50 protein-coding genes (1 of these 50 only partly in view) are annotated in these 57,671 nt (G+C 61.7%); 35 read left to right on the top strand and 15 right to left on the bottom strand.

Going from position 1 to position 57,671, the window contains the following annotated elements; genetic code table 11:
* From ACRESH_RS08065 to ACRESH_RS08040, 6 genes are all read right to left on the bottom strand, one after another.
* Window positions 1-458: the beginning of a sigma-54-dependent Fis family transcriptional regulator gene (locus ACRESH_RS08065; protein ID WP_431741489.1), read on the bottom strand. It extends 1,357 nt beyond the left edge of the window; only the first 458 of its 1,815 coding nucleotides appear in the window; the start codon lies at window positions 456-458; its stop codon lies off the left edge, out of view.
* A 92-nt stretch (window positions 459-550) separates the two neighbouring features.
* Complete coding sequence (locus tag ACRESH_RS08060) at window positions 551-1,435, bottom strand: transporter (protein ID WP_431741488.1); 885 nt, start codon at window positions 1,433-1,435, stop codon at window positions 551-553.
* A 62-nt stretch (window positions 1,436-1,497) separates the two neighbouring features.
* A complete protein-coding gene (locus ACRESH_RS08055; RefSeq protein WP_431741487.1) occupies window positions 1,498-2,622 on the bottom strand; it encodes an NAD(P)-dependent alcohol dehydrogenase in 1,125 nt (374 codons plus the stop codon).
* Between the two features lie 19 nt (window positions 2,623-2,641).
* Complete coding sequence (locus ACRESH_RS08050) at window positions 2,642-4,120, bottom strand: benzaldehyde dehydrogenase (RefSeq protein ID WP_431741486.1); 1,479 nt, start codon at window positions 4,118-4,120, stop codon at window positions 2,642-2,644.
* A 208-nt stretch (window positions 4,121-4,328) separates the two neighbouring features.
* Entirely contained in the window at window positions 4,329-5,708 is a 1,380-nt protein-coding gene (locus tag ACRESH_RS08045; protein ID WP_431741485.1) for an APC family permease, read from the bottom strand.
* A gap of 163 nt (window positions 5,709-5,871) precedes the next feature.
* Entirely contained in the window at window positions 5,872-7,254 is a 1,383-nt protein-coding gene (locus ACRESH_RS08040; RefSeq protein ID WP_431741484.1) for an aspartate aminotransferase family protein, read from the bottom strand.
* Between the two features lie 302 nt (window positions 7,255-7,556).
* Between ACRESH_RS08040 and ACRESH_RS08035 the strand changes: the two genes are divergently transcribed.
* The 4 genes from ACRESH_RS08035 to ACRESH_RS08020 all read left to right on the top strand — a co-directional run bounded on the left by ACRESH_RS08035 (window position 7,557) and on the right by ACRESH_RS08020 (window position 12,244).
* The gene (locus ACRESH_RS08035) at window positions 7,557-9,047 is read left to right on the top strand and encodes an aldehyde dehydrogenase (RefSeq protein ID WP_431741483.1); all 1,491 of its coding nucleotides are present in this window, start codon (window positions 7,557-7,559) and stop codon (window positions 9,045-9,047) included.
* A gap of 67 nt (window positions 9,048-9,114) precedes the next feature.
* Window positions 9,115-10,155, top strand: a complete 1,041-nt coding sequence (locus tag ACRESH_RS08030; protein ID WP_431741482.1) for an ABC transporter substrate-binding protein — start codon at window positions 9,115-9,117, stop codon at window positions 10,153-10,155.
* Between the two features lie 102 nt (window positions 10,156-10,257).
* Window positions 10,258-11,109: a response regulator transcription factor gene (locus ACRESH_RS08025; protein ID WP_431741481.1), complete on the top strand. Its 852-nt coding sequence runs from the start codon at window positions 10,258-10,260 to the stop codon at window positions 11,107-11,109.
* Window positions 11,110-11,272: 163 nt separating this feature from the next.
* Window positions 11,273-12,244, top strand: a complete 972-nt coding sequence (locus tag ACRESH_RS08020) for a DNA-binding protein (protein ID WP_431741480.1) — start codon at window positions 11,273-11,275, stop codon at window positions 12,242-12,244.
* On the opposite strand, the gene ACRESH_RS08015 is transcribed toward ACRESH_RS08020, so the two are convergent.
* Window positions 12,229-12,750, bottom strand: a complete 522-nt coding sequence (locus tag ACRESH_RS08015; RefSeq protein WP_431741479.1) for a GNAT family N-acetyltransferase — start codon at window positions 12,748-12,750, stop codon at window positions 12,229-12,231. The genes ACRESH_RS08020 and ACRESH_RS08015 overlap by 16 nt on opposite strands.
* Before the next feature lie 216 nt (window positions 12,751-12,966).
* Between ACRESH_RS08015 and ACRESH_RS08010 the strand changes: the two genes are divergently transcribed.
* From ACRESH_RS08010 to argE, 4 genes are read left to right on the top strand one after another with little or no spacing between them, the layout of a single operon-like run.
* On the top strand, window positions 12,967-14,286 hold the full coding sequence (locus ACRESH_RS08010) for a flavin-containing monooxygenase (RefSeq protein ID WP_431741478.1): 1,320 nt from the start codon (window positions 12,967-12,969) through the stop codon (window positions 14,284-14,286).
* Complete coding sequence (locus ACRESH_RS08005) at window positions 14,286-14,696, top strand: RidA family protein (protein WP_003201555.1); 411 nt, start codon at window positions 14,286-14,288, stop codon at window positions 14,694-14,696. The genes ACRESH_RS08010 and ACRESH_RS08005 overlap by 1 nt, the downstream gene beginning before the upstream one ends.
* A 10-nt stretch (window positions 14,697-14,706) precedes the next feature.
* On the top strand, window positions 14,707-15,381 hold the full coding sequence (locus ACRESH_RS08000) for a DUF1028 domain-containing protein (RefSeq protein ID WP_431741477.1): 675 nt from the start codon (window positions 14,707-14,709) through the stop codon (window positions 15,379-15,381).
* Window positions 15,374-16,534 (top strand): acetylornithine deacetylase, encoded by a 1,161-nt coding sequence (argE, locus tag ACRESH_RS07995; RefSeq protein WP_431741476.1) that lies wholly within the window; start codon window positions 15,374-15,376, stop codon window positions 16,532-16,534. Before ACRESH_RS08000 ends, argE begins: the two co-directional genes overlap by 8 nt.
* Before the next feature lie 91 nt (window positions 16,535-16,625).
* Here argE and ACRESH_RS07990 read toward each other — a convergent pair whose 3' ends face one another.
* Window positions 16,626-17,537 carry a LysR family transcriptional regulator gene (locus ACRESH_RS07990; protein ID WP_431741475.1) on the bottom strand — a complete coding sequence of 304 codons (912 nt, stop codon included), beginning with the start codon at window positions 17,535-17,537 and terminating at the stop codon, window positions 16,626-16,628.
* A gap of 116 nt (window positions 17,538-17,653) precedes the next feature.
* Window positions 17,654-18,361 carry an MgtC/SapB family protein gene (locus ACRESH_RS07985; RefSeq protein ID WP_431741474.1) on the bottom strand — a complete coding sequence of 236 codons (708 nt, stop codon included), beginning with the start codon at window positions 18,359-18,361 and terminating at the stop codon, window positions 17,654-17,656.
* Window positions 18,362-18,830: 469 nt separating this feature from the next.
* Here ACRESH_RS07985 and ACRESH_RS07980 point away from each other — a divergent pair, with 469 nt between their 5' ends.
* The 4 genes from ACRESH_RS07980 to ACRESH_RS07965 all read left to right on the top strand — a co-directional run bounded on the left by ACRESH_RS07980 (window position 18,831) and on the right by ACRESH_RS07965 (window position 22,659).
* The gene (locus tag ACRESH_RS07980) at window positions 18,831-20,978 is read left to right on the top strand and encodes an FUSC family protein (RefSeq protein WP_431741473.1); all 2,148 of its coding nucleotides are present in this window, start codon (window positions 18,831-18,833) and stop codon (window positions 20,976-20,978) included.
* Entirely contained in the window at window positions 20,968-21,168 is a 201-nt protein-coding gene (locus tag ACRESH_RS07975) for a DUF1656 domain-containing protein (RefSeq protein ID WP_431741472.1), read from the top strand. Before ACRESH_RS07980 ends, ACRESH_RS07975 begins: the two co-directional genes overlap by 11 nt.
* Window positions 21,169-21,172: 4 nt before the next feature.
* Window positions 21,173-22,114 (top strand): biotin/lipoyl-binding protein, encoded by a 942-nt coding sequence (locus ACRESH_RS07970; RefSeq protein WP_431741471.1) that lies wholly within the window; start codon window positions 21,173-21,175, stop codon window positions 22,112-22,114.
* Window positions 22,115-22,194: 80 nt separating this feature from the next.
* Window positions 22,195-22,659 carry a sterol desaturase family protein gene (locus tag ACRESH_RS07965; protein WP_431741470.1) on the top strand — a complete coding sequence of 155 codons (465 nt, stop codon included), beginning with the start codon at window positions 22,195-22,197 and terminating at the stop codon, window positions 22,657-22,659.
* 2 nt (window positions 22,660-22,661) lie between these two features.
* Here ACRESH_RS07965 and ACRESH_RS07960 read toward each other — a convergent pair whose 3' ends face one another.
* Window positions 22,662-24,044, bottom strand: coding sequence for an esterase/lipase family protein (locus ACRESH_RS07960; protein WP_431741469.1), 1,383 nt, complete (start codon window positions 24,042-24,044; stop codon window positions 22,662-22,664).
* A gap of 245 nt (window positions 24,045-24,289) precedes the next feature.
* On the opposite strand from ACRESH_RS07960, the gene ACRESH_RS07955 reads away from it, so the two are divergent.
* The 7 genes from ACRESH_RS07955 to ACRESH_RS07925 all read left to right on the top strand — a co-directional run bounded on the left by ACRESH_RS07955 (window position 24,290) and on the right by ACRESH_RS07925 (window position 30,151).
* Entirely contained in the window at window positions 24,290-24,601 is a 312-nt protein-coding gene (locus tag ACRESH_RS07955) for a BufA1 family periplasmic bufferin-type metallophore (protein ID WP_431741468.1), read from the top strand.
* Window positions 24,602-24,634: 33 nt separating this feature from the next.
* Window positions 24,635-25,522: an MNIO family bufferin maturase gene (bufB, locus tag ACRESH_RS07950; RefSeq protein ID WP_431741467.1), complete on the top strand. Its 888-nt coding sequence runs from the start codon at window positions 24,635-24,637 to the stop codon at window positions 25,520-25,522.
* Entirely contained in the window at window positions 25,519-26,274 is a 756-nt protein-coding gene (locus ACRESH_RS07945; protein ID WP_431741466.1) for an HvfC/BufC family peptide modification chaperone, read from the top strand. Before bufB ends, ACRESH_RS07945 begins: the two co-directional genes overlap by 4 nt.
* Before the next feature lie 11 nt (window positions 26,275-26,285).
* Entirely contained in the window at window positions 26,286-26,783 is a 498-nt protein-coding gene (locus ACRESH_RS07940; RefSeq protein ID WP_431741465.1) for a DoxX family protein, read from the top strand.
* Between the two features lie 96 nt (window positions 26,784-26,879).
* A complete protein-coding gene (locus ACRESH_RS07935; protein ID WP_431741464.1) occupies window positions 26,880-27,797 on the top strand; it encodes a pyridoxal-phosphate dependent enzyme in 918 nt (305 codons plus the stop codon).
* A complete protein-coding gene (locus tag ACRESH_RS07930; RefSeq protein WP_431741463.1) occupies window positions 27,798-28,613 on the top strand; it encodes an AraC family ligand binding domain-containing protein in 816 nt (271 codons plus the stop codon).
* 131 nt (window positions 28,614-28,744) lie between these two features.
* Window positions 28,745-30,151 (top strand): purine-cytosine permease family protein, encoded by a 1,407-nt coding sequence (locus ACRESH_RS07925; protein WP_431741462.1) that lies wholly within the window; start codon window positions 28,745-28,747, stop codon window positions 30,149-30,151.
* A gap of 48 nt (window positions 30,152-30,199) precedes the next feature.
* On the opposite strand, the gene ACRESH_RS07920 is transcribed toward ACRESH_RS07925, so the two are convergent.
* Window positions 30,200-31,102, bottom strand: a complete 903-nt coding sequence (locus ACRESH_RS07920; RefSeq protein ID WP_431741461.1) for a bile acid:sodium symporter family protein — start codon at window positions 31,100-31,102, stop codon at window positions 30,200-30,202.
* Between the two features lie 133 nt (window positions 31,103-31,235).
* Between ACRESH_RS07920 and ACRESH_RS07915 the strand changes: the two genes are divergently transcribed.
* Both ACRESH_RS07915 and ACRESH_RS07910 read left to right on the top strand, forming a co-directional pair.
* Complete coding sequence (locus ACRESH_RS07915; protein ID WP_431741460.1) at window positions 31,236-32,114, top strand: Dyp-type peroxidase; 879 nt, start codon at window positions 31,236-31,238, stop codon at window positions 32,112-32,114.
* A 157-nt stretch (window positions 32,115-32,271) separates the two neighbouring features.
* Window positions 32,272-34,173 (top strand): potassium transporter Kup, encoded by a 1,902-nt coding sequence (locus tag ACRESH_RS07910; protein ID WP_431741459.1) that lies wholly within the window; start codon window positions 32,272-32,274, stop codon window positions 34,171-34,173.
* A 66-nt stretch (window positions 34,174-34,239) separates the two neighbouring features.
* Here the strand turns inward: ACRESH_RS07910 and ACRESH_RS07905 are convergent, their stop codons facing one another.
* The 3 genes from ACRESH_RS07905 to ACRESH_RS07895 form a co-directional block, all read right to left on the bottom strand.
* The gene (locus tag ACRESH_RS07905) at window positions 34,240-35,508 is read right to left on the bottom strand and encodes an MFS transporter (RefSeq protein ID WP_431741458.1); all 1,269 of its coding nucleotides are present in this window, start codon (window positions 35,506-35,508) and stop codon (window positions 34,240-34,242) included.
* A 40-nt stretch (window positions 35,509-35,548) separates the two neighbouring features.
* The gene (locus ACRESH_RS07900; RefSeq protein WP_431741457.1) at window positions 35,549-36,616 is read right to left on the bottom strand and encodes a sugar phosphate isomerase/epimerase family protein; all 1,068 of its coding nucleotides are present in this window, start codon (window positions 36,614-36,616) and stop codon (window positions 35,549-35,551) included.
* Window positions 36,617-36,728: 112 nt separating this feature from the next.
* Window positions 36,729-38,228, bottom strand: coding sequence for a PLP-dependent aminotransferase family protein (locus ACRESH_RS07895; protein ID WP_431741456.1), 1,500 nt, complete (start codon window positions 38,226-38,228; stop codon window positions 36,729-36,731).
* Window positions 38,229-38,423: 195 nt separating this feature from the next.
* On the opposite strand from ACRESH_RS07895, the gene ACRESH_RS07890 reads away from it, so the two are divergent.
* The 7 genes from ACRESH_RS07890 to ACRESH_RS07860 all read left to right on the top strand — a co-directional run bounded on the left by ACRESH_RS07890 (window position 38,424) and on the right by ACRESH_RS07860 (window position 44,767).
* On the top strand, window positions 38,424-39,404 hold the full coding sequence (locus ACRESH_RS07890; protein ID WP_431741455.1) for a quinone oxidoreductase family protein: 981 nt from the start codon (window positions 38,424-38,426) through the stop codon (window positions 39,402-39,404).
* 13 nt (window positions 39,405-39,417) lie between these two features.
* The gene (locus ACRESH_RS07885; protein ID WP_431741454.1) at window positions 39,418-40,266 is read left to right on the top strand and encodes a TauD/TfdA dioxygenase family protein; all 849 of its coding nucleotides are present in this window, start codon (window positions 39,418-39,420) and stop codon (window positions 40,264-40,266) included.
* Window positions 40,267-40,324: 58 nt separating this feature from the next.
* On the top strand, window positions 40,325-41,377 hold the full coding sequence (locus ACRESH_RS07880; RefSeq protein ID WP_431741453.1) for a 3-keto-5-aminohexanoate cleavage protein: 1,053 nt from the start codon (window positions 40,325-40,327) through the stop codon (window positions 41,375-41,377).
* 90 nt (window positions 41,378-41,467) lie between these two features.
* Window positions 41,468-42,787, top strand: coding sequence for an MFS transporter (locus tag ACRESH_RS07875; protein WP_431741452.1), 1,320 nt, complete (start codon window positions 41,468-41,470; stop codon window positions 42,785-42,787).
* Complete coding sequence (locus ACRESH_RS07870) at window positions 42,784-43,437, top strand: DsbA family oxidoreductase (protein WP_431741451.1); 654 nt, start codon at window positions 42,784-42,786, stop codon at window positions 43,435-43,437. Before ACRESH_RS07875 ends, ACRESH_RS07870 begins: the two co-directional genes overlap by 4 nt.
* On the top strand, window positions 43,434-43,760 hold the full coding sequence (locus ACRESH_RS07865) for a Rieske (2Fe-2S) protein (protein WP_431741450.1): 327 nt from the start codon (window positions 43,434-43,436) through the stop codon (window positions 43,758-43,760). Before ACRESH_RS07870 ends, ACRESH_RS07865 begins: the two co-directional genes overlap by 4 nt.
* Window positions 43,757-44,767, top strand: coding sequence for a YeiH family protein (locus ACRESH_RS07860; protein WP_431741449.1), 1,011 nt, complete (start codon window positions 43,757-43,759; stop codon window positions 44,765-44,767). The genes ACRESH_RS07865 and ACRESH_RS07860 overlap by 4 nt, the downstream gene beginning before the upstream one ends.
* Before the next feature lie 164 nt (window positions 44,768-44,931).
* Here ACRESH_RS07860 and ACRESH_RS07855 read toward each other — a convergent pair whose 3' ends face one another.
* On the bottom strand, window positions 44,932-45,942 hold the full coding sequence (locus tag ACRESH_RS07855) for an AraC family transcriptional regulator (protein ID WP_431741448.1): 1,011 nt from the start codon (window positions 45,940-45,942) through the stop codon (window positions 44,932-44,934).
* A 275-nt stretch (window positions 45,943-46,217) separates the two neighbouring features.
* Here ACRESH_RS07855 and ACRESH_RS07850 point away from each other — a divergent pair, with 275 nt between their 5' ends.
* The 7 genes from ACRESH_RS07850 (at window position 46,218) to ACRESH_RS07820 (ending at window position 57,325) form a co-directional block, all read left to right on the top strand.
* Window positions 46,218-46,784, top strand: coding sequence for an RBBP9/YdeN family alpha/beta hydrolase (locus ACRESH_RS07850; protein ID WP_431741531.1), 567 nt, complete (start codon window positions 46,218-46,220; stop codon window positions 46,782-46,784).
* A gap of 87 nt (window positions 46,785-46,871) precedes the next feature.
* Window positions 46,872-48,827, top strand: a complete 1,956-nt coding sequence (locus ACRESH_RS07845) for a DUF1302 domain-containing protein (RefSeq protein WP_431741447.1) — start codon at window positions 46,872-46,874, stop codon at window positions 48,825-48,827.
* A gap of 41 nt (window positions 48,828-48,868) precedes the next feature.
* A complete protein-coding gene (locus ACRESH_RS07840) occupies window positions 48,869-50,227 on the top strand; it encodes a DUF1329 domain-containing protein (protein ID WP_431741446.1) in 1,359 nt (452 codons plus the stop codon).
* A 99-nt stretch (window positions 50,228-50,326) separates the two neighbouring features.
* A complete protein-coding gene (locus ACRESH_RS07835) occupies window positions 50,327-51,394 on the top strand; it encodes a WD40/YVTN/BNR-like repeat-containing protein (protein ID WP_431741445.1) in 1,068 nt (355 codons plus the stop codon).
* 30 nt (window positions 51,395-51,424) lie between these two features.
* Window positions 51,425-53,899 carry an efflux RND transporter permease subunit gene (locus ACRESH_RS07830; RefSeq protein ID WP_431741444.1) on the top strand — a complete coding sequence of 825 codons (2,475 nt, stop codon included), beginning with the start codon at window positions 51,425-51,427 and terminating at the stop codon, window positions 53,897-53,899.
* Window positions 53,892-55,670, top strand: coding sequence for an acyl-CoA dehydrogenase C-terminal domain-containing protein (locus tag ACRESH_RS07825; RefSeq protein ID WP_431741443.1), 1,779 nt, complete (start codon window positions 53,892-53,894; stop codon window positions 55,668-55,670). The genes ACRESH_RS07830 and ACRESH_RS07825 overlap by 8 nt, the downstream gene beginning before the upstream one ends.
* 11 nt (window positions 55,671-55,681) lie before the next feature.
* A complete protein-coding gene (locus ACRESH_RS07820; protein ID WP_431741442.1) occupies window positions 55,682-57,325 on the top strand; it encodes a fatty acid--CoA ligase in 1,644 nt (547 codons plus the stop codon).
* The last annotated feature ends 346 nt before the right edge of the window (window positions 57,326-57,671 follow it).

Below are 57,671 nucleotides of genomic sequence, written 5' to 3'. Positions count from 1 at the left end.
TTGAGGTAGTGCTGATTGCCGGTCAGGATGATGGGCTTGTCTTCGGCCAGTGTGCAGGCGGGCGCCGTGGTACCCAGGTCCTGTTCCTGGAGCCGTCGGCCCACCTGCAGTGGCGACAACGGACTGAGCAGGTCATAGGCCTGGCGGGCATGCACCAGCACGCCGTCGGGGTTGACGCAAAACAGGGCCCAGGAAGCGCCGCCGATGTGTTCCCACAAACGGTCGATTTCCGGTTGCACGCAACTGGCCAGTTGCAGGTCCTGCTCGGCCAGTGGCTGCAAGTCATCATCTGGTCGTGCTTGCCAGCCGCCTGAAGGCTGCACGCCGGCAGCCCGCGAGCGAACCCATGAGTCTACGACGGCATCGGGCAACAGATTCGCTGGCAGGTTTTCGCCTTCGGCAAAGCGCTGCCGGGCAATGGCCAGGCGCTGCTGATAGGCGGGCGTTCGGGCATCCATCGAGATACCTGTGTTAAGAGTGGAGGCATGCCGCCTGGCCCTGGGGCTGACGGCCGCCTTTGTTTATACGCCGGTCTGTTTCTGCGTCAAGCCTAGAACAGCAGCACGGCGCGAAGGTTGACGCCTATCTCTTCCTGAAAACCGCCCTCGGTTTCAACGTCATGGGTCAACTGAGTGCTGAACTGCACCTTCGGCGTCAGCATTTGCTGGAACTCCAGGCGTACTTGCTGAACCTCGGTCTTGCTGCCGTTGTAGCTGCCGTCCAGATACTGCTTGCCGCCGGTACTGGCGCTGTAACCCAGCGCTAGGCGTTGGCTGGGGTTGAAGTCATAACGCAGATTGCCCTGCAGCTGGTAGGTCTTGTCCTGTTCGAGGGTTTGCTGGCCAGCCTGGTGGTTGTCGCCATAGATGACCGCATCGGCATACCACTCCATCGCCAGCTTGCCCCACAGAGGCTCGATCCAGCCCAGTTGCAGGTCGAGCTTGTAGCGATTTTCGCCAAGGTTGATCGCCTCATCGCGGTCATATTGGCCCCAGGGCAGGTACACCAGCGGGATGATACCGAGGTAGCGGCCGCTGACGCCGGCGAGCGGTTGATTGATCAGCCAGAAGGTTGCGCCAATGATCGGGTCGGCCATGCCGCTGGCACTGCCCAGCGACTGGCCGCCGATTCGCGCATCGTAGACGTGGCCAAACGGCAGGAGGACCTGCGGGGCGAAGGTGATGCCGCCGATATCGAGGTAGTGGATCAAACGCAAAATGCTGATGTTGGAGCTGATCCCGGTGGCCTGTTTGGCATCGGCACCGCCGTCTGCGTTGTAACGCTCGGCGCGGCCATATTGTTGGTACCAGGCGGCGAGGTTGGTGCCGCTGGGAAAGGCGATATAGTCACCGGAGTTGACGTCAACGGCCAGCGATTTTGTCGAGACGAGCGCCAGCGCCAACAGGCCCAGGCGGGGTCGGGAAAGTGTGAACACAGAGCGGTACCTTTTTTGTTGTTATTAGCAGGGCGGGGCGCTTGGCGCCCCGGGTCTGTCAGTTAGTTGTGGATGCGGATCACCGGTTTGAGGGTCAGGCCTTTTTCGCTGTCTTCAGCGGCCTGGTTGATGTCCTTGAAGCTGTAGAACTTCACCAGGCGATCGAACGGGAAACGGCCTTGCAGGTAGAGTTCGACCAGTTCGGGGATGAACTTTTGCGGCACACTGTCACCCTCGACGATGCCGCGAATGCTCTTGCCACCGAGCAACAGGTCGTTGACGTCGAACTCGGCCGTGACGCCCAGCGCTGGTGCACCGACCACCCCCAGGGCGCCACGGCTGCCGAGCGCATCGACGGCCTGGCGCAGCACGGCCGGCCGTCCGGTCGATTCCAGGGCGAAGTTCACCCCGCCAGCGGTGATTTCACGGATTGCTGCCACCGGATCGACCTCCTTGCTGTTGACCACATGGGTGGCGCCCAGCTCCATTGCCAGGGCCAGGCGGGACGGCACGACATCGACGGCAATGATGGTTGTCGCCCCCGCCACGCGCGCGGCGAGTACCGCGCTGAGCCCGACTGCGCCGCCACCAAATGCGGCAAAGCTGCTGCCCGGGGTGACTTTCAGCGAGTTGATCACCGCGCCCGCGCCGGTCTGGATGCCGCAACCCAAAGGCCCCAACAGTTCCAGCGGCGCTTTCTGGCTGACCTTGACCGCATTGTTTTCCCGCGCCAGTGCCAGGCTGGCAAAGGACGACTGGGCAAAGAAGTGATCGTTCAGCCGCTGTCCGCTTTCATCGCTCAGGGCACTTTCGCCCTGGGGATCGGCGCCGCTGAAGTTGCGTCCGAAGAACTCCTGGCAGTACGCCGTATGACCGCCGCCGCAGGACAGGCAATGGCCGCAGTGGCCGTAGCTGAGCACCACATGGTCGCCGACCTGCAGCCCTTTGACCTGCGGGCCGATGGCCTCGACCACACCGGCACCTTCATGGCCCAGCACTGCAGGCAGCGGCACCGGATAGTACTGATCGCGCACGATCATGTCGGTGTGACACATGCCTGTGGCGACGATTCGTACCAGTACTTCGTCCGCGCGCGGTGCACGGATACGCGCGGCTTCCAGCGTGAAAGGGGCACCTTTGCCACGGGTGACGGCTGCGGTGACTGGATGGTAGGCAGTTGTATTCATTGTTATTGTCCTTTGCCGGTTAAAGAGGGTAGGCCGGGGCATCGCCCTTGACCGTCAGCCACTGCCACTGGGTGAACTCCTCCCAGTTCGCCGGGCCGCCGATGCTGGCGCCATTGCCCGAGGCACCGACGCCACCAAACGGGTTGACGACCTCGTCGTTGACGGTCTGATCGTTGATGTGCAGCAGCCCGACACGCAATTGTTCACCCAGCTTCAAGGCACGCCCCACGTCCCGCGACAGCACGGCGGCGGAGAGGCCGTATTCGGTGTCGTTGGCCAGGGCGACGGCATCGGCATCGGTGTCGAACGGCACCACCACCGCCACCGGGCCGAAAATCTCTTCGTGGAAGGCCGGGTTGTCGCGGCTCACGCCGCTGAGCACAGTGGCCGGGAAGAACAGCCCCTGAGGGTCGCCACCGACTTCCAGTTTCGCGCCTGCCTGTTGCGCGGCCTGCACGATCCGCCGGGCGTTTTCGCATTGCGGGGCATTGATCAGCGGTCCCAGGTGCACCGGGCCCTTGGCCGGATCGCCGACGGTGAGGCTACGGGCCTTGGCCACCAGGCGTTCTAGGAAGCGCTCGTAGATACCGCGCTGTACCAGCAGGCGGCCGGTGGACATGCAGATCTGGCCCTGGTGCAGATAGACGCCCCAGGTAGCGTTGGCCAGCGCGAGGTCAAGGTCGGCATCATCAAGCACGATCAGCGCGTTTTTCCCGCCCAGTTCCAGCGAGACTTTCTTCAAGTGACGTCCGGCCGCTTCGCCGACCCTGCGCCCGGCACCGGTGGAGCCGGTGAACTGAATCATCGCGACATGCGGATCGCTGGTCAGCGTCGCGCCGGCATCGGCACCGCCGGGCAGTACGTGCAGCAGTCCGGCGGGCAGCCCGGCCAGTTCAAACACCCGGGCGATAACGAAGCCGCCACACACAGCGGTGCGCGGGTCGGGCTTGAGCACCACGGCGTTGCCGGTGGCCAGCGCCGGTGCGACCGCGCGGATGGCCAGGTACAGCGGAAAGTTGAAGGGCGAAATCACCCCGACCACCCCCAACGGACGGCGACGGGCCAGGCTCAAGCGGCCGGGTACCGAAGGCAGCACTTCACCCTGGCTGCGTGAAGGCAGGCTGGCGCTCTCGTGCAGCACCTTGATGCTCAGCCGGGTTTCGAACTCGGCTTTGTCCCGCGTGGAGCCGCTTTCACGCATCAGCCAGTCGGCGATTTCATCCGCATGATTTTCGGCGACCAGGGCGGCCTTGCGAAACACCGCAGCGCGTTCGTCATAGGACAGCTGAAACCATTTGGCCTGGACCTGGTGAGCAGCCTTGCTGCTGCGCGCGACCTGATCGGCGTCGGCGTTGGCCAGCGTGCCAAGGGTATTGCCGGTGGCCGGTTCCAGTACCGCTGTCGACGGCGCTTGTCCGGCTTGCCATTGACCGGTGAACAGGTGCTCGTTCCAGAGTTCGGCGGGTAGCAGAGGTTGCAGTAAGGCAGAAGTAGTCATCGCAAGTGTTCCTGTTTTTTGTAGGAGCGTGACGATGTACAGAGCAGAAGCTGTGCCAATCGGTCACACCCCCGAAAACAGGGGCTGTTGACGAGAACTACAGGTGTTGGGTGTTCAGTTTCTGGACAGGGAAGGGGGGTGGGCTGTGCAGAGAATGGACGGTGCGCGCGGCGGGCTCAAGAACTGTGAGCCCGCCGCGTATACCCGGTTACTCCGCCAGTTGCAGTTCTGGCAGATTCAGACGGAACGCCCGGGTAATCCCGATCAGGCAAATGAACCCCAGCGCCATCCAGCTCAGGCCGATCATGAACGACATGCTCGACAGGCTGGTCCACAGCCAGATGGTGCTGAGGAAGCCGAGCGCCGGTATGGCGCCATACATCAGGTAGTTAGCCGTGCCACGCAATTTCTGGTCGACCAGGTAATGCTTGACCACTGCCAGGTTCACCATCGAAAAGGCGAACAGTGCGCCGAAACTGATCATGTTGGCGACGGTGTCCAAGGTGATGAACAAGGCTATCAGCGAGAGCACGCTGACCAGTATGATCGCGGTGGCCGGTACGCGTTTCTTCGACACCAGCCGGCCGAACACGCGCGGCAGCGCGCCATCCCGGCCCATGGCGAACAGCACCCGCGATACGCTGGCCTGGGACACCATGGCCGAGGCGAAGCAACCAGCCACGTAGGTGGCCGTAAATGCGGTCACCAGCAATTCACCTCCTACACGACGCATGACGTCCACTGAAGCCGAGTCCGGGTCGGCGAAGGTGCTCCACTCCGGAAATACCAACTGGGCGAAATACGACACCAGCAGAAACAGCAGGCCACCGATCAGCGACACCACCATGATCGCCAGCGGGATGCGGAACTGCGGGTTGGTGGTTTCCTCTGCCATGGTCGAAACAGCGTCGAAGCCGAGGAAGGACAGGCACAGCACGGCTGCACCGGTCATGATCAGCGGAACGCTGAAGCCTTCATGATGGAAGGGTTGCAACAGCGATACCGGTTCCGGCTGTCCGCTCAGATTGTGGATCGACAAGGCGACGAAGACCACGATGAATACCAGCTGAACAACGACCATGATCCAGTTGACCCGTGTGACAGACTCGATGCCGATCAGGTTCAGGAAGGTCACCAGAGCAATTGAACCGAGCACCCACACCCAGGCGTGAATCGTCGGGAAGTACTCGGACATGTAGATGCCGATCAGCAGGTAACTGAGCAGCGGCAGGAAGATGTAGTCGAGCAACAGGGTCCAGCCGGCCATGAAACCGAAGTAGCTGCCAAAGGCCTTGCGGGTGTAGGTGTAGACGGAGCCTGAATACGGGTGGGCCTGGACCATGCGGCCATAGCTGTAGGCGGTCAGCAGCATGGCGGCGAGTGTCAGCAGGTAGGCGGTGGGCAAATGCCCCTTGGTTATCTGGGTGACCAGTCCATAGGTGGTGAACACCGCCAGCGGGACCATGTAGGCGAGACCGAAGAGCACCAGTGCGGTGAGGCCCATGGATTTTCGAAAGCGGCCCGTAGCGGTGGATTGTAATGGGCAATGGTGGGGGTGAGTTTCTGCTGTGTTTGTTGTTGTATGCATTGCGAACTCCTGGAAATCGAATACAGGACGCTGCGGCGCGCGAGAGGTCTCGCTACCGTTGATAGAGCTTCTTTGTGGGGCGTGGGGCTAACCGGTTGCTGGCAGCCCTGGGTCAAACGCTGTGCACGCAAAGCGCCCACGCCGGCAGGCGTGGGCGTTCAGGTCAGAGTTTGCCGACCATCCGCGCGGTGCGGTCTACGGCGATGCGGGTCTTCTCGACCAGCTCGTCGAGTTCTGCGCGAGTGGCGACCAAGGCGGGCGCCATGATCATGCGGCCGAGGGTAGAGCGGATGATCACGCCTTCTTCGAAACCGAAGGTGCGGCACTGCCAGGCCAGGTCGTTCTCATTGTCGAAGCGTTTGCGGGTTGCCTTGTCTTCGGCAAACTGCAGGGCTGCCAGCAGCCCGGTCCCTTGAATGTCGCCAATCAGCGGATGCTGGGCGAACACTTCGCGCAAAATCTGCTGCAGGTACGGCCCGGTGTCGTCCTTCACCAGGCGGACGATGCCCTCGTCACGCAAGGCCTTGAGGTTGGCCACCGCCACCGCTGCGGCCACCGGGTGCCCGGAGTAGGTCAGCCCGTGAGCGAAGACACCGCCGCGCTCGACCAGCGCTTCGGCGATACGCTTGCTCAGCACCAGGCCGCCCATGGGTACATAGCCGCTGGTCAGGCCTTTGGCGATGGACAGGGTGTCCGGCTCGAAACCGAAATGCTCATGGGCGAACCACTCGCCGGTCCGGCCAAAGCCGCCGATCACTTCGTCCGCGCACAGCAGCACATCGTACTGGCGGCAGATGCGCTGAATTTCCGGCCAGTAGCTTTCAGGCGGGAAGATCATGCCGCCGGCACCCTGGAAAGGCTCGGCGATGAACCCGGCAACATTGTCGGCACCCAGTTCAAGGATCTTCTCTTCCAGTTGCAGGGCGCAGCGTTTACCGAACTCGGCCGGGGTCAGGTCGCCGCCGTGGGCATACCAGTAAGGCTCGTCGATGTGCGCGATGTCCGGAATCATTCCGCCCATCTCGTGCATGAACTTCATCCCGCCCAGCGCGGTGGCCGCCAGAGTCGAGCCGTGGTAACCATTCCAGCGGCCAATCATGATCTTCTTCTGCGGCTTGCCGACCACCTGCCAGTAACGGCGCACGGTGCGGATCAGCACCTCGTTGGCCTCGGAGCCGGAGTTGGTGTAGATCGCGTGGCTGTAGTGTCCCGGCAGCAGGCTGAAGAGCAGCTCGGAAAGCTCGATCACCGCCGGGTGGGTGGTGTGGAAGAACATGTTGTAGTACGACAGTTGATCCATCTGCGCGGCGGCGGCGGCAGTCAGGTCCCTGCGGCCGTAGCCGAGCTGGGTGCACCACAGGCCGGACATGCCATCCAGGTAACGGTTGCCGTCGTTGTCCCACAGGTTCAGGCGCTCACCGCGGACCATCACCCGTGGCCCTTCGGCATTCAGTGCCTTCTGATCCAGAAAAGCATGGATATGGTGGGCGGCGTCGGATTTCTGATAGTCCTGGGTGTCTCGTTGCGGTGCAAAGGGGGCATTCATGGCTTTGTTCTCTTTCTTGGTAAGCACGTGAGAGGGGAGGGCCGCGCTGATCCAATGCGCAAACTGGCGCCTGTCCTGGGCGCTGGGGTTGGAGGAATGCTCCCACACTCTCGGCGCCCCCGAAATCACCCGTTTTGGTGACATCTCCCGGCCGACTTTCGAGCTGACAAGGCGCCGGTCTGCAGAGCTTTTTCGTATGACTGGAGAACATTTTTACTAATTTGCCTTGCTTCGATAGTGGCGCACCATCGACCCACATGAATAACAACAGACCGTGTCCACGGTCGATGTGGGAGTGCAGCGTGTTCGACCTTAACTTCTGGCAGCAGCGGGCCAACCGCCAAACATTCATCGATACCGCCCTTATTGGTGGTCATCAGGTGAAGCCTTCCTCGGGGGCGACCTTCGACGCGATCAACCCCGCCACCAATCAGCTGCTCGCTCGCGTCGCGGCCTGCGGCGAGGACGAGGTCAATCTGGCCGTGCGCACTGCACGTCGCGCATTCAACGAAGGTCCGTGGGCGCGCATGGCACCTGCGCAGCGCAAGAAGATCCTGATCAGGCTTTCCGAACTGCTGCTGGTGCACCGCGAAGAGCTGGCCCTGCTTGACTCACTGAACATGGGCAAGCCCGTCATGGATGCCTACAACATCGACGTTCCGGGGGCAGCCGGCGTGTTTGCCTGGTACGGCGAGGCGCTGGACAAGGTCTACGACCAGGTCGCGCCAACGGCTGCCAATGCATTGGCAACCATCACCCGCGAAGCATTGGGGGTCATCGCCGCAGTCGTGCCATGGAACTTCCCGCTGGACATGGCGGCCTGGAAACTCGCCCCGGCGCTGGCCGCAGGTAACAGCGTGGTATTGAAACCCGCTGAGCAGTCACCGTTCTCTGCCCTGCGGCTGGGCCAGCTCGCACTGGAAGCGGGTATTCCGGAAGGCGTGCTGAACGTGGTGCCGGGGCTGGGCGAGAGCGCCGGCAAGGCCCTGGGGCTGCATCCGGACGTCGATTGCCTGGTGTTTACCGGATCGACCCAAGTGGGCAAATACTTCATGCAGTATGCTGCCCAGTCGAACCTCAAGCAGGTCTGGCTGGAGTGCGGCGGCAAAAGCCCGAACCTTGTGTTTGCCGACTGCCAGGATCTCGATCTGGCTGCGGAAAAAGCAGCGTTCGGCATCTTCTTCAACCAGGGTGAGGTGTGTTCGGCCAACTCCCGGCTGTACGTGCAGCGCTCTATCCATGACGAGTTCATCGAGCGGGTGATCGCCAAGGCGCAAGCCTGGATCCCGGGTGATCCTCTCAATCCAGCCAGCGCCGCAGGGGCGATTGTCGATAGCGAGCAGACTGCGCGCATCATGAGGGCGATTGGCCTGGCGAGTGAGGAGGGCGCGAAACTGCTGAGCGGTGGCGAGCAACTGACCTTCAATGGCTCCTCCAACTTCATCCAGCCGACCATCTTCGCCAACGTGGAGAGCGACAGCCGTCTTGCACGTGACGAAATCTTCGGCCCCGTGCTTGCCATCAGCGCCTTCGATAGCGAAGAGGAGGCAGTGAAGCTTGCCAATGACAGCATCTATGGCCTGGCCGCTTCGGTATGGAGTGACGATCTCAATCGCGCCCACCGCGTAGCCAAGGCGCTGAAGGCCGGCACCGTCTCGGTCAATACCATGGACGCACTCGATACTGCCGTTCCGTTCGGCGGGGGCAAGCAGTCCGGGTTCGGCCGCGATCTTTCGTTGCACTCATTCGACAAGTACACACAACTGAAAACCACCTGGTTCCAGCTGCGTTAAAGCCTGGCGCCACCCGGCGCCTCAATAACAACAAACACACACAACCATAAGTCGTGAGGGCGTTTCCATGCGTACTTTCACCGCGTCGCTCAGCTTTGCAGTGCTTACCGCTGTCAGTCTTCCTGCGCTTTCCAGCACGTCCAGCCTGACGGTGATTTCTTTTGGTGGCGCTACCAAGGCCGCCCAACAGGCAGCCTACTTCCAGCCCTTTGAAAACAGCGGGGCAGGGAAAGTGGTGGCTGGCGAATACAATGGCGAACTTTCAAAGATCAAAGCCATGGTCGACGTCGGCCATGTGTCCTGGGACGTGGTGGAGGTAGAAAGTCCTGAACTCATTCGCGGTTGCGAGGAGGGCCTGTTCGAGCGGATCGACCCGGCGCTGCTTGGCGATCAGGCCAACTACCTGCCCGGTACCGTGAGCGAATGCGGGGTGGCCAGCTATGTCTGGTCCATGGTCATTGCCTACAACACGCAGAAGCTCAGCACCGGGCCTGCCTCATGGGCTGATTTCTGGGATACCCAGCGTTTTCCGGGCAAGCGCGGTCTGCGCAAAGGCGCCAAGTACACCCTCGAGGTGGCGTTGCTCGCTGACGGCGTCTCCCGCGAGGATCTCTACAAGGTGTTGGGCACTCCGGAAGGGGTGAACCGCGCATTCCGCAAGCTCGATGAGATCAAGCAGAACATCCAGTGGTGGGAGGCCGGCGCGCAACCTCCGCAATGGCTGGTTGCCGGCGACGTGGTGATGTCTGCAGCCTACAACGGTCGCATTGCCTCGGCGCAGAAGGATGGCTCCAAGCTGGGCATTGTCTGGCAGGGCAGTCTGTATGACCCTGACCACTGGGCCATCGTGCGCGGCTCCGGGAACAAGGCACTGGCGGAGAAATTCATCACCTTCGCCAGTCAAGCCGAATCGCAAAAAGCCTTCTCCAGCCAGATTCCTTATGGCCCCGTGCGCACTGAAGCGCTCGCTCAACTGCCTGCCGATGTCCAGCATCAGCTACCCACTGCTCCTGCCAACCTTGCCGACGCGCAACTGGTGGACGCAGCGTTCTGGGTCGACCACGGTGAAGAGCTGGAACAACGCTTCAACGCCTGGGCTGCACGGTGAGGCGATAAAGGGTGATGGTGAGCCCATCCCGGCAATGGAACAATGCTTCAGCGCCGATGCGGTATTACCTCGGCATTCCCGATGCAGGAGGTGAAACGCAAGATGGGCAATAACCGGCTTCAATCCGAAGAGTGGTTCCAGCAAATGGCTCATGTGGTCGATTGCATCGGGACGTCCGGGTTTGTCGAGTCGCTGTTCGCCGCGCTCAACTCCCTGGCGCCCGCGCATGCCATCACCGTGTTCCTGTTTCCCCATGAAGGCTTGCCTTCGGCATTGTTCGAGCGGGATGAGGAAGGGCCATGGATGCCTGAAGGCAACGTTCGCAAGTACCTTGAGGGCTTCTACCTGCTGTGCCCGTTCTACCGGGCCAGCATGGACGGCATCGCGCCAGGCTGTTACCGGCTGAGCGATGTAGCACCGGACCACTTCAAGCGTAGCGAATATTACTTGTCGTTCTACCAGCATGCGCGTCTTGAAGACGAGCTCAACTACATCGTACCGCTCGGGCCGAAACTGACGATCGCAGTCGCTTTGGCGAGTACCTGCCGCCTTAGCCGGCAACAGGTCGACGAACTCAAGCGCATTGCCCCCTGGGTACTGGCCGTAGTACGTCGGCATTGGGGCGATCTTGACGCAGATTCGCTCGGCGGCCGCTTTGAAAGCGCGCTTGGCCGGCAGATCAACGCAGCGCTTACCAAATTCGGCTCCTCCTTGTTGACCGAGCGTGAGTGCCTGGTCGCTCAATACATGCTCCGCGGTCATTCCATTCGCTCGCTTGCCGAACGCTTGGGTATCAGCGAGGACACCGTCAAGACCCACCGCAAGCACCTGTACGCCAAGCTTGATATCGCCAAGCAGTCGGAGCTGTTTTCGCTGTTCATCGACTCGGTGGCCCAAGCCCAGGAAGGGTTGAGCAAAGACCCGCTGGAAAGCTACCTGCGCCGCAGGCGCTGACAACCTGTTCTGCGTTGGCTCGAAAGCCGCGAAAACCGTATCTCAGATGCGATAAGCCGTGATTATTTAATCTCAGAAATCACTTTCCAAAGCATCCTTTTAGGCAATGAGATACCATGTAAAAACATAGTACGTACCACATTGCTAAATAGTAGGAGCAACCATGGCCCGTGGCGGAATCAACAAGGCTGTCGTGCACAAAGCACGGCAGGCGCTACTGGCTCGTGGTGTACACCCAAGCATCGACGCAGTACGTATCGAACTGGGCAATACCGGGTCGAAAACCACGATTCATCGCTACCTGAAGGAACTGGACAACCAGTACTCGGCGCAGCCATTGAGTACGCCGAATCTCAGCGATGCACTGGCAACGCTGGTCGAGCAACTGGCCGAGCAGTTGCGTGAGGAAGGGGAGGCACGAATCGAGGAAGTGCGCAGCACGTTCGAGGCAGAACGACAAACGCTGCTGGCCCAGGTGCAGATCAGCCAGCAGGCATTGGCAGCGCTGCAACAGCAGCATGAGATCCAGGCCGCAGCCTTGGCCGGTGAATCCGCCGCGCTGGCCACCACTCGCAGTACCTTGCAGACTGAGCAGACCCGCAACGCCACACTCAATCAGGCCGTTGGCGAATTGAACCTGCGCCTGGCCGACAAAGACGAACAGATCGCCTCACTGGAAGACAAACACCAGCACGCCCGCGACGCGCTTGAGCATTACCGCAGTGCCAGCCGCGAGCAGCGTGAGCAGGAGCAGCGCCGCCACGAAGGGCAGGTGCAACAACTTCAGGTCGAGCTGCGGCAGTTGCAGCAGACCTTGATCGTCAAGCAGGACGAACTGACGCGCCTGAATCGCGACAACGAAGGCTTGCTGGTACAGATCCGTACACTCAAGGATGCCCAGCGCACACTCAAGACCCAGAGCGAGCGGCGCCAGACACAGATTCAGGGGCTGGAAGTGAACCTGGCGCAACTCAATGGTTCGCGGGACGAGTTGGAAAAGCAGAACCAGAACCTGGCGCTGAGTCTGGCCGAGCGGGTGACCGAGCTGCGCCAGCAGTTGCAGTTGATCGGCAAGCTGGAAGCGCAGTTGCGTCAGGCTGAAAAGATGGCGCAGCAGCTTCAGGACACGCCCTGAAGTTCCAGGCGCATCGCGCACCGATCAGTCAGGCCGTGAGCCCGTTCGGCAGCTAATTGACGTTGCAGGAAATAGCTGCACCTTTGCGCGTCGAGCCGCTCAAAGCCCAGGCGCGCATAGAAGGGCGCATTCCACGCAACCTGGGTGAAGGTGGTCAGCGTCAACCCGGCAAAGCTTTGCGCCTGTGCCCAGGCGCTGGCCGTAGTGATCATCCGACGACCTTGCCCTCGACCTTGCAGCGCCTGCGCCACCGATAGTTCGACGATGTGCCAGTCCTCGCCACAGTCCTGGCCACAAAGAAAGCCCTGTGGACGATCCTTCTCGTCAACCACTACCCAGGTATGGCCTGCAGCGATAAATACGCGATGCTGCGCGGCACTGAGCACGTCTTCGCTGGCGATCCACTGCAGGCCTTCACAGGCAAGAAAGGCTTGCGCGGCAGAACGCTCGATAGCCGGGAGCAGGTCTGCGTCGTCGTCGCGGGCAGGGCGAATAGTGAAGAGCATGACGGTTATGTCCAATAAATAACACGGCTATTCAAGGCCGTGATGCATCACCCGTCAAGGCCTGGAGCCGCGTAGCAGAGCCGCTGCGAGGCCTTGCAGTTTTTTACTCTCTAGCAACTACAAAAATCATAATTTCGTCATTTGCAGGCTTTGCACAGAATGCGACCTACACCCACCCACGGCGATCCGTGTGGGAAACCTCAGTAGGGCGCAGCGATGACAAACAATAAAACAGTAATAGACACGCTCGTAGTCGGCGCCGGTCAAGCCGGTGTGGCCATGAGCGAACACTTGAGCCGACTCGGCGTGCCGCATCTGGTTCTGGAACGCAACCGTATCGCCGAAGCCTGGCGTACCGGGCGCTGGGATTCGCTGGTTGCCAATGGTCCAGCCTGGCACGACCGCTTCCCGGGCCTGGAATTCGACGGCCTCGATCCCGATGCCTTCGCCGGCAAAGACCAGGTTGCCGATTACTTCGAAGCCTACGCGAAAAAATTCAACGCCCCGGTACGTACCGGCGTCGAGGTGACCAAGGTGCAGCGCAATGCCGGTCGCCCTGGCTTCACCGTGGAAACCTCCGAGGGGGTGATTGAGGCCAAAAACGTCGTGGTCGCCACTGGCCCGTTCCAGCGCCCGGTGATTCCGGCGATCGCGCCTGCAGACGGCAAGGTTTGCCAGATGCACTCCGCCGAATACCGTAACCCTCAGCAACTGGCCGAAGGTGCTGTGCTGGTGGTGGGTGCCGGTTCTTCAGGTGTGCAGATTGCCGATGAGTTGCAGCGTGCCGGCAAGCAGGTCTATCTCTCGGTCGGCGCCCACGATCGTCCGCCACGTGCCTATCGTAACCGCGATTTCTGCTGGTGGCTGGGTGTACTCGGCCTGTGGGACGCCGAGGGTGTACAGCCGGGCAAGGAGCACGTCACCATTGCCGTCAGCGGTGCGCGTGGCGGTCATACCGTGGACTTCCGCCGCCTGGCCCAACAGGGCATGACGCTGGTTGGCCTGACCAAGGCAATCAACAACGGCGTGGTGAGCTTCGAATCGAACCTGGCCGAGAACATTGCCCGCGGCGACGAAAACTACCTGGCCTTGCTTGACGCCGCCGACGCGTATATCGCCACCAATGGCCTGGACCTGCCGCAAGAGCCGGAAGCACGCATCATGCTCCCGGACCCGGAGTGCATCAGCAACCCGATCCTGGAGCTGGACCTGGCCAAGGCCGACATCACCACGATCATCTGGGCCACCGGTTATTCGGTCGATTACAACTGGTTGCAGGTCGATGCCTTCAAGGCCGACGGCAAGCCGCAGCACCAGCGCGGCGTTTCCAGCGAACCGGGCATCTACTTCGTCGGCCTGCCATGGCTTGCACGTCGCGGCTCGGCCTTTATCTGGGGCGTGTGGCACGACGCCCGGCATATCGGCGAACACATCATCAAGCAACGCGCCTATTTCGATTACCGGGATGCCTCGCAACGTCAGGCCGAAACCCCCGCAACCCACATTCAATCCGCCAGCCTTATGGAAGTCCGTTGATGCCTACTCATACCCGTATCCGCATGTTCAACACCAAAGACACCTACCCGAACCAGACCCTGGACAACGACCTGTGCCAGGCGGTCCGCGCCGGCAACACCGTGTATGTGCGTGGTCAGGTCGGTACCGATTTCAACGGTCAGCTGGTTGGTCTCGGTGATCCGCGGGCCCAGGCCGAACAGGCCATGCGCAACGTCAAGCAACTGCTCGAAGAGGCGGGCAGCGACCTGAGTCATATCGTCAAGACCACCACCTACCTGATCGACCCGCGCTATCGCGAGCCGGTGTACCAGGAAGTCGGCAAGTGGCTCAAGGGCGTGTTCCCGATCTCTACCGGGTTGGTCGTCAGCGCCCTGGGCCAGCCGCAGTGGCTGATGGAAATCGACGTGATTGCGGTCATCCCCGAATAAGGAGCGTGCCATGACCTTTTCCATCGTCGGTCGCTGTGCCGAAACCGGCCAGCTGGGGATTGCCATCAGCTCATCGAGCATCGCCGTGGGTGCCCGTTGCCCCTGGCTGCGCTCCGGTGTCGGTGCGGTATCGAGCCAGAACATCACCTTGCCGGCCCTCGGGCCGCAGGTACTGGATGCTCTGGGTGAAGGGCTCGCACCGCATCAGGCACTGGACCATGCGCTGACCCGCAACGGCTACAGCCAGTATCGCCAGGTAGCGGTCGTCGATGCCCAAGGGCGTACGGCCGTGTTCAGCGGCAACCACACCCTGGGTACGCATAACGCCCTGGCCGGTGAGCAATGTGTGGCCGCTGGCAACCTGTTGGCCAACACTGAGGTGATTGAGCGCATGGTCGCAGCGTTCGAGACCAGCGAAGGCTGCCTCGCGGCGCGTTTGCTGACGGCACTGCAAGCTGGGCAAGACGCCGGCGGGGAAGCGGGGGCGGTGCATTCGGCGGCCTTGTCGGTGGTCGGCGAGCTGGTCTGGCCGATTGTCGACCTGCGCGTGGATTGGGCCGACGAGAATCCCATCGGCGAACTGCAGAAACTCTGGAGCGCCTATGAGCCGCAGCTGCAGGACTACCTGACCCGCGCGCTGAACCCGACCCTGGCACCGAGTTACGGAGTGCCGGGCGATGAGTGAGCTGCGCAGCCGCGCCTTGCTGGCCAGGCTGATCGGCTTTGCCACGGTCAGCCGCGATTCGAACCTGGCCTTGATCGAGTTCGTGCGTGACTACCTGCAAGGCCTGGGGGTGAGTTGCGAGCTGATCTACAACGCCGAGCGCAGCAAGGCCAACCTGCTGGCCAGCATCGGGCCGGCAGTGGCGGGCGGCGTGGTGCTCTCGGGGCATACCGATGTGGTACCGGTGGACGGTCAGCCCTGGACGGTCGAGCCGTTCGCCCTCAGCGAGCGCGATGGCAAGCTCTACGGCCGCGGTGCGGCAGACATGAAAGGCTACCTGGCCTCGGTACTGGCTGCGGTGCCGGTGTTTCTTGCAAGTCCACTGCGTCGCCCCGTGCACTTGGCCTTTTCGTATGACGAAGAGGTGGGTTGCCTGGGGGTGCGTAGCCTGCTGGAAGTGCTGCCACAACGCATTCCTCAGCCGGCCCTGTGTCTGATCGGTGAACCGACCGAGCTCAAACCGGTACTCGGTCACAAAGGCAAGCTGGCGATGCGTTGCCATGTACATGGCGCCCCGTGCCATTCGGCCTATGCGCCGTATGGCGTGAACGCCATCGAACAGGCGGCACGCTTGATCGGTCGCCTGGGTGAGATCGGCCAGCGCCTGGCCGCACCAGAGCACCACGATGAGCGTTTTGATCCGGCGTTCTCCACTGTGCAGGTCGGGGTGATCCAGGGCGGCACGGCGCTGAACATCGTGCCAGCAGATTGTCGCTTCGACTTTGAGGTGCGCGCCTTGCCGGCGTTCGAGCCACAAACGGTAGTTGACGAACTACAAAGCTACGCCGAGCAGACGCTGTTGCCAGCCATGCAGGCGGTCAAGGTCGACACGGCGATCCGTTTTGAACCGATTTCGGCTTATCCGGGCCTGGCGACCGCGCCTGAAAGCGCCGCCGCGCAGCTGGTGGCGCGACTGTGCGGCAGCGATGACTTCAGCACCGTGGCCTTTGGCACCGAAGGTGGTTTGTTCGACCAGGCCGGGATCCCGGCGGTGGTCTGTGGTCCCGGCAGCATGGACCAGGGCCACAAACCCGACGAGTTCGTCAGTGTCGAGCAAATGGCGGCCTGCGATCGCTTGATGGACCGCCTGGCCGAGTACCTCTCCAGCAATTGATGACAACAAGGCCAGCTCCTACAGGGGATCGGTGTGCGCCGTACCTGTAGGAGCCAGCATTGCTGGCGATGGGCCGTGTCCAATCAAGGTGCTATTTCAGCCAGGCCGCAAACTGCTCTTTGCAGTAATCGACAAACAACTGCGCAGGCTTGGTTAGCTGCGCACGTTTCAACCAACCGGCCACCAGCCCCGAACCAGTCACATCCTCGGCCAGTTCCACGCACACCAGTTCCTGCCCGTCATAAGTACTGGTGGTCAGCGGCCGGGTAACCAGCACCGCAAAGCCAAAGCCTTGGCCAACCATACCGCGCACCATCTCGATCGAAGGCGAGCTGAAAATGATGTTCGGGCTCAGCCCCAGCTCTTCGAAGATGCTCACGAAATAGGTACGGCTGGGCTGCACATCCAGCAAGATCATCGGCTCCAGCGCCAGATCACGTAGCGACACCTGCGCCTGCTCGGCAAAGCGATGCCCGGCGGGCAACAAGGCGTAGGGCCGTTGCGGCGCCATCAGCGCTTCGGTCTCGATGGTGCTGTCCAGGTCATGATCGTAGAAGATCGCCAGGTCGTAACGCCCGCCGGTCAGGCCTTGCACCAGCTCCTGCTGCTCACCGTCCTGCAGACGGATCTCGACCCCCGGAAAGCGCTCGCGAAAGCCTTTGATCAGGCGCGGCAGGTAGAGCGGGGCGACAGTCTCGAAACAGCCGATATCGATCTGCCCGCAAACCACGTCATTGTCGGCCAGGGCGTTCTGCTCGAACTCGCGGGCCATGCGCAGTAGTTCCAGGGCTTTGCGATAGAAACGTGCGCCACCGGGCGTAAGCGATACGCCCTGAGCGTGATGGCGGATAAACAGCTGCACGCCGAAGCTGTCTTCCAGGCCTTTGATTGCCGTTGAAATCGACGGTTGCGCGATGTACAGCTTGCGCGACGCCTCGGCGACGCTGCCGCACTCCACGGTGGTGACGAAATACTTCAACTGACGCAAGGTATAGGACGCCACAGTGCACCTCTGGCTGATTGTTTTGTTACAGATTACCCCTTCGGTGCCCGGCTGCTGCAGCGGATTTTGCTCACCATTGAGCATATTTTCGGTGCTCAACCGTTGAGCGAACGCCGCTAGTCGGCCGTCAGCTCCTGCACCTGCCAGCGCACGGAGCTGACGCCTTTTTCCAGACTGACCCGGCTGACCAGGCGCTCCAGCTGGGTCGGCGCATCGGGGCTGCCCAGCAGTTCGGCGCGCACCTCCAGTTTGGCCGGGTTGGCCAGGTCTTCGCTGTGCAGTGATTGCAGGCGCAGGCTGTCGCTGCCGAAGCTGTGCAGCATCAGGCTGCGCACCTGGATTTCGTCTTCGGCGCGGCAGGTGATGCGTACTTCGAAACGCTGCTCGGCTTCATTGGCCGGTAGCACCTCTTGCTGGTTGAGGCGTTGGGAGATGTCGCGCAACAGGATGTTGGCGCAGAGCACCACGCAGCTGCCCAGCGCGGCTTCCAGCAGCAGACCCATGCTGCACAGCACGCCGACGGCAGCGGTGCACCACAGTGTGGCCGCAGTGTTCAGGCCACGCACATTCAGGCCATCGCGCATGATCACGCCACCGCCAAGAAAACCGATGCCCGACACCACATAGGCGGCAATCCGCGAAGCATCGGTGGCGGCCATGCCCGGCACGGCCTGGGTCATCAGCACGAACAGGCAAGCGCCGGTGCTGACCAGGGCATTGGTGCGCAGGCCGGTCAGGCGCTGGCGCAGTTGACGTTCAGCGCCGATCAGGGCGCCCAGTACGAGCGCGACACTGACGCGCAGGAGAAATACTTTCCAATCCATGACAAACCTCGAATCCGCGGCGCAGGGCCGCAACGCATCGAACGTTGCCGATGCAGGTATGAATAAATGGATTGCGCAGGGTCACAGGCCGGGTTCACGAACAATCGTGTCGGGCATGCAGGAAGGGAGAATGAAGCGTCGTCATCCGCTCGGGATGTGAGGCACCACTGACCACCATGTACGGCAGGGCAGTGGCAGAAAGAGTCTGCTGAACTAGCGCGCCGTATGAACCTGTCGCAATCGACTAGAGCTACTGTCCAATGCAGGACTCCTGTATAGGCATGCAAAAATGCGAGCGAGAAACTAACGTTCAAAAGCAGCAAGGTCAAGGTTGATTTCATGACAATTGCTTTAAAAATAACATTGGCCGTTACTGTTCCGCAGTTGCAACGCTGTAGTGTGTGAACGCCGCTTCCGTCGGCCCGCCGCTGTGGCTAAGGTGAGCATTACGGTGCGGCGAGGGAGCGGTATGCAACCACTGATCAACTATTTCAAAATGGTTCTGTACCCAGGGTTGGACACCTTTCTTTTCGCCCTGCGCACCATCGTTGCCTGCCTGCTGACCCTGTACCTGGCCTTTATCTTCGACCTCGACCAACCCAAATGGTCGATCATGGCAGTGTTTATCGTCAGCCTGCCACTGGGCGGCATGACCCTGCAGCGCAGTTTTGCTCAAGTGGTTGGCACTACAGTCGGCGCAGCGGTAGCGGTGCTGATCATGGCCCTGTTCCCCCAGGCGCCATTACCGTTCATTGTTACCCTGGCGTTGTGGCTGGCCCTGTGTACCGCCGCTGGCACCTTGCTGCGCTACACCAGCTCCCATGCTTTCGTGCTCAGCGGCTTTACTGCTGTGGTAGTGGGCATGTTGGCGGTCCCCGAGCAGGACAATACCCTGATGCTAGCCATTACCCGGGTGACTGAAACTTTGCTGGCGGTGGCTTGCGTGTGCGCGGTCAGCCTGCTCAGCGCCCGGCCCCAGGCTGTGGCCAGCGGTTACTTCGCCAAGGTCGACAACCTGATCAAGCTGATGGCCGCCCATGCCGCTGCAGCCATTCGCGGCGAGGAAAGCAGTGCGGCCTTCAGTCAGCGGCAGATGCAGATCCTCGGCGAAATCAGCGCCCTGGAAGGGCTGCGCCGGCACCTGTATTTCGACGCCCCGCACCTGCGCGGTGCCAACGGCCTGGTACAACTGTTGGGCAACCAGCTGGTGCTGCTCAGCTCGCGCCTGACCGTGTTGCGCAATCAGAAGCTGATGATCGCCGAACGCTGGCAGGGCGCGTATCCAGACTTCATCAATAAGCTGCTCAGCGATGAGCTGGCCTTTCTCGACCAGTTGGCGCAACAGGGCAGGGCCATGCCAGCCAGTGCTCGGGAACACTTCAGCGCCTTGCAGCGGCGTTTCGACCAGGCGGCCCTGCAAGCGGAACAACTTCAGCATGACCTGCCGGCGACCTTGCGTTCCCTGGCCTGGGCCCTGCGTTGGGAGCAGGCCCGATTGCTGGAGCAATTGAGCGAAATGCTAGAACTCAGCGACGCAATCCAGGAAGGCCGCGCTGGCGATTGCCTGTACCGTCAGGCGCAGACCAACCCGCTGCACCTGGATTTTCGCCTGGCGGCGATGAACGCCAGTCGTGCTTTTTTCGCCTTGCTGGTTGCCGGGCTGATCTGGATCGAGACGGCCTGGGACGGTGCCCGGGCCGGGGTGATCCTGGTGGGTATCCTCTGTTCGCTGATGGCCACCTTTCCGCGCCCGTTGATGGCCGCACAGAACTACATGCGCGGGCTGGGCATGGCCTTGCTGGTGTCAGCGCTGTACCAGTTCTGGCTGATACCGCAGGTAGTCGATTTCGAGATGCTCGCGCTGTTGCTGTTGCCCTTGTTGTATGTGGTAGCGGTCGGGCTGTCGACGCCGATGACCGCGGGTATCGGCATGGGCCTGGGGTTGTCCAGCTTCCTGTTGTTCGGCCCGCAGAATATCGGGGCCTGGCAGAACACGGCCATGCAGTGGTTTGAATTTGCCGGCGCCTATGTCTGTGGCGGGGTGTTGTCGCTGCTGATATATGCCTGGCTGTTTCCGTTCAACCCGCAGCTGCGCATCGAGCGGCTGTTCCGCGAGAGCCGCGAGCAGGTCTATGCCTTGCTCAAGGGCCCGACTTCCGATGAGCGCCAGTTTGCCTTCGAGAGTCGCATGGTTGACCGCCTGACCCTGATCCTCGGCCTGCTGCCAGCTGCTCAGGACGCCCGTTCAAAGGCGCTGTTCGAGGTCAACCTGGCCTGCATGGCGCTGGCTGTGGCCTTGCGCCAGCTGCAGGAACAGGGCCGGGCTAATCGGTTGCTCTCAGCCAGCATCCGTGCGCGCCTGGAGCAGGTTCTGCGCAACACCGGTCGCTATGTGGCCGGGCGAACCCGGGGCCAACCGCCGGCTTTGCTCGATACTCTGCAGGTGCTGGGTGAAGACCTCGATGCACTGCACAGCGAGCAGTTCGACGCGCCGGCCGAGCAGTTGCGTTCGCTGTTTCGCATTCGTGTCGCGCTGCTGGTGATCGCTGGTTTCCTGCGCCATTACAGCACCTACCTTGATCCCGCTGCCGAAGGAGAGCCAGGCCTTGCCCATTGATTTCGAGGTCGGTGGTGTTTACCTGCCGCCGATCGCCCAGGCACTGTTACTGGCCATGCCCTTGCTGTTCGTGCTGCTGTGGCTGCTACAGCGCCTTGGCGTGATGCAGTGGGTATGGCATCCGGCGTTGTTCGAGGGGGCGCTGTACAGCTGCATTTGTGCCTTGATCATCTTGTTCATGGGGAGCTGAAAGCGTGAAGAAACTTGTGGCCCAGGTGTCGACCCTGGCAATCGTGGCACTGGCGCTGATCCTTGGCTGGTTCGCCTGGGAGCACTACACCCGCGCGCCCTGGACCCGCGACGCGCGGGTGCGCGCGGACGTGGTGACGCTGTCGGCCGATGTCGCCGGACGCATCGTCACGCTACGGGTGGCCGACAACCAACATGTGGAAAAAGGCGGACTGCTACTGGAAATCGACCCGGAGCGCTATGCCTTGGCGGTAGAACATGCCCGCCGCGCCATTGAAGTAGCCCGCGCCAGTGAGGGGCTGGCCCAGGCGGCGATTATCGCAAATCAAGCTTTGCTCAAACAGCGTCAGAGCGAAGAGCAACGCCGACGCACCTTGAAGCAAAGCGCTGCTATCTCCGGTGAAGAGTGGGAGAAGTCCAGTACCGATGTTGCCGTCGCCCAGGCCGAGCTGATGCGCGGCCAAGCCAATTTGAGTCTGGCCAGTGCCAACGTACAACTGGCCACGGCGGCGCTGACCCAGGCTGAACTGGACTTGCAGCGCACACGTATCTACGCGCCGGTCAGTGGCTATGTCACCAACCTGCTGACCCGCCAGGGCGACTATGCCAGCGCTGGTGGCCCTTTGTTGGCCCTGGTGGACAGCAGCTCGTTCTATGTCAGTGGCTATTTCGAGGAAACCAAGCTGCCGCGCGTTCGTATAGGCAGTGCGGTGCAGATCGCTTTGATGAGCGGCGAGCATTTCGAAGGCAAGGTGCAAAGCATCGCCTATGCGATCACCGACCGCGAAAACACGCCTGGCAGCCGCCTGCTGGCCAACGTCAACCCTAGCTACACCTGGGTCAAGCTGGCCCAGCGCATTCCGGTGCGTATCGAGATTGACCCGGGCTATGCCGGCAAGGACAGCCTGCGCGCCGGAACAACAGCAACGGTGACTGTGCGCCAATAGCGTGACGAAATGCCTCCTGCCGGGCGGGCCAAGATGGTAGGCTTCTGGCCGTTTGTGCCAACCAGCCGATAGATGTCGCCATGATGCTCAACCTCGCTGTTTTTCTCTGCACCCTGGCGGCCATGGAGGGCGTCGGCTACCTGGCGCATCGCTACATCATGCATGGCTGGGGCTGGTTCCTGCACCGTTCACATCATGAACAGCACCTGGGCGCCTTGGAAACCAACGATGTCTACCTGGTGGCCCTGGCGCTGATTGCCTCTGTTCTGGTAGCCCTGGGCCGCGCAGGGCATGCGCCGTTGCAGTGGGTGGGAGCTGGGGTGGCGGCGTTCGGAGTGATTTACGTGCTCGTGCACGACGGGATCGTGCATCGGCACTGGCCGTTCAAGCCGCGGCCGCGCAACCGCTACCTCAAGCGTTTGTACCAGGCGCACTTGCTGCATCATGCGCTGAAAGGGCGGGATAACAGTGTGTCGTTTGGCTTTCTGTATGCGCCGCCGATGCACAAGTTGAAGCGTCAGTTGCGTTCCCGGCGGCGCCTGTAGCTTCAGGGCCGGGGTGGGTTCGACAGGAGCACATTGAGCAGGTTGTCCTGAAAGTTGATGTTGCTGGTCAGGTTAGTGTGCTTCTCGCACAGGAAAAACGCATAAGCGACCGGCAGAAAGCTGTCCTCATTCTGTGGTACGCCTGGGTCCAGCGTCTCGCGTGCCAGCAGCGACGGCTTGGTGACGCGTCCATCACCTGGCTCGATCATCAGCTCGTCGTAGGGCACACCAGGCCGGGGTGCGGCAATGTCCGCTGGCGTGAGGCGTACCGTATCGCGCCCATCGCGCTGTTCCACCAGGAGCCGTGCAGGCGTCATGTGGCAGCCGCCACCAAACAGCACGTAGCGGATCGGCGATACCGGCTCGGCCACCGAGAGCATCCAGGCCAAACGACGTGCGCGCTCCAGGTTATAGGCGAAATAGCGTTGCATCGCCGGGGCGTCGGCAGCGGCGGCCAGGCTGGGGGCGTAGATTGACCAGGCCATGCTCTGCCAGGTCTTGGGGTCGAACAAGTCGTCGTGACGCGGCTTGCCTTCGATGTCCACCAGCCAGGTGTTGAGCGGGTGGGGGAACAGCTGATAGCCGCTGGGAAAGGTGGCCAGCGTGCGTGGTGAAATACGCCCAAAACCGACCTTTTCGCCACCGATGAAGGCGTGCAACGAGCTGACCGATCCCCCATTGGGTGTGCCCAGCAACACCAGATTGCGCACCTGCGGTGCACCGTCCATGGTCACCTGGTGAGGCTCGCCGTCCAGCACGTCGCGGGTGCCAAAGCGCAGGTAGTAACGTGCGATAAGGCCACCCATGCTGTGCGCTACGAGGTTGACCTGTAGTGCAGGATCGGCGTAGTCACGACGCACCGCCTCGATCAGCCGATCGAGTTCTTGCACACTGTGCAAGGTGTCCTGGCGCCAGTCGTAAGACAGGACGTAGTAGCGGCGCTCGCCCTTGCGCGCCGGCGTCCCGGGCTGGGCACGCACATAACCACCGAATTGCGTCAAGGTTCGCAGGATCGGGCGGTAAAAGTCGCGCCGTAGCGCCTGCTCGGCAATGCCCGAGGGTTCCAGTCTAGAGGGCAGCGGCCTATTCGTTTGCGGATCGATGTCGAGGGCCAGTTCCGGATAGGACGAGAACAGAATGCGCCACCATGACCCCGGCCAGACTCCTTCACCGCTGACCCGGTCGCGCAGGCGCGTGCCGAAGGCCCCTGGAATCAAGATCACCGGCGCGGTTTCGGCCTGGGGGCTGCTGAGCTGGTAGAGCCGTTTCAGGTCGGGGCGCGGTGACTCGCTGCAGCCCAACAGGCCTGCGGCGAGTACGAGCGTGGCGACCCGTTGCGCGGCAGAGTGCATGAACGAAGCCTTGAGGTGCGTGCGGCTGAACATGAGGTCAAGACGGTGTCACCGGCATGCAACCAGTCTAGCAGTTGCTCGGGCACCGGCCTGGCGAGCCAATAAACGTGCATCAGGCAGTAGCCAATGCCATTTTCGCGGCAGGCATCGGCGAACCAGACTGCGTTTTTTTGCCCCTCCCTGTAACACCCGCCCCCGAATAGTCTCTACTGGTACAGGCAAGCAACACATTCCCCCTGTGTAGCGCCAATCCCAAACCCAACCACCGGAGCATCACCATGAACAACCAAAGCACCCCGGGCCTGTCTCTCTCCGCCGCCGCTCTGGCACTGGCTCTGGGCTCGGCCCTCAGCCTGAGCATGATCCCCGCCGCCCATGCCGCCGAGGACATGGAAAAATGCTACGGCGTCGCCATGAAGGGTAAGAACGACTGCGCAGCGGGCGCAGGCACCACCTGTGCCGGCACGTCGAAAGTGGACCATCAAGCCAACGCCTGGAAGCAGGTCCCTAAAGGCACCTGCGAAAAAACCGTCAGTTCCACTTCGCCTACCGGCTTCGGTCAACTCCAGGCCTTCAAGGCAAAGTCCTGACTCCCAACCTGTCGACCAGCCTGAGCCTCGATCATGAGCAATCTAGCCGATACCAGCGTGCATCGAGCCGCTCAGGCCGCCTGTCAGCTACCAGCCCGAGCCGGGCTGGGGCTGAAACCCGAGTACTTTCGCGGTCTGCTCGAAGGCCATGCGGACATTGGTTTTCTCGAAATCCATGCCGAGAACTACATGGTCGAGGGTGGGCCTTTTCACCACTACCTCGGCTTGCTTCACGAAAAATATCCGCTTTCGATCCACGGGGTCGGTTTGTCCATCGGCGCTGAAACTCCGTTGGACGGTGACCATCTGCAGCGCCTGAAAACGCTGTTCGAAAGGCATCCACCGCAAGCATTCTCCGAACATCTGGCTTGGTCCAGCCACGGCCCGCTGTTCCTCAACGATCTATTGCCGCTGGCCTACGACCGGCCGACGCTGGACCGTGTCTGCGTCCATGTGGACCAGGTTCAGGAAACACTGGGGCGCCCCTTGTTGCTGGAGAATCCGGCCACTTACCTGGAATTCAAGGCCTCGACCCTGGATGAAACGGATTTCATCAGCGAAATCGTGCAGCGGACCGGTTGCAGCCTGCTGCTCGACGTCAACAATGTATATGTCTCGTGCATCAATCATGGCCGCGATCCACTGGCGTACCTGTCCGCGCTGCCCCTGCACGCCGTGGAACAGGTTCACCTGGCAGGCTTCAGCGAAGATACCGACGGCATGGGCCAGCGCCTGTTGATTGATAGCCACTCGGCCGCCATCGATGACGCGGTGTGGGCGCTCTACCGCCAATTGCTCCAGCGCATCGGGCCGGTCCCGACGCTGATCGAGCGCGACAACGACCTGCCGCCCTTGCCGCAATTGTTGGCCGAAGCCCGCCTGGCTGAAGAGTTGATCCTGGCCTGCAAGGTTCAGCCATGAGCACTCACGCCGATTTCGCCGCGGTCCTGTTCGACCTTGGGCGCACCGCCCCGGCCGATCTGTTCAGCAGCCCGGCGCCTGACAGTCGATTCGCGGTCTACCGCAACAACGTCATCAGCTCATTGCTGGGCGCGCTGGCCGACAGCTACCCGGTGGCGCTGCAACTGGTGGGCGAAGCCTTCTTCAGCGCCATGGGCCTGGCCTACGTGCAGTCCAACCCACCTCGCTCGCGCTTGCTGGTGGAATATGGCGAGGATTTCGCCACCTTTATCGAAAGCTTCGAACCGGCTGCCAGCTTGCCCTATCTCGCCGACGTCGCGCGCCTGGAACGCCTGCGCATACGCGCCTACCACGCCGCCGACAGCAACGTCGTCGGCCATGCAGCGATTGCCGAGTTATTGGCACAACCGGAATGTCTGGTCGAGCTGCGCCTGAGCCTGCACCCGAGCCTCTCGATTCTGCAGTCCGACTTTGCCATCTGTTCGCTCTGGCAGGCCCATCAACATGACGGGGAGATCGCGACAGTCGATCTCTGGCGACCCGAGCGCGCCCTGGTACTGCGCTGTGGCCTGGCGGTCGAACTCCTGGCAGTTGATCCTGGAACCTGCGCGTTCATCCAGGCACTGCAGAGCGGCCTGCCCCTTGGCCAGGCAGCCGGCCAGGGTTTGCAAGCCAGCGTCGACTTCGATCTGGGCCACTGCCTGGCCCTGCTGATCGCCAAGGCCGCCATCACTCAACTGCACACACCGTAAAAGGGCTGAGCATGAACACTCACAAGGGTACCCGCAGTCTCCCCGTGCGCCTGGTAGAGCGCTCCATTGCGTTGTTCGAAGCGATCCCCCACAGCCTGATCGCGTTCATCGCACGCTTCTCGATTGCGGCGGTGTTCTGGAAATCCGGGCAAACCAAAGTCGAAGGCTTCGCCGTCGATCTGATCTCCGGCACCTTCGAGGTGGGCATGCCGCACCTGGCCGACTCAACCATTCCCTTGTTTCAAAGCGAATACCCGCTGCCGTTGCTTGCACCTGAAGTGGCGGCGTACATGGCAGCCTTTGCCGAACACTTTTTTCCGCTGCTGATTCTGTTCGGCTTTGCCACCCGCTTTTCTGCGCTGGCGTTGCTGGGGATGACCCTGGTCATTCAGATATTCGTCTACCCCGACGCTTACCCTACCCACGGTACCTGGGCGGCGGTGCTGCTCTATCTGATGGCCCGTGGGCCAGGAGCGCTTTCGATCGATCAGCTGATTGCCCGGCGCTAGCGTTTCTCCACCCACACAGGGGCACCCGCAATTTCATACAAGATTGCCCGGCTCGATCAGCGTAGGCTGGAGTTGTTCCCTACATGGAGTAAGCGCATGAGCCTACATATCGAAACCCCGCTGCTGGCATCCCGCCCGCTGAGCCTGGCCAGCGGCCTGGACATCTGGCTGAAACTGGAAGCCTTGCAGCCTAGCGGTTCGTTCAAGTTGCGCGGTATTGGCCTTGCCTGTGAGGCCTATGCCAAGCAGGGCAAACGCCGTTTCATATCGTCGTCCGGCGGCAACGCCGGGATTGCCGTGGCCTACGCCGGCCGCTGCCTGGGCCTGGCCGTTACCGTGGTGGTGCCGGAAACCACCACCGAGCGGGCCAAACAGCTGATCCGCCAGGAGCAGGCCGAAGTCATTGTCCACGGCAAGTCCTGGCACGAGGCCAATGCCCTGGCGCTGTCGCTGTTGGGCGACGACGATGCCTACATCCATCCCTTCGATGACCCGCTGCTCTGGCAGGGCCACGCGAGCATGATCGATGAAGTCGCTGCCAGCGGCCTCAAGCCTGATGCCGTGGTGCTCTCGGTTGGCGGTGGCGGTCTGTTTTCCGGCGTCTGTGAAGGTCTGGCCCGCAACGGTTGGGGTCAGCTGCCGGTGTTTGCGGTGGAGACCGCAGGCGCTGCCTCGCTAGCCGCAGCCATGGCGGCCAAGCAGTTGGTAGCGCTGGACAGTGTCAACACCGTGGCCACTTCCCTGGCGGCCAAGCAGGTGTGTCAGCGCGCGCTCGAATGGACTCAGGCACGCCCGGTCCACAGTCATGTCATCAGCGACCGGGAAGCACTCGATGCCTGCGAGCAGTTCCTGTCCGACCAGCGCATCCTGGTCGAGCCAGCCTGCGGGGCGGCGTTGGCCCTGGCCTATGCACCAACAGTGGAGCTCAAGCGCTATCAGAAGGTACTGGTGATCGTCTGCGGTGGTGTTACGGCAACCCTCGACCAGATCCGCCAGTGGCGGGCGGCCTGCTAATTGGAGAGTGTCATCCACCAAGCCCCCGGGCATCCGGGTGTGCGCCTGATCGATGCGCGTTATCAGCAATTTGCCTTTCCACGGCACTTTCACCTGGAATATCACATTGGCCTGATTGTCGCCGGCCAGCAGCGTTATGCGGCTGGCGGTGAGCATCAGTTGGCCGGGGCAGGGGACATCCTGCTGATGGCGCCGGAGCATGTCCACGACGGCGCCAGCGCCAGCGACCAGGGCTACGGCATCCGCATCCTGACCCTCGACCCGGCCTGGCTGGCCGAGGTCAGCCGCGACCTGAGCGATGGCCGCCAGGGCCTGCCGGCCCTCAACGCTGCGCAACTGCGTGATCCACAACTGCAACGGCTGCTCGATGGCCTGCACCGTCAGCAGGATCCGCTGGCGTTCCAGAGCCAGCTGTGGGAAACCCTGGCGTTGCTGCTCGGGCTGGGTTCGACCCTCAAGGTCAGCGAGCACGGCAACGGCTTCGATCCGCAGCGTTGGCGACAGCTGCGCGACTGGCTGGAATCGCGCCTGGACCAACCGCCAAGCCTGGAGCAAATGGCCGCGTTCGTCGACTTGAGCCCCTGGCAACTGCTGCGCCGCTTTCGCAATCAGTGTGGGCTGCCACCGCAGCAATGGTTGACCCAGCTACGCCTGGAACGGGCCTTGCCACGGGTGCTGGCGGGCCAGCCATTAAGCGCGATTGCCCTGGACCTGGGCTTCTACGACCAGGCGCATTTCAGCCGCTTGTTTCGCCGCACCTACGGCGCGCCACCTGGTGGCCTGCAGGTGAAAAAAACCAGCGGCAATATTTTTTAAGGCTTCAGGCAACATATTTAGTAATTTTCCTGCCTCCGTGCATTGCTCATGATCACTCCCACAAGAAAGCGCCATTCGTGCCGGCGCGATCGAAGTACGCCCACGTACTCATCCTTGCCTTGGAGTTCGTCATGACCACCGCAACATCCGCTGCGCTTATCGAAAAACACACGATCGGCTACGTGCCCGCGCAAGATCGCCATGGAAAGGTGAGAGACCTGTTTACCCTCTGGTTCGGCGGCAACATCGCGCCGTTACCGATTGTCACCGGCGCCCTCGGCGTGCAGCTGTTCGGGCTGAACCTGGTCTGGGGCATCATCGCCATCCTCGTTGGCCACCTGGTCGGCGGCGTGCTGATGGCGCTGCACTCGGCTCAAGGCCCGCAAATGGGCATCCCGCAGATGATCCAGAGCCGCGCTCAGTTCGGTTCCCTCGGCGCACTGTTGGTGGTGGTGATCGCCGGGGTGATGTACATCGGCTTCTTCGCTTCCAACATCGTCCTGGCCGGCAAGTCACTGCATGGCGTGGTCGATAGCGTGCCGGTGCCGGTAGGCATCGTCATCGGCGCCCTGGGTTCGGGGATCATCGGCATCATTGGCTACCGCTTCATCCATGTGCTCAACCGCATTGGCACCTGGGTGCTGGGCGTGGGCATAGTGCTGGGCTTCGGCTACATCCTGACCCATATCCAGACCGATGATTTCCTCACCCGCGGCAGCTTCAACATTTCCGGCTGGCTGGCCACCGTATCGCTGGCAGCGCTCTGGCAGATCGCCTTTGCGCCCTATGTATCGGACTACTCGCGCTACCTGCCGCAAGACGTTGGTGTCGCCTCGACCTTCTGGGCCACCTACCTGGGTTCGGCGTTGGGTTCGAGCCTGTCGTTCGTGTTTGGCGCCGTGGCGGTGCTGGCGACGCCAGCGGGCATGGACACCATGGATGCGGTCAAACTGGCCACCGGCAGTATTGGCCTGCTGATGCTGGTGTTGTTCCTGCTCAGCGTGATCAGCCATAACGCCCTCAATCTGTATGGAGCGGTGCTTTCACTGATCACCCTGGTGCAGACCTTCGCCCACCGCTGGATCCCGACCGCGAAAAGCCGTGCGGTATTGTCGTTGGTGGTTCTGAGTGGATGCTGTGTGGCAGCGGTTGGCGCTTCTGCTGACTTTATCGGCCACTTTGTCGACATGGTTCTGGCCTTGCTGGTGGTGCTGGTGCCGTGGACGGCGATCAACCTGATCGACTTCTACGCGATTCATAAAGGCAAATACGACATCGATTCGATCTTCCGCGTCGATGGTGGCATCTACGGGCGCTACAACCCGCAGGCGTTGCTGGCTTATGCCATCGGTATTGTGGTGCAGATTCCGTTCATGAACACGCCGCTGTATGTTGGCTCGGTCTCGGCTTATATCGATGGTGCCGACTTGTCCTGGCTGATTGGCCTGCTAGTGACGTCGCCGTTGTATTTCTGGCTGGCCAGTCGGGACTCTGCCTATCGGCGTCGGCAGATATCTATGCAGTTGGCTATGCATTAACACATCCCCCGATGGGGGCGGGCTTGCCCCGCGATTGGGGTTTGCCATTTATCCCGCATCGCGAGGCAAGCCCGCTCCCTCCAAGGCGGCGTCATGTCCGCGGCTCACCCACCAGCCAAACCCCGCCGCCGTAAAGAACATGATCAAACTGTAGATCGCCGCCGGGATCGCCATGGTCGAGTTGTTCAGCAAGGTTGGAGCAAGCGCCAGGGCAATGGCCAGGGTGCCGTTATGAATGCCGATCTCCATGCCGATGGCAATCGCCTGACGCTTGGGGATCTGCAGCAAGCGCGGCAGCCAGTAACCGATGCCCAGGCTCAGCAGGTTGAACAACAGCGCTGCACCACCGACCACAGGGGCATAGTCCACGACCGTCTGCCAGTCCTTGACCATAGCCAGGACGATTGTGAACACCAGAAATAGCGCGGCGACGATCTTCATCGGCCGCTCCATGCGCGCGGCAAACCCTGGCGCCAGGCGGCGGATCAGCATACCGATCGCCACCGGCACCAGGACGATGGCGAACACCTGCAGCACCTTGGCAAATTGCAGAGGAATGGCCTGATCGGCGGCCATGAAGTAGGCCAGTGACAGGTTCACCAGCAGCGGCATGGTCAGGATCGCGATGAGTGAGTTGACCGCAGTCAGGGTCACGTTCAAGGCCACATCACCATGGGCCAGGTGGCTGAACAGGTTGGCCGTGGTGCCGCCAGGGGAGGCCGCCAGCAGCATCAGGCCCACCGCCAGGGCCGGGGCCAGGCCGAAGCCCTTGGCAATCAGAAAGCAGATAAAGGGCAGCAGCACGATCTGGCAGGCCAGGCCGATGAGGACGGGCTTGGGGAATTTCACTACCCGGGCAAAATCGGCCAGGGTCAGGGTCAGGCCCAATCCCAACATGATGAAACCCAAGGCAAGGGGCAGAAAAGCACTGAGCAGCGGCGATGCAGTCATGTCGGGGGCTCGCAAAAAAGGGATGAACGGCAGTGTAGGCGAGGATTTCAACCCGCGTACGTCAAGCCACCGCGCTTGTCGACCCTGGCCCCAGGCAGTAGCATTCAGGCTTTACTCAAGGATCCGATTCCCGATGCAGTTCCAGCCAGGCATTCTCGCCGCCCCCGTTCCCGCACAAGCCCGTCACCTGTTCTTCACCCTGCACACGCCGACCGCACTGGCGGGCGTGCTCGATGCACTGCAGCAGCAGGTTGATGGCCGTCGCGTGGTGGCCGGTTTCGGTGCGCCGCTGGTGCAGGCGCTGGGCCGCAACATCGAGGGCCTGCGTGCGTTCCCGCAGCAGACCGCAGCGGTGGACAACCCGTGCACCCAGCACGACCTGTGGCTTTGGTTGCGTGGCGAAGACCGCGGTGACCTGTGGTTGCTCAGTCAATCCCTGGAAAAACTGCTGGCACCGGCCTTCAGCCTGGTTGAGGCCACCGATGCCTTCCGCCATAAAACCGGCTTCGACCTGACCGGTTATGAGGACGGCACGGAAAACCCGGTAGAAGACGCAGCGGTAGACGCGGCTATCTTGGCCACAGATGTACCTGGCCTAAGCGGTTCGAGCTTTGCCGCCTTCCAGTTGTGGCGCCATGACCTGGACTGCTTCAAGGCGCTGGCGCAGGCCGAGCAGGACGACATCATTGGTCGGCGCAAGGCCGACAACGAAGAGCTCGACGACGCACCTGAATCGGCCCACGTCAAACGCACCGCCCAGGAAAGCTTCGATCCCGAGGCGTTCATCGTGCGCCGATCCATGCCGTGGGCCGATGAACGCGGTGCAGGCCTGGCGTTCCTTGCCTTCGGCCATTCCTTCGACGCTTTCGAAGTTCAGTTGCGGCGCATGAGTGGCCTGGAAGACGGCGTGGTCGATGCCTTGTACCGCTTCAGCCGCCCACTCACTGGCGGCTACTACTGGTGCCCGCCGATCAGCGCCCAAGGGCTTGATCTGAGCGCGTTACTGAGATAACCGCTCGAAGAGTGCTACTGTTAAAAAACTTTACGGATTTTTTACGCAGGTCTGTAACGCTTGCAGGGATACTGACAGCGTATTTCCTGACTGCCATGCGGCGTATTTCTGATGCATGGCAGGCGTTTTCAGGCCCTTCGTTCCGAGACGTCATACCGTGAGCCAAGCCGCATCTTCAGCAACAGCCCATTCCCCCGTAAAAACCTCATCAATCAGCCTGCTTGTCGCTGCCGTCGGCGTGGTCTATGGCGACATCGGCACCAGCCCGCTGTACACCCTCAAGGAAGTTTTCGGCGGTCACTATGGCGTGCAGGCCAACCATGACGGCGTGCTGGGCATTCTGTCACTGGTGTTCTGGTCGTTGATCTGGGTGGTAACCATCAAGTACGTGCTGTTCGTGCTGCGTGCCGACAACCAGGGGGAGGGCGGCATCATGGCGCTGACAGCCCTGGCCCGGCGGGCAGCAGCGCCCTATCCACGCTTGAGCCGGGTACTGGTGTTGCTCGGTTTGTTCGGTGCAGCGCTGTTCTACGGCGACAGCATGATCACGCCGGCGATCTCGGTGCTTTCCGCAGTCGAAGGTTTGCAGTTGGCGTTCGATGGCATCGAGCACTGGGTCGTGCCCTTGGCGGTGGTGGTGCTGGTGGCGCTATTCCTTATCCAGAAGCACGGCACCGCGCGTATCGGCACCCTCTTCGGACCGGTCATGGTCCTGTGGTTCAGCGTGCTAGGCGCGCTGGGCGTCTACGGCATCCTCCAGCGCCCGGAAGTGCTGCTGGCAATGAACCCGGCCTGGGCGGTGAACTTCTTTATCGTGCACCCGGGCATGGGCGTGGCGATCCTTGGCGCGGTGGTACTGGCCCTGACCGGCGCCGAGGCGCTGTATGCCGACATGGGCCATTTCGGCCGCAAACCGATTGCCCGAGCCTGGATCCTGCTGGTACTGCCGGGCCTGGTGCTCAACTACTTTGGCCAGGGCGCGCTGATCCTTGGCAACCCCGAGGCGGTGCGCAACCCGTTCTACCTGCTGGCCCCCGACTGGGCCTTGCTGCCGATGATCGGCCTGTCCACGCTGGCGACCATCATTGCCTCCCAGGCGGTGATCTCCGGCGCCTTCTCGTTGACCCGCCAGGCGATCCAGCTCGGTTACGTGCCGCGCATGTTCATCCAGCACACCTCCAGCCAGGAGCAGGGGCAGATCTACATCGGTATCGTGAACTGGGCACTGATGGTTGGCGTGGTACTGCTGGTGATCGGCTTCGAGTCTTCCAGTGCCCTGGCAGCGGCTTACGGTGTTGCGGTGACCGGCACCATGCTGACCACCACCTTGCTAGCGGCGGCCGTGGTCCTGCTGCTGTGGAAGACCCCGCGCTGGCTGGCAGTGCCGCTGTTGCTGGGTTTCCTGTTGGTCGACGGCCTGTACTTTGCCGCCAACGCGCCGAAGATCTTCCAGGGCGGCGCCTTTCCGATCATTGCCGGTATTGCCCTGTTCATCCTGATGACCACCTGGAAACGCGGACGCAAGATCATCGTCGAGCGTCTCGACGAGTCGGCCTTGCCGCTGCCGTTGTTCATCAGCAGCATCCACTCGCAGCCACCGCACCGCGTCCAGGGGACCGCCGTGTTCCTTACTGCCCGGGCCGATGCAGTGCCCCATGCGCTGCTGCACAACCTGCTGCACAACCAGGTGCTGCATGAGCGGGTGGTGCTGTTGACGGTGGTGTCCCAGGATCGACCGCGGGTGCCGGAGTCAGAGCGATTCGAGGTACAGGACTTTGGCGATGGCTTCTACCGGGTCAACCTCAACTTCGGCTTTATCGAAGAGCCTGATGTGCCGGCCGCGCTGCAACTGTGCCATGTGCCGGCGCTGGACTTCAGTCCGATGGGCACCACTTACTTCCTGAGCCGCGAGACGGTGATCCCGACCAAGCGCATCGGCATGGCACGTTGGCGCGAAGGGTTGTTCGCATTCCTGCTGAAGAATGCCAACAGCAACCTCAAGTACTTCAACTTGCCACTCAACCGGGTGATCGAGTTGGGGACGCAAGTGGAAATGTGAATCATCGCGGGCAAGCCCGCTCCCACAGTGGGAATAACTGTGGGGGTGGGTTTGCCCCGCGATTGCTTACACTGCCGTTTGTGCCCCTACACCTGCCATCTGCGCGTTATTGCGCACCAACCTGTGCATCAGGCTGGCCACCACAAAGCCGATTACCGCCAAAGCCATCATCGCCATGAACACATAGTTGTAACCCTGCTGGCCGGGGAAGTGATCAAGGATGGCGCCGTAACCCACATAGGCGAACATGCCCGGCGCATAGCCGATCAGGCAGCCGATGCCGAATGCCGAGCCGGTGATGTGTGGGGCGATGCCCACTTCGCCCATGGGCGCCCAGAACACACCGCGCATGGAGAACACGATAAAAGCGAAGGACAGCGTAGCGGCCATGCCGGCATAGATGTAACCGGGGCTCTTGGGGACCATAAGGATGACCGCCATCAACGGCAGCAGCGCCAGGAATGCCCATTTCAGGTAACGGCTGGGGCTCTTGAACTGCTTGTCGGCAAGGAAGCCACCGGCCGGACCGCCGAGAATCTTCAGCATGTACTGGTTGATGATGCCGTAGGCGCCAACCAGGGCAACCGGCAAACCATAGACTTCCTTGAGGTAGGGGATGAAGTAAGTCAACCCGCAATAGACGATATAGACCATGAACACGTTGCAGCTGACCAGCCAGATCGCTGGTACCTTGATGGCTTCCATCAGGTTGGACAGCGGGTTTTTCTTCGTCGTGGTGGTCTGTGCGGCCTGGCTGCCCTTGAGCAGGAACCAGGTCAGCACGCCAGCGGCGATGTCGATCACCGAGTAGAAGACGATGGCTGCCTTGAGGCCAGCTTCGGCGGCGCCCATGGCGATGAACACACCCAGGGCCGAGAACGCCACCAAGGTGTCGATAACGCCGCGTCCACCTTCGAGCAGGCCGAACAGGCGTCCTTGTTCCTTGTCGTCTCCCAGGCCACGAATGGCTTTGAGCAACGCCGGCCAGTAGATGCAGTCGGCACACACCGCCAGCAAGCAAAATACGATCATCAAGCTGCTGAACGGCGGGAAGGTTGCCAGGTACAAGCCCAGCGCGCCGGTGCCTAGCAGGCCAACCGGAATCAGCTTGCGGGTGTCGAAGCGGTCGGCAAGCAGGCCGCCGGCCACGAACAGACCGGTAGCAATAATCGCGTTGGCACTGAGCAGCAGACCGATTTCAGTATGGGACAAGCCCATGAACGTTTGCATCGGCACATAGAACGCGTCCTTGAGGTTGGCCAGCTTGTAGATGGTGCCGCCACCGAGGATCAGTATCAGGAATTTGAACCATTTGGCCTTGTCGTGAGCAGTCATTGTTGTTCTCCAGGCGTAGGGGTGTAGGGGCGTAGGGGCGTCAGGCGTTCACAGATGTGGCCAGGCTCAACTCGGCCAGGGTGCGCAGCTCGGCAAGCAAGCCTTTGACGTAGCTGACCTGGTTGTTCGCCCAGCGCTGCTCGCCGGCCAGCATCTGCTCAAGGGTGAAGCCTGCGGGCAGGGGCGTTTCGCTCATTTCCCGGTAGGCGATGAAGGGGTCGTCGGCTTCGTTGGATTGACGGAAAGCCGGGGCGATGTAGTGGTTTTCCTGTTCAAGAATGAAGGCGATCACTTGCGGGCGGTGTTCGCCGAGCATCAACAACTCGTACATCATGTGCGCGCTGGGCAGGTCGTCTTCGGCGCTGCCCTGGAGCACACCGTAATGACCGAATCCCTGTGCTTCAGGGACGACGCGCACGCCTTTGAGGTGGACCTGGCGAATGTGCGGTGCCAGGTTCGTCAGGGCCTGTAACGGTTGTTCACAGGCATTGATCATGTTGCCGAAGTCGAACAAGGCATGCAGACGCGGGTGATTGGCCTGCCTGAGCAACTGGGCGATTTCATCGCTCTTGAGTTCTTCATGTTGCTCGAAGTCGAAATACAGGTTGTGGACGTCAGCTTGGTGGGCGAGGTACAGCAGGTCGCCGCCGATTGTGTCCATGACCTGCGACAGCGTACCTTCGTAGCGCGAGTAAACCCGGATGTTGCGGGTGCCAATGGCGTTGGCCACGGCGATCACCGCATCGACATCCGGCTTCAACGTGCTGCTGATTTCCAGATGCACCTCAAGCTCCAGCCGCCGGGCTTTGTCAGCAAAGGCGCGCAACTGTGTGGCGTTCATCTGTGAGAGGCTGTTGTGTTCGCCGTCGAGCATATGCAGGCTCAAGCCCGTCAGTTCATGGCGGTAGGCGAAGTCGAGCAGATCGAAAGGCGTCAGGCGCCCGTGGGTGAGGTTGGTCAGTAACGGATAGGCATGGGCAAACAAACGAACCTGATCAATTCGATCAACCAGGCGCGTGGCCAGTTCGCGGGTCAACAGCACCGGCGCTGCAGCGCCTTTAGTCTTGTTATCGAGCAACCGGGTGAAGCGTTCTTGGATAGCATTCATTCGAGTCGTTCCTGGTGCGGGCACCGGTTCTACCGGCGCGTTCTTTATCGCGCCGGTGAGGAACTCTCGATAGATCCATTACGAAGCAAATGATAAGGCCACTGACCGAAGGCTACACGGGGTGTCCCATGGCTTTGAGCGCCTGAACCAGCGCCTCGGCCTTGGCCTCGGCCAGCTCTTGTGCAGTGCCGGCAAAGCCGATCAGCAGGGCAGGGGGCAAATAGCGCTTCAGGCAATAGTCACTCAAGGCGTAGGTATGCACACCGTGCAGGGCCAGCTGGCGGGCGATTTCCTGGTCGTCCAGGTGTGGCGGCAGCCAGGCGATCAGGTGCATGCCGGCTTCAACCGGCGCGATTCTGAAGAAGTGCCCGAGCCTGCGCTCAAGTACCTCCAGCAGACATAGCTGGCGGGCCTGGTAGAGCGCACGCATGCGGCGGATATGACCGATGAAGTGACCTTCGCCCATGAAGTCAGCGGTCACCGCCTGCAACAGGGTGGGGGGGCTACGGTCCATCACCGCGCGGATGGTGCAGAAAGGTTCGACCAAGGCTTGCGGCAGAATCACATAGCCCAGGCGCAGCGACGGGAACAGCACCTTGCTGAAGGTACCGACGTAGATCACCCGATCGCTCTGATCCATGGCGTACAGCGCCGGCAATTGCCGACCGCTGTAGCGCAGTTCACTGTCGCAATCGTCTTCAATGACCCAGCGTTGGTTGGCCGCTGCCCACTCGATCAACTGCAGACGTCGGCTGTGACTGAGGGTGACGCCCAAAGGGTGCTGACGTGAAGGGGTGGTGAACACCAGGCGAGCATCGGGGCTGTCGGCGATGCCTTGCTGCACATCGATGCCCTGGTCGTCGATACGTACCGGCACCACTCGGCAGCCGTGGGCCTGGAAGGCGATTCGTGCGGCGATATGGCCGGGATCCTCCATCCACACCGGGTCGTCCGGGTTGAGCAGTAGCATCGCCAGCAGATTGAAGGCTTGTTGGGCTCCGGAGACGATCACCACTTGCTGGGCACTGCAGTCGATGCCGCGGGCATCGAACACGTACTCGGCAATGGCCTGACGCAGATCCTCCAGCCCCTGCAACTCGCCATAGCCGAGCAGGGCCTTGCTCGGCTTTTGCACGTGGCGGATGATCAGACGCTTCCAGATATGCAGGGGAAAGGCCTCGAACGCACCGTGGCTGGGAAGGAAAGAGGTTGGCGTGTCCGGGCTGTAGTGCGAGTAGGACACACCGCGAAAATGATGACTGCGCAGCGACAACATCGATTGGCTGAGATCGGACAATCGAGGTGGTGCGGGCGGTTGCGCTTTGTCCCCCTGGCCCGAGCGTTCCCACTCATCCCCCACGTAGGTCCCGGCGCCGGTGCGCGACACCAGAAAGCCTTCGGCAATCAACTGATCGAAGGCATTGAGCAGGGTAATGCGCGACAGGTTCAGCTCCTGACTCAAGGTGCGCGTCGACGGCAGGCGTATGCCCCCTTGCAGGCGCCCGGTCAGGATCTGTTTGCGTATCTGCAGGTAGAGCTGGCGATAAAGTGGGGTGGCACTGTCGCGATCCAGCTCAATACCTGATAGCAGCAAACCGGCTGGGGACTTCATTTGAGGCTCGTTGGCAAGGTGAAGAAGGCTTGGCCATCGTACGAGAAACCCCTGCGGGCGGCCAGTACCGCAGGGTTTGTCATGAAATGAAAACGCCTTGTCGCCGGATGAGAAGCACCCCGTAGGCGTTGCGCATAGAGTCCAATCAACCAGAACTGACGCCGTGCGTCCAGATCGATGATTGGAGTGACAAGAATGTCCAAAGTCGTACGTTTCTATGAAACCGGTGGTCCCGAGGTATTGCGCTATGAGGACGCCGAGGTCGGCGAGCCTGGCCCGGGCCAGGTCCGGCTGCGCCAGGTCGCGGTTGGCCTGAACTACGCCGACACCTATTTCCGTAATGGCACCTACCCGATCCCGATGCCCAACGGCATGGGCGTAGAAGCCGCCGGGGTGGTGCAGGCAGTAGGCGAGGGCGTGACCCACGTGGCGGTCGGTGACCGTGTGACCTATACCGGTTTTCTCAACACCCTGGGCGCCTATTGCACCGAACGCCTGATCGGCGCCGCAGCATTGATCAAGCTGCCGGAAACCATCGCCTTTGAAACCGCAGCGGCGATGACCATGCGCGGTCTTACCTCGGCGTACCTGATGCGCCGTCTGTACGACTTCAAGCCCGCTGACACGATCTTGCTGCACGCCGCCGCCGGTGGTGTTGGCCTGATCGTTTCGCAGTGGGCGCGGTTGCTCGGCGTGAACGTGATCGGCACTGTGTCTACCGAGGCCAAGGCCGAAGTAGCCTTGGCCCATGGCTGCACTCACACCATCAACTACAGCCATGAAGACGTGGCCAAGCGCGTGCGCGAGCTGACCGATGGCGTGGGCGTCAATGTGGTGTTCGACAGCGTCGGCAAAAGCACCTTCATGGCCTCGCTCGACTCGCTCAAGCGCCGTGGCCTGATGGTCTGTGTAGGCACTGCCTCCGGCACCATCCCGCCGTTCGATCCACAGATCCTGGCGATGAAAGGTTCGCTGCACCTGACCCGACCGGCGCTGGCCGACTATATCGCCGACCCGGCGGAGAAGGCTGATCTTGCCGGTGAGCTCTTCGATCATGTCAGCAGCGGCCGCATCAAGATCGAGATCAACCAGCACTACGCCTTGCAGGATGCCGTGCAGGCGCACCGTGACCTGGAAGCGCGCAAGACCACCGGTTCGTCAATCTTCGTCATCTGAAGAGGGCTGCAGCATGCACATCGAACAACTGACCTGCGCTATCGGTGCTGAGGTGTCCGGGGTCAACCTGGCGGATGCGGTGCACGATGACGGTCTGTTCGACCAGCTCCGTGCGCAATTGCTCAAGCACCGGGTGCTGTTCTTGCGTAACCAGGACATCAGCCGTGCCGAGCATGTCGCCTTCGCCCGGCGCTTCGGCGAACTGGAAGACCACCCTGTAGCCGGCAGCGACCCGCAGCATCCGGGCCTGGTGCAGATCTACAAGCGTCCGGACCAGCCCGCCGACCGCTACGAGAACGCCTGGCACACCGATGCCACCTGGCGCGATGCACCGCCTATGGGCTGTGTGCTGCGCTGCGTGGAGTGCCCACCGGTAGGTGGCGACACCCTGTGGGCGAACATGGTTCTGGCGTACCAGAACCTGCCCGATGAGGTGAAGCAGAAGATCGAAGGCCTGCGCGCCCGCCACAGCATCGAGGCCAGCTTCGGCGCGGCGATGCCGATGGAAAAGCGCCTGGCGCTCAAAGCCCAGTTTCCGGACGCCGAGCACCCGGTGGTGCGTACCCACCCGGAAACCGCGGAGCAGGTGCTGTTCGTCAACGCCTTTACCACCCATTTCAGCAACTACCACACCCCGCAGCGGGTGCGCTTCGGCCAGGACGCCAATCCCGGTGCCGCCGATCTGTTGCGCTACCTGATCAGTCAGGCGTACCTGCCCGAATACCAGGTGCGCTGGCGTTGGAAGCCCAACAGCATCGCCATCTGGGATAACCGCAGCACCCAGCACTACGCAGTCATGGACTACCCGCCATGCCACCGCAAGATGGAGCGCGCCGGGATCAAGGGCGAGCGTACCTACTAAGCAATACCCATCCGCCGCACAGCGGGCACAAGACAATAACAAGACCGAGGACCACAGCATGCAATTCTTCGACGATTCGTTGCACCCGGAAAACATGGAAAAGGTGGTAATCACCGTCGCCCCTTATGGCCCCGAATGGATGCCAGAGGACTTTCCCGAAGACATTCCGCTGACCATGGACGAGCAGGTGCAGAAGGCCGTTGACTGCTATGAGGCTGGCGCCACTGTGCTCCATCTGCATGTGCGCGAACTGGATGGCAAGGGCTCCAAGCGCCTGTCCAAGTTCAATGAACTGATTGCCGGCGTGCGCGAAGCCGTGCCGGAAATGATTATCCAGGTAGGCGGTTCGATTTCCTTCGCCCCGGAGAGCGACGGCGAAGCAGCCAAGTGGCTGTCTGACGACACCCGGCACATGCTCGCCGAGCTGACGCCCAAGCCTGACCAGGTCACCGTGGCGATCAACACCACCCAGATGAACATCATGGAGCTACTGTATCCGCAGTACCTGGAAGGTACCTCCCTGGCCAACCCTGCGATTCAGGCCGCCTATAGCGAGATGACCGTACCGGCTGGCCCTGCCTGGGTTCGCGAACACTTGCGCCGCCTGCAGGCGAGCAATATTCAGCCGCACTTCCAGCTCACCGGCATGCATGCCCTGGAAACCCTTGAGCGTATCGTGCGCCGGGGCGATTACATGGGCCCGCTGAACCTGACCTGGATCGGCATTGGTGGCGGCTTCGACGGCCCCAATCCGTTCAACTTCTTCAACTTTATTCACCGCGCCCCGGATGGTTGCACGGTAACTGCCGAATCGCTGCTCAAGAACGTGCTGCCGTTCAACACCATGGCCCTGGCCATGGGCCTGCACCCGCGTTGCGGCAACGAAGACACCATCATCGATCACCACGGCAAGCGCCTCACCTCGGTGCAGCAGATCCAGCAGACCGTGCGTGTTGCCCATGAACTGGGACGTGAAATCGCCAACGGCAAAGAAGCCCGTGCCATTTACCGCATCGGCCAGCAGTACAGCAGCATCGAGCAAACACTCAAGGCCAACGGCATGGCGCCTAACCGCCTGCCGGGTCACAAGGGTGTGCCACAGCGCGGCTGACCGGCCTGGGCCGGCCCGCCGCAGTCGACAGCGCTGTCAGTCAGGCTTCCGATAACAACAAGACTTACGCCAGACAACCGAGGAGGCAGCATGGCCGCCTATATCGCCAGCGCCACAAATGATGGTGCCGACACTTCACGTGGCATTCCACGGCGCTATGCCTGGATTGTCTTCGCCTTGACCTTTGGCTTGCTGATTTCCGACTACATGTCGCGCCAGGTGCTCAATGCGGTATTCCCCCTGCTCAAGGGCGAATGGGCGCTGACCGACAGTCAGCTCGGCCTGCTCAGCGGCATCGTCGCGCTGATGGTCGGGCTGTTGACCTTTCCGCTGTCGTTGCTGGCCGACCGCTTTGGCCGGGTCAAAAGCCTGGTGCTGATGGCCGTGCTCTGGAGCCTGGCGACCCTGGGCTGCGCCCTGGCGCAGAACTACCAGCAGATGTTTGTCGCCCGCTTTCTGGTGGGTGTCGGCGAAGCCGCTTATGGCAGCGTCGGTATCGCCATAGTCGTTGCGGTATTTCCACGCGACATGCGCGCCACCTTGGCCGGCGCCTTCATGGCCGGCGGCATGTTCGGCTCGGTGCTGGGCATGGCCCTGGGCGGGGTGATGGCCCAGCATTTCGGCTGGCGCTGGGCATTTGCCGGCATGGCCCTGTTCGGCCTGATACTGGCGTTGGTCTATCCATTGCTGATCAAAGAGGCAAAAATTTCGCCGAAACGGACGGATGTACCCTGCAAGGCAGCCCGTCCGTTGCGCACCTTGTACAGCAGCCGTTCGGTCATCGCCGCCTATGTCGCCAGCGGCCTGCAGTTGTTCGTGGGTGGCACGGTGATCGTGTGGATGCCCAGCTACCTGAACCGCTACTACGCCATGGGCACCGACCAGGCGGGGGTTGTCGCGGCCATTATCGTACTGTGCGCCGGTATTGGCACGATTCTCTGCGCCATGCTCTGTGACCGCTTGGGCCGCCAGCGCCCGGACCGCAAAATCAGCCTGGCCATTGGCTATTGCCTGGGCAGCTGCCTATTGCTGTCGCTGGCCTTTGCCTTGCCCTCGGGCAACGCGCAACTGGTGCTCATCTGCCTGGGAATGATGATCGCGGCAGGCACCAACGGGCCGTCCAGCGCCATGGTCGCCAACCTGACCCACTATTCGGTGCACGGCACTGCTTTTGCCACCCTGACGCTGGCCAACAACCTATTGGGCCTGGCGACGGGGCCGCTGATTACCGGCCGCGTCTCCGACGTTATCGGTCTACACGCCGCTTTCCAGCTGGTACCTCTGATCAGCATTGGCGCAGCCGCCGTGTTCTTTTTTGCCAAACGCCACTATCACCGCGACATGGCCCGCCTGGAGGGCCAAGTGCAATTAGCGCCTGGCGCAGTGCAGGTTCAAGAGGTAAAACCGTGAAGCAAACGTTATCCATTGAAGTGTTTTTCGACTTTATCTGCCCCTGGTGCCTGATTGGCCAACGTCATCTGCAACGTGCGCTTGAACAGCTGCGTCTTGAGCAGCCGCAGGTAGAAGTCAACCTGCTTTGGCGGGGCGTGCAACTGCTGCCTGACATGGCCAGAACCGGCCAGCCGTTCGAGGCGTTCTACCGCAAACGCCTGGGCAGTGAAGAAGCTGTACATCAGCGTCAGGCTCAGGTGCGGGCGGCAGCTGATGCCGCGGGCGTCAGCATCGATTTTTCCCGTATCAGTCGTATGCCCAATACCGCCGACGCTCATAGGCTGCTGCAGCGCGCCACGGCCCTGGGCGAACCGCAGCGGGCCGAGGCGTTGCTGGCACAGCTGTTCGCTGCCTACTTCCAACAGGGCAAGGACCTGGGCGATCCCGTCACCTTGCTGCATATCGCCCAGGCCTGTGGCTTGAGTCCCGCGCAGGTCGCCGATTGCCTGCGCGGTGACGCCAGCCCATTCATCGGCGCCAATGATTACGTAGGTGACGGTGTGCCGTGCTTTCGCTTCAACCAGCAGCAGGTGGTGAGTGGTGCTCAACCTGCCGATGTGCTGCTTTATGCAATGCGTGAGGCGCTGGAACAGGCGGCTCTGGCATGAGTTATCGCTACCCGGTGCCGACGGCCAAGGTGCCAGCGCGCGACAGCCGCGCGCTGCTGACGTTTGCAGACAAGAGCCTGGCACTGTTCAACGTCGCCGACCAGTTCTACGCCATCGATGACAGCTGCCCGCACCAGGGCGCGTCGTTGTGTGGTGGGCGCCTGGATGGGCGCGTGATCCAGTGTTGCGCCCATGGCCTGCGCTTCGATCTGGCCAGCGGTTATCTGCTTAATTCCACCCAGCTCAAGGTTGCCAGTTACCCGGTCGAGCGCCAGGGCGAGCAGTTGTTCATCGTTATCGATTCCGAGGAGTCCGGCCAATGAGCGCTATCGCCATCGCCGCCGTCAACCACCGAGTGCGAGCACTTGCGCCAGGTTTTGTGGTCAGCCTGATCGCTGCTGGCGCGGCCAGTTTTCTCAGCGAACATTACGATGCGCCGGTGATGCTGTTTGCCCTGTTGCTGGGTATGGCCTTGAATTTTCTTTCCGCTGACGGCAGCTGCAAGGCCGGTATTGAATTCACCGCGCGCACCGTGCTGCGCGTGGGGGTGGCGCTGCTGGGCATGCGCATTACCCTGGAGCAGATTGCTAGCCTGGGTTGGAAGCCGGTGGCCCTGGTGATCATTATTGTGGTTGTGACCATTGGCGTGTCGATGGTGGTTGCCAAGGCGATGGGCTTCAATCGACTGTTCGGCATGCTCACCGGCGGCGCGACGGCAATCTGTGGTGCCTCGGCTGCATTGGCGCTGGCCGCGGCGTTGCCTCAGCACCGGCAGAAGGAGCATGCGACGTTGTTCACGGTGATCGGGGTGTCGGCGCTGTCGACCTTGGCGATGATCCTCTATCCGATGATTGCTGATTGGTTGCAGCTTTCACCGCCGCAGGCCGGGGTGTTCCTCGGCGCCACTATTCATGATGTGGCGCAGGTAGTGGGGGCGGGGTACAGCATGTCTACCGAGACAGGGGACATTGCTACGGTGGTCAAGCTGATGCGGGTGGCGATGTTGCTGCCGGTGATTGTTTGTGCGGCGATGATTACCCGGCGGGCGGGGGACGATGCCTCGGGGCAGCGGCCGCCGCTGTTGCCCTGGTTTGCTGTGGGGTTTGTGCTGCTGGCTTGTCTCAACAGCACAGGTTGGGTGCCAACGGTGGTGCAGGGCGGGGTTAATGATCTGTCGCGTTGGTGTCTGGTGGTGGCGATCAGTGCGCTGGGGATGAAGACTCAGCTCAAGGAGCTGGCCAAGGTGGGGTTCAAGCCCATTGCATTGATGCTGGGGGAGACGGTGTTTCTGGTGCTGCTGGTGTTGGCGTTGATGCATTGGGGGTTGTAGCGGTGGGAGCGGGCTTGCCCCGCGATGAGGCCCTCGGATCTGGGGCATATCCATTTGCCAATGTGGCGGAAAGGTGACTCAGCGCCACCATCGCAAATGGATATGCTCACAAAATGCACCGCTGCCGAAGGCCTTATCGCGGGGCAAGCCCGCCCACCGCCCCCTCAGCGCTGCTGAACCCCATGCTGCACCCGCCACGTAACCGGCGGCATCCCAAACTGCGCAATAAACCAGCGAGTAAACGAACTCGGCATCGAATACCCCAGCATGTCCGCAATCCGTCCCAACGAATAACTGGGATTCTCCAGATAGCGAATTACCAGATCCCGCCGCACCCCGTTGATCAAATCACTGAACGTCACCCCACATTCCTCCAGCCGCCGCTGCAAGGTACGCACATTCATCCCCTGAGTCTGCGCCACTTGCTCGATCGTGGCCCGGCCCATGGGCAACAACAAATAAATGGTCTTGCGCATCTCCAGCTCCAGCGACAACTTGCCCCCGGCCTGCAACGTATCCAGATAGCGCTGGGCCAGACGCGCCATGGCCTCGTTGGCCAGGGGATTGGCCGCATCCAGATCGGCCGCCGGGCAGACGATGCCATTGAACTCACTGCCAAACACCAGTTTGCAACCGAAGATCCGCCGGTGAATGGCAAGGTCGGCGGGGGCGTTGTGGGTGAAGTTGGCACTGATCGGGTGCCAGTGGGCGCCCAGCAGGGCAGCGCACAGGCGGCGCATGACACCGATGGCAAGCTCCGTGGCCTGCCGGCTGCTATGCGGCAGGTCGCTGACCACTTCTTCGCGAATGATCACCGTTTTGCCAGCGTCTTCAATGTGAATCGCCAGAGCGTCGTTGAGCAGATGGCGGTACTGCACGATCACCTGCAAAGCATCACGCAGCGTGCGCTGGTGACTGAGCAACAGGCTGATCTCGCCAAAGTCCGACAACTGGCGTAATTCGGCCATGCGCAAGCCGAAGGTGTCACAGCCACTGACCCGTGCCGACTCCTCCAGCAGGGTGATCACGGTCGAGACTGCAATACGTTGGTTGGGATCATCCAGCAGCGCGGCACTCAGGCCAACCTGGGCCAGCAAGGCATGGGGGTTTAACCCCAGGTGGCGCGACACTTCGAGGTAATTGGTCAAGCTTGCAGCACGGACGAGGGCGGTCATTTTATTGTTTTCCACGCATTCTCATTAGGCGTCCCGCTTCTGCGGCGGGTCGCTTTTTATAGCCTGTGTGTCATCAAATGCAAAGCCGGTTGTTGCCCCCAGCCATCGGCAGATACCGCCTGCATAAGCACGGCGGGCGGCTGCGCGCACCCGTGTCATCAAATGTGAAGTCACTGACGCTCAATGTAAAGCACCCAGGGGGAGGGGTGATTACTGTGGTTCTCGAAGCGCTCGACCGCCATGGCGAGCAGACTGTCTTGAGCATAGGTGCTGACGTGGAAAGATTGCATACCGCCGCTACCGTCCTGATCGTCCCCGGCCTGCGCGAGCATGTCGCCGAGCATTGGCAGACCCTGCTGCTGGCGAAGCTGGCCAAGGTTCGCGCGGTACCGCCCTTGCAGGTCAACGGTCTCGACTGCAACGCCCGGGTTGAAGCGATCCAGCGCGAGCTCGAACAGATCGAAGGCGAGGTAGTGCTTGTAGCGCACAGCGCCGGGGTGTTGATGGTCGCCCATTGGGCGGCACGTTATGACCGCCCGATCAAAGGCGCGTTGCTGGCGGCACCACCGGATCTGCAAGCGCAGTGGCCTGCGGCTTACCCGAGCCCGGACAGCCTGCGCGCCAATGGCTGGGCACCGCTGCCGATCACGCCGCTGCCGTTTCCCAGCATTGTTGCCGCCAGCAGCAATGATCACCTGGCCAGCCTGGGCGCGGTGACGGCCATGGCCCATGGCTGGGGCAGCCAGCTGGTGGAGCTGGGCGCTGTCGGCCATCTCAACCCGGCAGCCGGATTCGGCCCCTGGCCTCAGGCCGAAGCCTTCATTCAGATCCTCGACTGTTAAAACCCTGCAGTAGTGCACGGACGCTTGACCAACGCCCGCACAAGTCGGGCGGCGATAACAACAATAACAATACGTGGAGTCGTCGTAATGCCAAAACACCGCCCTCATTGCGCTGTGCCTTCGCAGCGCCGTCTGCTGGTCTGCGCCATCAGTTTGCTCGCCTTGCCTGGCGCTCAGGCATTTGAAGTCGATACCGGTAACGAAGACTGGGCCGTGCGTCTGGACAACACCGTCAAGTACAACTACGGCGTACGCACTGAAAGTGCCGACAAACGCATGCTGGCAACGCCGAATAACAACGACGGCGATTACAACTTCCGCAAGGCCGGTACCAACATCACCAACCGGGTCGACCTGCTGACCGAACTGGATGTGATCTACCAGGGCAACATGGGTTTTCGTATCAGTGCTGCCAGCTGGTATGACAAGGCCTACGACAACACCGGTTCCAATTCCAACCCGTTCGTCAACGGCAATGCCGATAGCTCCGGCATCAACCCGAGCCTCAACGGTTTGCCCGGTACGGGTACCCCACTGGGCAGCCCGCACCTGAGCAATTATGCCCAGCGTTATTACAGTGGCCCGTCTGGCGAGGTGCTCGATGCGTTCGTCTTCATGCGCACTGAGGTCGGCGAAAGTTCAGAACTGAGTGGCAAACTGGGTCAGCACAACCTGTTCTGGGGCGAGACCCTGCTCAATCCGGTGCACTCGCTCAGCTATGGCCAGTCCGGCCTGGACCTGGCCAAGCTGGCGGCGTCGCCTGGCACTGAAGCCAAGGAGCTGTTCGTACCACGCAATCAGCTGTCCACGTCGTTTCTGGTGAACCCGGAACTGACCATCGGCGCGCAGTATTTCTTCGACTGGGATGCCGCCCGGTTGCCGGAAGCGGGCACCTATTATGGCGGCTCCGATGTGGTGGGTGAGGGCGCCCAGAGCTTGCTCCTTGGCCATACCGGCACGCCTGGGCTGATCCCGGTGCGCGGTGCGCTGACCAGCATCCGCCGCGGTGACGACCTGACCCCGGACAAGCGTGGCGACTGGGGTGTCATGGCCAAGTGGTCGCCCGAATGGCTGGGCGGAACCTTGGGTTTCTACTACCGCAAGACTTCGGAAATCCTCCCGCAAGCCTGGCTTGATACCCGCGGTCTGACGGTGTCGCGTGGCCCGTTCGGCAATCCGCCAGCCGCTCGCCAGGGAGCAGTCGGCAACCTCTACAACTCGCTGCAGAGCGCCACTTACCAGTTTGCCTACGCCGATAACATCGATGTCTATGGCCTGAGCCTGTCCAAAGACGTCGGTGGCATCAGTGTCGGTAGCGACCTGAACATCCGCCACAACATGCCGCTGGCGAGTATTCCGGCAATCGTCAGTGCTCCCGGGCAAGGCGGGCTGGGCGGTGGCTTCGGCTTGTTGCCGCCGCGCCTGCCCAGCAGTGGTGTGGTGTATGACGTGCCCAGTGATGGCGACGGTTTGAGTGCCACCGGCCAGACGCTGCACTGGACCCTCAACGGCCTGATGACCATCGCCGATACGCCGCTGTTCGATAGCGCGACCCTGTTGGGCGAGCTGTTCTACAGCAACCTGCTCAAGCTCGATGGCCACAACGAGGCCTTGTACAAGGGCAAGAGCAGCTACCGCGGCATCGACAAGCCGAGCCGTGACAACTGGGGCATCGCTGTCAACTTCACCCCGACCTGGTACCAGGTCATACCCGGTGTCGACCTGAGCATGCCGCTGTCGATCAACGTCGGTCTCGATGGCATCTCACCGGTGCAGGGTGGCGGCGCCGAGGACACCGGTAACTACGCGGTGGGCGTCAGCGCTGCGGTTTACAACCAGTATTTCGTCGACTTCAAGTATGTCGACAGCTTCGGCAAGTCGCAGTCGTGCAACAACGGCCAGACCGATGGCACGACCCCCAATGCCCTGGACAGCGAGCAGGATTACACCTGCTTCGGCGCAGGCTACGCCTCCTTCTCTGGCGGCGGTGCTACCACTGAGGACCGTGGTGCGCTGTACCTGACTGTTAAAAGCACTTTTTGAGTCACGTCTTCCTTCAGACATCACGCAGGAAAACAATAATCATGAACTACGTGCACACACTGTTGGCCACATGCCTGTCGCTGGCTGCTATCAATACTGCCCAGGCTGCTGTGTCCAGCGAGCAGGCAGCCCGCCTCGGCACCAGCCTGACCCGTATCGGTGCAGAAAGCGCCGCCAATGCCGACGGTTCCATTCCTGCCTACCAGGGCGGACTGGTTACACCACCGGCCAGTTTCAAGCGCGGCGACAGCATGCGTCCGGACCCGTTTGCCGGTGAAAAACCGCTGCTGGTCATCGATGGCAAGAACACCGATCAGTACAAAGGCCAGTTGACTGCTACCACCCAGGAGCTGCTCAAGCGCTTCCCGACTTTTTCTGTCGATGTCTATCCGACTCATCGCACCGTAGCGCTGCCCCAGCCAGTACTGGACAACACCGCGAAAAATGCCGTCGGCGCACACAGCCAGGAAGGCGGAACCGCCGTTGAAAACGTGCTGCCGGGGATTCCGTTCCCGATCCCGCAAACCGGCGCCGAGGCCATGTGGAACTTCCTCCTGCGCTACCAGGGCGTGAGCATGGCAGCCAAGTACGACTCCTGGAACGTCGATGCTGCGGGTGTGCCGACCCTGTCCACCACAGGCCAGGCCAACATCAGCTACCCGATCTACGAGGACATGGATAAAACCATCGGTCCCAAAGATACCTACTACCAGATGAAGCTGGTGTACACCGCGCCCGCCCGGCGTGCCGGTGAAGCGATGATGCTGCGCGATGCCGCCAACCCGCTGGTGCAGCCTCGCAGCGCCTGGCAGTACCTGCCGGGGCAACGGCGGGTGAAGCTCGCACCGAACCTGGCCTACGACACGCCCAATCCCGGCACCTCGGGTTCTGGCACTTATGATGACGTGTTCGTCTTCAACGGCGCCCTGGACCGCTACGACTGGACTCTGGTGGGCAAGCAGGAAATGTATGTGCCCTACAACACTTACAAGCTCACTTATCACACCGACATCAAGCAACTCATCACCCCCAACCATCTGGCGCCGCAGTACGTGCGCTGGGAAAAGCATCGCGTGTGGGTGGTCGAGGGCAAGCTCAAGGACGGTGCCCGCCACATCTACCACAAGCGCCGCTTCTACCTCGACGAGGACAGCTGGATCGCCCTGGCCTCCGACCAGTATGACGCGCGTGGCCAGCTGTACCGTGGCTCGTTCGCCTTCCTCAGCCAGAGCTACGACAAACAGACCCCGGACGCTACGCCTTTCATGATCTACGACCTGATCGGCGGCACCTACAACCTCAATGGCGTGGTCGGCGCTTACGGCGGCATTCGCTACATCGAGCCACTGTCCAAGACCCAGTGGTCGCCTGAGTCCCTGGCTGGCGCCGGCATTCGCTGAGCACGCCCGCAGCGTAAGTACGGTCCGGCATCGCATCCTCGATGCCGGGCTGTTTGTTGAGCAGCCTGCTGCGTGCAGCGGCGATCCGGAGGACCCGGTATGTACTTTCTCAAGCGCTGTACCGCGATGATGCTGATGTGGACCGTCCTTCAAGGCGCGGCACAGGCCGCGCCGTACATGGATGTGCTGGATCTGCCGGCCATGCCCAGCGCCCTGGCAACGGTCAGCCCGTTGCGTGATGTGACCAACGCTGGCGCGCGCCTGGTGGCTGTCGGCCCGCGCGGGCACATTCTGTATTCCGATGACAATGGCGGCCATTGGCAACAGGCCAGTGTGCCGGCCAGTGCTGACCTCAATGCCGTGAGTTTCCCCAGCGCCGATCAGGGCTGGGCGGTGGGCAATGACGGGGTGATTTTGCACAGCCGCGATGGCGGCGTCAGTTGGCAAAAGCAACTGGACGGGCGCGTGCTTGGCGAGCAGGTGCTGGCCTACTACCGCGCTCAAGCCCAGGCTGCACCCGAAGATCCACGCTGGTCAGCGCTGATCGCGGAAGGCGAACGGCTGGTGCAAGAGGGCGCCGACAAACCCTTGCTGGATGTCTGGTTCGCTGACGGACAGAACGGTTTTGCCGTCGGTGTCTTCAACCTGCTGCTGCACACCCGCGACGGCGGTCAGCACTGGACGCCGTGGCTGGAGCGCAGCGACAACCCGCAAGGCCTGCACCTGACCAGCCTGGCCAGCGTTGACGGCACACTGTACATCACCGGCGAGCAGGGCCTGCTGCTCAAACTCGACGCCGATGGCCAGCACTTCACCCGGCTGACCACGCCTTACAGCGGCACGTTCTTTGGTGCCGTCGGCAAGCCGGGGGTGCTCCTGGTCTATGGCTTGCGTGGCCATGTGCTGCGCAGCACCGATGGCGGCCAGCAATGGCAGCCGGTGAACACCGGCCTTGCCAACAGCATCACCGCAGCCAGCCTGGACAGCGCCGGACAGCTGTGGCTGTTGAGCCAGGCCGGGCATGTGCTGCTCAGCCGCGACGACGGCGCCAGTTTCGCCCAGGTCAGGCAAACGGCGCGCACACCGATAAGCGCGGCGGCATTCGATGCCGCGACCGAGCTGGTGCTGGTGGGTGAACGTGGCGTACGCACGCTCGTCGTCGAATAACTGCCGTCCCCATAACAAGAGAAAAACCTGATGGCCAACATCCAACAAGACAGCTTGCCGGTGATCCGCACCCTCGGCGAATTCGACACGCGCTCGGGCAACTGGCTGGAACGCCTGGTGTTCAATCATCGACTGCCATTCATGCTGATGCTGCTGCTGGCGACCCTGGTGCTGGGGTTCATGGCCGTGACTCGCCTGGAACTGCGGCCCAGTTTCGAGAAGATGATTCCGCAGAGTCACCCTTACATCCAGAACTACCTGGACAACCGCCAGTCGTTGCGCGGCCTGGGTAACTCATTGCGTGTGGTGGTGGAAAACACCCAGGGCGATATCTTCGACCCGGCCTATTTGCAGACCCTGCGGCACATCAACGATGAGTTGTTCCTCAGCCAGGGCGTCGACCGCGCCTGGATGAAGTCACTGTGGAGCCCGGCGGTACGCTGGACCGAAGTCACCGAAGAGGGCTTCCAGGGCGGAGCGGTGATGCCCGACAGCTACCAGGGCTCGGCGGCCGACATCGAACAACTGCGCCAGAACATCGAGCGCGCGAATATCGTCGGCAGCCTGGTCGCCCGCGACTTCAAGTCGAGCATGCTGATCGTGCCGCTGCTGGACCAGGATTCGGTCACCGGCCGCGGTATCGACTATTACGCGTTCTCGCAGAAGCTTGAGCAGCTGCGCGGCCAGTACGAAGCGCAGGGCACTTACAAGATTCATGTGATCGGTTTTGCCAAACTGATGGGCGAGCTGATCGACGGGCTGATGCAGGTCATGCTGTTCTTTGCCCTGGCAGTGCTGACCACCCTGGTGATCATCTACCTCTACACCCGCTGCGTGCGCAGCACCTTGCTGGTGGTGCTGTGTTCGTTGGCGGCGGTGGTCTGGCAGTTGGGCATTGTGGCCTGGCTGGGCTACGCCATTGACCCTTATTCGATCCTGGTGCCGTTCCTGATTTTCGCCATTGGCGTGTCTCACGCCGCGCAGAAAATGAACGGCATCATGCAGGACATTGGCCGCGGCACCCATCGCCAAGTGGCCGCACGCTATACCTTCCGCCGTTTGTTTGTGGCCGGTGTCACCGCGCTGCTCGCCGATGCGGTGGGCTTTGCCGTGCTGATGCTGATCGACATTCCGGTCATCCAGGACCTGGCAATCACCGCCAGTATTGGCGTGGCAGTGTTGATCTTCACCTCGTTGCTGCTGATGCCGGTGGCGCTGTCCTACGTCGGTGTCGGCCGCAAAGCCGCCGAGCGGGCCTTGCGCATTGACTCGCGGGCCGCCGAACACCGCGGCTTCGGCAAACTCTGGGATCTGCTCGATCGCTTTACCACGCGTAAATGGGCGACGGCGGCCTTGCTGATGGCCGCAATCCTGGGAGCAGGGGGCTTTGCCCTGAGCATGCAATTGAAAATTGGCGATCTCGATAGCGGTGCCCCGGAACTGCATGCCGATTCACGTTACAACCGCGACAATGCCTACATCACCGGCCATTACGCGCTGTCCAGCGACACGTTTGCGGTGATGATCAAGACCGCCCCCGAAGGTTGCCTGCGCTACCAGACCCTGGTACTCGCCGATCGCCTGGCCTGGGAGCTGCAACAGCACGCCGGAGTCCAGACCACGCTGTCGTTGACCAACGCGGTGCGCCAGATCACCGCCGGTACCTACGAAGGCAACCCCAAGCTCAACAGCATCCAGCGTAACCAGGATGTGCTCAATTACGCGGCGCAACAGGCCTCGGTCAACGCCCCGGAGCTGTTCAACAACGACTGTTCGCTGATGCCGGTGATCGCCTACCTCAAGGACCACAAGGCCGACACCCTGGACGAGGTAGTCGCGGTTGCCGAGCGTTTCGCCCAGGCCAACAGCAGTGACGATCGCCAATTCCTCCTGGCTGCGGGCAGTGCCGGTATCGAGGCCGCGACCAACATCGTCGTGCGTGATGCCAACCGTACCATGCTGTTGCTGGTTTACCTGGCAGTCACGGTGTTCTGCCTGATCACTTTCCGCAGTTGGCGCGCGACCCTGGTGGCGGTGTTGCCGCTGGTACTCACCTCGGTGTTGTGCGAGGCGCTGATGGTGATGATGGGCATCGGGGTGAAGGTCGCTACCTTGCCGGTGATTGCCTTGGGCGTGGGTATCGGCGTCGACTATGCGCTGTACCTGCTCAGCGTGCAGCTGCACTACCAGCGTAAAGGAATGCCGCTGTCCGAAGCTTATGAAAATGCCGTGGCCTTCACTGGCCGGGTCGTTGGCCTGGTGGCCATCACGCTGGCTGCAGGCGTGGTGGGCTGGGCCTGGTCGCCGATCAAGTTCCAGGCCGACATGGGCATCCTGCTGACCTTCATGTTCCTCTGGAACATGCTCGGCGCGCTGATCCTGATTCCGGCGCTGTCGTACTTCCTCCTGCCTGGCACCAAGGCCCAGACCCCAGCACCCAGCACCGTCGTTGCCGATGGGCTGCAACACACAACCAAACAAGTCGAGTGTTCGCACCATGCCTGATTACCTTCCCCCTTTGCGCGACATGGATTTTCTGATCAACGAGGTCTTCGACATCCCGGCCATCTGGTCACGGATTCCGGCGTTGACCGAGCATGTCGATGCCGACACGGCCAAGGCTATTCTCGAACAGGCCGGCAAGGTTATCGCCCAGATGGTGGCACCGCTCAATCGCAGCGGCGACGAACAGGGCTGCCGCTGGGAAGCCGGTCGGGTAACCACGCCGGATGGCTTCGCCCAGGCTTACCGCAGCTATGCCGAGGATGGCTGGGTGGGCGTGGCGGGCTCGGTGCAATACGGTGGCATGGGCATGCCCAAGGTGATTGGCGCCCAGGTCGAGGAAATGCTTAACGCCGCCAACCTGTCCTTTGGCCTGTATCCGATGCTGACCGCCGGGGCTTGCCTGTCGCTGCTCAATCACGCCAGTGAAGCGCTCAAGGCCCAGTACCTGCCGGCCATGTACGAAGGGCGCTGGAGCGGCTCGATGTGCCTGACCGAACCCCATGCCGGCACCGATCTTGGCTTGATTCGCACCCGCGCCGAGCCTCAGGCCGATGGCAGCTACCGAATCAGCGGCACCAAGATATTCATCACCGGTGGTGAGCAGGACCTGACTGAAAATATCATTCACCTGGTGCTGGCCAAGCTGCCTGATGCGCCGCAGGGGGCCAAGGGGATCTCGCTGTTCCTGGTGCCCAAGGTACTGGTCGAGGCGGACGGCTCGTTGGGCGAGGCCAATGCCCTTGGTTGTGGTTCCATCGAGCACAAGATGGGTATCAAGGCCTCGGCCACCTGCATGATGAACTTCGATGGCGCCACCGGCTATCTGGTCGGTGAACTGAACAAGGGCTTGAACGCCATGTTCACCATGATGAACTACGAACGCCTGGGCGTCGGCATCCAGGGCCTGGCCCTGGGCGAGCGCTCTTATCAGAACGCTATCGCCTATGCCCGCGATCGTCTGCAAAGTCGGGCACCGACTGGCCCGGTGGCTAGCGAACAGGTTGCCGACCCAATCATCGTGCACCCGGATGTGCGGCGCATGCTGCTGACCATGAAAGCCTTGAACGAAGGCGGGCGGGCGTTTTCCACCTATGTCGCGCTGCAACTGGATCTGGCCAAGTACAGCGAAGATGCGCTCGAGCGTAGCAACGCCGAGGCACAGGTGGCGCTATTAACGCCTGTGGCCAAGGCCTTTCTCACCGACACGGGCCTGGAAACCACCGTACATGGCCAGCAGGTGTTCGGTGGCCACGGTTACATCCGCGAATGGGGTCAGGAGCAGTTGATTCGCGATTGCCGCATCACCCAGATCTACGAAGGCACCAATGGCATTCAGGCGATGGACCTGGTGGGCCGCAAACTGGTCGCTGACGGTGGCCGGGCTTACGCCGTGCTGTCCGCGCAGATCAAGGCATTCGCCCAATCACTCGAGCCGTCACGTGCCGAGTTCAGCGCGCCGCTCCTGGCCGCCGTCACAAATCTGGACGAACTGACCGCCTGGGTGCTGGATCGTGCACTAGGTAACGCGGAGGAAATTGGCGCGGCGGCGGTGGAGTATCTGCATGTGTTCGGCTACACGCTGTACGCCTATATGTGGGCGCAGATGGCCGATGCCGCCCTGGGGCAAGACGAACAGACAGGGTTCTATGCCAGCAAGCTGGGTACCGCGCGGTTCTATTTCGCCCGGCTGCTGCCGCGCATCCAGTCGCTGACTGTCACCGCCAAGGCCGGCAGCGCCAGCCTGTACCTGCTCGACGCCGAGCAACTGTGAAGGCCCCAGAGATGATCAACACTCGCGTCATTGCCCCGGCACCCGGGGCCTACAGCTATCCGCTGCTGATCAAGCGCCTGCTGCTGTCGGGCGTGCGCTATCAGCCCGGCGAGGAAATCGTTTACGCCGACAAGCTGCGCTACACCTACCTGACCTTGCTTGAGCGCATCCAGCGCCTGGCCAATGTGCTGGTCCATTCCGGGGTCAAACCCGGCGATACCGTGGCCTTGCTCGACTGGGACAGTCACCGCGCGCTGGAGTGCTTTTTTGCCGTGCCGATGCTTGGCGCGGTACTGCACACGGTCAATGTGCGCCTGTGCGCCGAACAGATCCGCTACACCATGAACCATGCCGAGGACCGGCTGGTGTTGGTGCATGACGACTTCCTGCCGTTGATGGAACAGCTGCAAGGTGAACTGCAGACGGTCGAGGGCTATATCCGCTTCACCGACGCAGAACCCTGTGCCACCGCGCTGCCTGTGCTGGGTGAGTACGAGGCACTTCTGGCAGCAGCGGACAATCAATTCGAGTTCCCCGATTTCGACGAAAACTCACTGGCGACGTTGTTCTACACCACCGGCACCACCGGTAATCCCAAGGGCGTTTATTTCACTCATCGCCAGCTGGTGCTGCATACGCTCAATGAACTTGGCACCTTCGCCGCTTGTGGAGGCGAGCCCTTGCTGCGCTCGGGCGATGTGTACATGCCGATCACACCGATGTTCCATGTGCATGCCTGGGGCGTGCCTTATGTCGCCACCGCGCTTGGGATCAAGCAGGTCTATCCCGGGCGCTACGAACCCAACCAGCTGGTGCGTTTGTTCCGTGAGGAGCAGGTGAGCTTCTCCCACTGCGTACCGACCCTGCTGCAGATGATGCTCGACTGCGATGAAGGCCGGCAGACTGACCTTGGCGGCTGGAAAATGCTCCTCGGCGGCAGCGCTTTGACCCAAGGCCTGGCCGCCCGGGCAAGTGCCCGGGGCATACGGGTGTACTGCGGGTATGGGATGTCCGAGAGCTGTCCGTTGCTGAGCCTGACATGCCTGAGCGCCGAGGACCTGGAACTACCCATGGAGCAGCAGGTGCCGTTACGGATAAACGCCGGCGTACCGATACCGCTGGTGGACTTGCGTATCGTTGATGGTCAGGGCAATGAGGTGGTCCATGACGGTGAAAGCCTGGGAGAAATCGTGGTTCGCGCGCCCTGGCTGACTCAGGGTTACCTCAAGGAGCCCGAGCAAGGCGCTGCGCTGTGGGCTGGCGGCTGGATGCACACTGGAGACATGGCCTGTATCAACGATCGCGGGATGGTGCAGATTCGCGATCGGATCAAGGACGTGATCAAGACCGGTGGTGAGTGGGTCAGTTCGGTGGCGCTGGAAAGCCTGATCAGCCAGCACCCGGCGGTCGACTCGGTGGCGGTGGTGGGTATCGCCGATGCGCAATGGGGAGAGCAGCCGTTGGCCCTGGTGGTCACCGTCGCCGGTGCGCAACTGGACCAGCCATCCCTCGCGCAGCACCTGCAACAGTTTGTCGACAGCGGTTGCCTGAACAAATGGGCGGTGCCACGGCACGTGCGGTTTGTCGACGAGATACCGAAAACCAGTGTCGGCAAGATCAACAAGAAGCTGATTCGTGAGATGCACGCCCGGTAGTGCAGCGAGAAACCGGGGTGCCCCTGCACATAACCCTGTGCAGGAGCGACCCTGGTCGCGGTGGACTGCGAATCAGACCTCTGTCAAATCCGAGGTTGGCGGTTGTTTTGCTGCATTAACACTGTCCAACTGCTGATACGCCGGTTTTTTAGCTGCACGTTTAGCGGTAGGCCAGCGGGCGTTGACTCGGTTTAAGAGGCAGTCTCGATTACTTCAGCTTTAGGGATTCTCCGATCAAGTCAGCACAGGCCGGTCTGACCTGTGCTGAAATAGCCCTCCGTTCAGCCACCCCAACAAGCCTTGCCCATGAGTCAGATGAGTTTTTCCGATTTCGAGTACGCCGGTA

It is taken from the genome of Pseudomonas sp. (assembly GCF_050739775.1).
Taxonomy (GTDB): domain Bacteria; phylum Pseudomonadota; class Gammaproteobacteria; order Pseudomonadales; family Pseudomonadaceae; genus Aquipseudomonas.
This window is presented reverse-complemented; position numbering and strand designations above follow the sequence as displayed.

Excerpts from the sequence above, each read along its gene's own strand:
- ACRESH_RS08055 (WP_431741487.1), bottom strand. The coding sequence starts at position 2,622 with ATGAATACAACTGCCTACCATCCAGTCACCGCAGCCGTCACCCGTGGC.
- ACRESH_RS08050 (WP_431741486.1), bottom strand. The coding sequence starts at position 4,120 with ATGACTACTTCTGCCTTACTGCAACCTCTGCTACCCGCCGAACTCTGG.
- ACRESH_RS08045 (WP_431741485.1), bottom strand. The coding sequence starts at position 5,708 with ATGCATACAACAACAAACACAGCAGAAACTCACCCCCACCATTGCCCA.
- ACRESH_RS08040 (WP_431741484.1), bottom strand. The coding sequence starts at position 7,254 with ATGAATGCCCCCTTTGCACCGCAACGAGACACCCAGGACTATCAGAAA.
- ACRESH_RS08030 (WP_431741482.1), top strand. The coding sequence starts at position 9,115 with ATGCGTACTTTCACCGCGTCGCTCAGCTTTGCAGTGCTTACCGCTGTC.
- ACRESH_RS08025 (WP_431741481.1), top strand. The coding sequence starts at position 10,258 with ATGGGCAATAACCGGCTTCAATCCGAAGAGTGGTTCCAGCAAATGGCT.
- ACRESH_RS08020 (WP_431741480.1), top strand. The coding sequence starts at position 11,273 with ATGGCCCGTGGCGGAATCAACAAGGCTGTCGTGCACAAAGCACGGCAG.
- ACRESH_RS08015 (WP_431741479.1), bottom strand. The coding sequence starts at position 12,750 with ATGCTCTTCACTATTCGCCCTGCCCGCGACGACGACGCAGACCTGCTC.
- ACRESH_RS08010 (WP_431741478.1), top strand. The coding sequence starts at position 12,967 with ATGACAAACAATAAAACAGTAATAGACACGCTCGTAGTCGGCGCCGGT.
- ACRESH_RS08005 (WP_003201555.1), top strand. The coding sequence starts at position 14,286 with ATGCCTACTCATACCCGTATCCGCATGTTCAACACCAAAGACACCTAC.
- ACRESH_RS08000 (WP_431741477.1), top strand. The coding sequence starts at position 14,707 with ATGACCTTTTCCATCGTCGGTCGCTGTGCCGAAACCGGCCAGCTGGGG.
- argE (WP_431741476.1), top strand. The coding sequence starts at position 15,374 with ATGAGTGAGCTGCGCAGCCGCGCCTTGCTGGCCAGGCTGATCGGCTTT.
- ACRESH_RS07985 (WP_431741474.1), bottom strand. The coding sequence starts at position 18,361 with ATGGATTGGAAAGTATTTCTCCTGCGCGTCAGTGTCGCGCTCGTACTG.
- ACRESH_RS07980 (WP_431741473.1), top strand. The coding sequence starts at position 18,831 with ATGCAACCACTGATCAACTATTTCAAAATGGTTCTGTACCCAGGGTTG.
- ACRESH_RS07965 (WP_431741470.1), top strand. The coding sequence starts at position 22,195 with ATGATGCTCAACCTCGCTGTTTTTCTCTGCACCCTGGCGGCCATGGAG.
- ACRESH_RS07960 (WP_431741469.1), bottom strand. The coding sequence starts at position 24,044 with ATGTTCAGCCGCACGCACCTCAAGGCTTCGTTCATGCACTCTGCCGCG.
- ACRESH_RS07955 (WP_431741468.1), top strand. The coding sequence starts at position 24,290 with ATGAACAACCAAAGCACCCCGGGCCTGTCTCTCTCCGCCGCCGCTCTG.
- bufB (WP_431741467.1), top strand. The coding sequence starts at position 24,635 with ATGAGCAATCTAGCCGATACCAGCGTGCATCGAGCCGCTCAGGCCGCC.
- ACRESH_RS07945 (WP_431741466.1), top strand. The coding sequence starts at position 25,519 with ATGAGCACTCACGCCGATTTCGCCGCGGTCCTGTTCGACCTTGGGCGC.
- ACRESH_RS07940 (WP_431741465.1), top strand. The coding sequence starts at position 26,286 with ATGAACACTCACAAGGGTACCCGCAGTCTCCCCGTGCGCCTGGTAGAG.
- ACRESH_RS07935 (WP_431741464.1), top strand. The coding sequence starts at position 26,880 with ATGAGCCTACATATCGAAACCCCGCTGCTGGCATCCCGCCCGCTGAGC.
- ACRESH_RS07925 (WP_431741462.1), top strand. The coding sequence starts at position 28,745 with ATGACCACCGCAACATCCGCTGCGCTTATCGAAAAACACACGATCGGC.
- ACRESH_RS07920 (WP_431741461.1), bottom strand. The coding sequence starts at position 31,102 with ATGACTGCATCGCCGCTGCTCAGTGCTTTTCTGCCCCTTGCCTTGGGT.
- ACRESH_RS07915 (WP_431741460.1), top strand. The coding sequence starts at position 31,236 with ATGCAGTTCCAGCCAGGCATTCTCGCCGCCCCCGTTCCCGCACAAGCC.
- ACRESH_RS07905 (WP_431741458.1), bottom strand. The coding sequence starts at position 35,508 with ATGACTGCTCACGACAAGGCCAAATGGTTCAAATTCCTGATACTGATC.
- ACRESH_RS07900 (WP_431741457.1), bottom strand. The coding sequence starts at position 36,616 with ATGAATGCTATCCAAGAACGCTTCACCCGGTTGCTCGATAACAAGACT.
- ACRESH_RS07895 (WP_431741456.1), bottom strand. The coding sequence starts at position 38,228 with ATGAAGTCCCCAGCCGGTTTGCTGCTATCAGGTATTGAGCTGGATCGC.
- ACRESH_RS07890 (WP_431741455.1), top strand. The coding sequence starts at position 38,424 with ATGTCCAAAGTCGTACGTTTCTATGAAACCGGTGGTCCCGAGGTATTG.
- ACRESH_RS07885 (WP_431741454.1), top strand. The coding sequence starts at position 39,418 with ATGCACATCGAACAACTGACCTGCGCTATCGGTGCTGAGGTGTCCGGG.
- ACRESH_RS07880 (WP_431741453.1), top strand. The coding sequence starts at position 40,325 with ATGCAATTCTTCGACGATTCGTTGCACCCGGAAAACATGGAAAAGGTG.
- ACRESH_RS07875 (WP_431741452.1), top strand. The coding sequence starts at position 41,468 with ATGGCCGCCTATATCGCCAGCGCCACAAATGATGGTGCCGACACTTCA.
- ACRESH_RS07865 (WP_431741450.1), top strand. The coding sequence starts at position 43,434 with ATGAGTTATCGCTACCCGGTGCCGACGGCCAAGGTGCCAGCGCGCGAC.
- ACRESH_RS07860 (WP_431741449.1), top strand. The coding sequence starts at position 43,757 with ATGAGCGCTATCGCCATCGCCGCCGTCAACCACCGAGTGCGAGCACTT.
- ACRESH_RS07855 (WP_431741448.1), bottom strand. The coding sequence starts at position 45,942 with ATGACCGCCCTCGTCCGTGCTGCAAGCTTGACCAATTACCTCGAAGTG.
- ACRESH_RS07845 (WP_431741447.1), top strand. The coding sequence starts at position 46,872 with ATGCCAAAACACCGCCCTCATTGCGCTGTGCCTTCGCAGCGCCGTCTG.
- ACRESH_RS07840 (WP_431741446.1), top strand. The coding sequence starts at position 48,869 with ATGAACTACGTGCACACACTGTTGGCCACATGCCTGTCGCTGGCTGCT.
- ACRESH_RS07835 (WP_431741445.1), top strand. The coding sequence starts at position 50,327 with ATGTACTTTCTCAAGCGCTGTACCGCGATGATGCTGATGTGGACCGTC.
- ACRESH_RS07830 (WP_431741444.1), top strand. The coding sequence starts at position 51,425 with ATGGCCAACATCCAACAAGACAGCTTGCCGGTGATCCGCACCCTCGGC.
- ACRESH_RS07825 (WP_431741443.1), top strand. The coding sequence starts at position 53,892 with ATGCCTGATTACCTTCCCCCTTTGCGCGACATGGATTTTCTGATCAAC.
- ACRESH_RS07820 (WP_431741442.1), top strand. The coding sequence starts at position 55,682 with ATGATCAACACTCGCGTCATTGCCCCGGCACCCGGGGCCTACAGCTAT.